At 67.4% G+C, this 57,671-nt stretch carries 43 protein-coding genes, 1 tRNA gene and 1 other RNA gene (1 of these 45 only partly in view); 39 read left to right on the forward strand and 6 right to left on the reverse strand.

All coding sequences use genetic code 11. From position 1 onward, the window contains the following. Nucleotides 1–84 precede the first annotated feature (84 nt). Genes E3O39_RS05710 through E3O39_RS05720 form a run of 3 tightly spaced genes read left to right on the forward strand, consistent with a single transcriptional unit; the run spans nucleotide 85 to nucleotide 2,432 of the window. Nucleotides 85–1,452 carry a TrkH family potassium uptake protein gene (locus E3O39_RS05710; RefSeq protein WP_241984985.1) on the forward strand — a complete coding sequence of 456 codons (1,368 nt, stop codon included), beginning with the start codon at nucleotides 85–87 and terminating at the stop codon, nucleotides 1,450–1,452. Further along, entirely contained in the window at nucleotides 1,445–2,143 is a 699-nt protein-coding gene (locus tag E3O39_RS05715) for a TrkA family potassium uptake protein (RefSeq protein WP_134446878.1), read from the forward strand. Before E3O39_RS05710 ends, E3O39_RS05715 begins: the two co-directional genes overlap by 8 nt. Nucleotides 2,144–2,180: 37 nt before the next feature. Beyond that, nucleotides 2,181–2,432: a ferrous iron transport protein A gene (locus E3O39_RS05720; protein WP_134446880.1), complete on the forward strand. Its 252-nt coding sequence runs from the start codon at nucleotides 2,181–2,183 to the stop codon at nucleotides 2,430–2,432. A gap of 759 nt (nucleotides 2,433–3,191) precedes the next feature. Here the strand turns inward: E3O39_RS05720 and E3O39_RS05725 are convergent. Continuing rightward, nucleotides 3,192–3,279: transfer RNA gene (locus tag E3O39_RS05725), tRNA-Ser, on the reverse strand. A 120-nt stretch (nucleotides 3,280–3,399) separates the two neighbouring features. Here E3O39_RS05725 and ffs point away from each other — a divergent pair. The 4 genes from ffs (at nucleotide 3,400) to E3O39_RS05745 (ending at nucleotide 9,567) form a co-directional block, all read left to right on the forward strand. Next, nucleotides 3,400–3,496: signal recognition particle sRNA small type (ffs, locus tag E3O39_RS05730), an RNA gene on the forward strand. A 190-nt stretch (nucleotides 3,497–3,686) separates the two neighbouring features. Continuing rightward, a complete protein-coding gene (locus E3O39_RS05735; RefSeq protein ID WP_134449847.1) occupies nucleotides 3,687–6,155 on the forward strand; it encodes a phosphoketolase in 2,469 nt (822 codons plus the stop codon). A gap of 2 nt (nucleotides 6,156–6,157) precedes the next feature. After that, nucleotides 6,158–8,383: a phosphate acetyltransferase gene (pta, locus tag E3O39_RS05740; protein ID WP_134449848.1), complete on the forward strand. Its 2,226-nt coding sequence runs from the start codon at nucleotides 6,158–6,160 to the stop codon at nucleotides 8,381–8,383. Further along, a complete protein-coding gene (locus E3O39_RS05745) occupies nucleotides 8,380–9,567 on the forward strand; it encodes an acetate/propionate family kinase (protein ID WP_134449849.1) in 1,188 nt (395 codons plus the stop codon). Before pta ends, E3O39_RS05745 begins: the two co-directional genes overlap by 4 nt. 151 nt (nucleotides 9,568–9,718) lie before the next feature. On the opposite strand, the gene E3O39_RS05750 is transcribed toward E3O39_RS05745, so the two are convergent. Beyond that, nucleotides 9,719–10,708: a LacI family DNA-binding transcriptional regulator gene (locus E3O39_RS05750; protein WP_134450071.1), complete on the reverse strand. Its 990-nt coding sequence runs from the start codon at nucleotides 10,706–10,708 to the stop codon at nucleotides 9,719–9,721. A gap of 263 nt (nucleotides 10,709–10,971) precedes the next feature. Between E3O39_RS05750 and E3O39_RS05755 the strand changes: the two genes are divergently transcribed. From E3O39_RS05755 to E3O39_RS05815, 13 genes are all read left to right on the forward strand, one after another. Continuing rightward, nucleotides 10,972–11,901: a carbohydrate ABC transporter permease gene (locus tag E3O39_RS05755; protein WP_134449850.1), complete on the forward strand. Its 930-nt coding sequence runs from the start codon at nucleotides 10,972–10,974 to the stop codon at nucleotides 11,899–11,901. A 61-nt stretch (nucleotides 11,902–11,962) separates the two neighbouring features. Beyond that, nucleotides 11,963–12,847, forward strand: a complete 885-nt coding sequence (locus E3O39_RS05760) for a carbohydrate ABC transporter permease (protein WP_241975181.1) — start codon at nucleotides 11,963–11,965, stop codon at nucleotides 12,845–12,847. 77 nt (nucleotides 12,848–12,924) lie between these two features. Further along, a complete protein-coding gene (locus tag E3O39_RS05765; RefSeq protein ID WP_134449852.1) occupies nucleotides 12,925–14,289 on the forward strand; it encodes an ABC transporter substrate-binding protein in 1,365 nt (454 codons plus the stop codon). Nucleotides 14,290–14,387: 98 nt separating this feature from the next. Beyond that, nucleotides 14,388–15,926, forward strand: coding sequence for an alpha-N-arabinofuranosidase (locus E3O39_RS05770; RefSeq protein ID WP_198413387.1), 1,539 nt, complete (start codon nucleotides 14,388–14,390; stop codon nucleotides 15,924–15,926). Beyond that, on the forward strand, nucleotides 15,923–18,076 hold the full coding sequence (locus E3O39_RS05775; RefSeq protein WP_134449853.1) for a beta-galactosidase: 2,154 nt from the start codon (nucleotides 15,923–15,925) through the stop codon (nucleotides 18,074–18,076). The genes E3O39_RS05770 and E3O39_RS05775 overlap by 4 nt, the downstream gene beginning before the upstream one ends. A gap of 2 nt (nucleotides 18,077–18,078) precedes the next feature. Next, a complete protein-coding gene (locus E3O39_RS05780; protein WP_241984986.1) occupies nucleotides 18,079–19,956 on the forward strand; it encodes a beta-galactosidase in 1,878 nt (625 codons plus the stop codon). A 65-nt stretch (nucleotides 19,957–20,021) separates the two neighbouring features. Further along, the gene (locus tag E3O39_RS05785) at nucleotides 20,022–22,517 is read left to right on the forward strand and encodes a DNA polymerase III subunit gamma and tau (protein ID WP_134449855.1); all 2,496 of its coding nucleotides are present in this window, start codon (nucleotides 20,022–20,024) and stop codon (nucleotides 22,515–22,517) included. A gap of 3 nt (nucleotides 22,518–22,520) precedes the next feature. Further along, nucleotides 22,521–23,120 (forward strand): recombination mediator RecR, encoded by a 600-nt coding sequence (gene recR, locus E3O39_RS05790; protein ID WP_134449856.1) that lies wholly within the window; start codon nucleotides 22,521–22,523, stop codon nucleotides 23,118–23,120. 120 nt (nucleotides 23,121–23,240) lie between these two features. Beyond that, nucleotides 23,241–24,581, forward strand: a complete 1,341-nt coding sequence (locus tag E3O39_RS05795; RefSeq protein ID WP_134450073.1) for an aspartate kinase — start codon at nucleotides 23,241–23,243, stop codon at nucleotides 24,579–24,581. A gap of 102 nt (nucleotides 24,582–24,683) precedes the next feature. Beyond that, nucleotides 24,684–25,745 (forward strand): aspartate-semialdehyde dehydrogenase, encoded by a 1,062-nt coding sequence (locus E3O39_RS05800; RefSeq protein WP_134449857.1) that lies wholly within the window; start codon nucleotides 24,684–24,686, stop codon nucleotides 25,743–25,745. Nucleotides 25,746–25,808: 63 nt separating this feature from the next. Beyond that, the gene (locus tag E3O39_RS05805; protein WP_134449858.1) at nucleotides 25,809–28,250 is read left to right on the forward strand and encodes an EAL domain-containing protein; all 2,442 of its coding nucleotides are present in this window, start codon (nucleotides 25,809–25,811) and stop codon (nucleotides 28,248–28,250) included. 16 nt (nucleotides 28,251–28,266) lie between these two features. After that, entirely contained in the window at nucleotides 28,267–29,919 is a 1,653-nt protein-coding gene (locus tag E3O39_RS05810; protein ID WP_134449859.1) for a cell wall metabolism sensor histidine kinase WalK, read from the forward strand. A 26-nt stretch (nucleotides 29,920–29,945) separates the two neighbouring features. Further along, nucleotides 29,946–31,103 (forward strand): diguanylate cyclase, encoded by a 1,158-nt coding sequence (locus tag E3O39_RS05815; RefSeq protein ID WP_134449860.1) that lies wholly within the window; start codon nucleotides 29,946–29,948, stop codon nucleotides 31,101–31,103. A 40-nt stretch (nucleotides 31,104–31,143) separates the two neighbouring features. Here the strand turns inward: E3O39_RS05815 and E3O39_RS05820 are convergent, their stop codons facing one another. After that, nucleotides 31,144–31,755, reverse strand: coding sequence for a hypothetical protein (locus E3O39_RS05820; protein ID WP_134449861.1), 612 nt, complete (start codon nucleotides 31,753–31,755; stop codon nucleotides 31,144–31,146). A 119-nt stretch (nucleotides 31,756–31,874) separates the two neighbouring features. On the opposite strand from E3O39_RS05820, the gene E3O39_RS05825 reads away from it, so the two are divergent. Further along, entirely contained in the window at nucleotides 31,875–33,329 is a 1,455-nt protein-coding gene (locus E3O39_RS05825; protein WP_134449862.1) for a glycosyltransferase, read from the forward strand. After that, the gene (locus tag E3O39_RS05830) at nucleotides 33,326–33,814 is read left to right on the forward strand and encodes a hypothetical protein (protein ID WP_134449863.1); all 489 of its coding nucleotides are present in this window, start codon (nucleotides 33,326–33,328) and stop codon (nucleotides 33,812–33,814) included. Before E3O39_RS05825 ends, E3O39_RS05830 begins: the two co-directional genes overlap by 4 nt. A gap of 54 nt (nucleotides 33,815–33,868) precedes the next feature. Here the strand turns inward: E3O39_RS05830 and E3O39_RS19820 are convergent, their stop codons facing one another. Both E3O39_RS19820 and E3O39_RS05840 read right to left on the reverse strand, forming a co-directional pair. After that, on the reverse strand, nucleotides 33,869–35,116 hold the full coding sequence (locus E3O39_RS19820) for a winged-helix domain-containing protein (RefSeq protein WP_134449864.1): 1,248 nt from the start codon (nucleotides 35,114–35,116) through the stop codon (nucleotides 33,869–33,871). Between the two features lie 86 nt (nucleotides 35,117–35,202). Beyond that, nucleotides 35,203–36,201, reverse strand: coding sequence for a glycoside hydrolase family 6 protein (locus E3O39_RS05840; protein ID WP_134449865.1), 999 nt, complete (start codon nucleotides 36,199–36,201; stop codon nucleotides 35,203–35,205). A gap of 169 nt (nucleotides 36,202–36,370) precedes the next feature. Between E3O39_RS05840 and E3O39_RS05845 the strand changes: the two genes are divergently transcribed. The 11 genes from E3O39_RS05845 to E3O39_RS19740 all read left to right on the forward strand — a co-directional run bounded on the left by E3O39_RS05845 (nucleotide 36,371) and on the right by E3O39_RS19740 (nucleotide 51,619). Then, nucleotides 36,371–37,843, forward strand: coding sequence for a malate:quinone oxidoreductase (locus tag E3O39_RS05845; protein WP_134450074.1), 1,473 nt, complete (start codon nucleotides 36,371–36,373; stop codon nucleotides 37,841–37,843). Between the two features lie 115 nt (nucleotides 37,844–37,958). Then, entirely contained in the window at nucleotides 37,959–39,542 is a 1,584-nt protein-coding gene (locus E3O39_RS19210; RefSeq protein ID WP_194088660.1) for an Rv2578c family radical SAM protein, read from the forward strand. 153 nt (nucleotides 39,543–39,695) lie between these two features. Next, nucleotides 39,696–40,976 (forward strand): sensor histidine kinase, encoded by a 1,281-nt coding sequence (locus E3O39_RS05860; protein WP_134449866.1) that lies wholly within the window; start codon nucleotides 39,696–39,698, stop codon nucleotides 40,974–40,976. After that, complete coding sequence (locus E3O39_RS05865; protein ID WP_134449867.1) at nucleotides 40,973–42,343, forward strand: hypothetical protein; 1,371 nt, start codon at nucleotides 40,973–40,975, stop codon at nucleotides 42,341–42,343. The genes E3O39_RS05860 and E3O39_RS05865 overlap by 4 nt, the downstream gene beginning before the upstream one ends. 55 nt (nucleotides 42,344–42,398) lie before the next feature. Then, the gene (locus E3O39_RS05870) at nucleotides 42,399–43,118 is read left to right on the forward strand and encodes a thymidine kinase (protein ID WP_134449868.1); all 720 of its coding nucleotides are present in this window, start codon (nucleotides 42,399–42,401) and stop codon (nucleotides 43,116–43,118) included. Between the two features lie 130 nt (nucleotides 43,119–43,248). After that, nucleotides 43,249–43,905, forward strand: a complete 657-nt coding sequence (locus E3O39_RS05875; RefSeq protein ID WP_241984987.1) for a response regulator transcription factor — start codon at nucleotides 43,249–43,251, stop codon at nucleotides 43,903–43,905. Continuing rightward, nucleotides 43,902–46,142 carry a hypothetical protein gene (locus tag E3O39_RS05880; protein WP_134449870.1) on the forward strand — a complete coding sequence of 747 codons (2,241 nt, stop codon included), beginning with the start codon at nucleotides 43,902–43,904 and terminating at the stop codon, nucleotides 46,140–46,142. The genes E3O39_RS05875 and E3O39_RS05880 overlap by 4 nt, the downstream gene beginning before the upstream one ends. Nucleotides 46,143–46,267: 125 nt before the next feature. Beyond that, nucleotides 46,268–47,941 carry a GspE/PulE family protein gene (locus E3O39_RS05885; RefSeq protein WP_134449871.1) on the forward strand — a complete coding sequence of 558 codons (1,674 nt, stop codon included), beginning with the start codon at nucleotides 46,268–46,270 and terminating at the stop codon, nucleotides 47,939–47,941. Nucleotides 47,942–47,971: 30 nt separating this feature from the next. Then, nucleotides 47,972–49,801 (forward strand): type IV pilus twitching motility protein PilT, encoded by a 1,830-nt coding sequence (locus tag E3O39_RS19430; RefSeq protein ID WP_241984988.1) that lies wholly within the window; start codon nucleotides 47,972–47,974, stop codon nucleotides 49,799–49,801. Beyond that, nucleotides 49,801–51,030 carry a type II secretion system F family protein gene (locus tag E3O39_RS05895; RefSeq protein WP_166787416.1) on the forward strand — a complete coding sequence of 410 codons (1,230 nt, stop codon included), beginning with the start codon at nucleotides 49,801–49,803 and terminating at the stop codon, nucleotides 51,028–51,030. The genes E3O39_RS19430 and E3O39_RS05895 overlap by 1 nt, the downstream gene beginning before the upstream one ends. A gap of 136 nt (nucleotides 51,031–51,166) precedes the next feature. Further along, on the forward strand, nucleotides 51,167–51,619 hold the full coding sequence (locus tag E3O39_RS19740; protein ID WP_277871727.1) for a type IV pilin protein: 453 nt from the start codon (nucleotides 51,167–51,169) through the stop codon (nucleotides 51,617–51,619). A gap of 12 nt (nucleotides 51,620–51,631) precedes the next feature. Here the strand turns inward: E3O39_RS19740 and E3O39_RS18925 are convergent, their stop codons facing one another. Continuing rightward, a complete protein-coding gene (locus tag E3O39_RS18925) occupies nucleotides 51,632–51,805 on the reverse strand; it encodes a hypothetical protein (RefSeq protein ID WP_166787417.1) in 174 nt (57 codons plus the stop codon). Between E3O39_RS18925 and E3O39_RS05905 the strand changes: the two genes are divergently transcribed. The 6 genes in view from E3O39_RS05905 to E3O39_RS05930 are tightly spaced (at most 55 nt apart) and all read left to right on the forward strand, a layout consistent with a single transcriptional unit that may run on beyond the window. Beyond that, on the forward strand, nucleotides 51,789–53,057 hold the full coding sequence (locus E3O39_RS05905; protein WP_134449872.1) for a type II secretion system protein: 1,269 nt from the start codon (nucleotides 51,789–51,791) through the stop codon (nucleotides 53,055–53,057). The genes E3O39_RS18925 and E3O39_RS05905 overlap by 17 nt on opposite strands. A 14-nt stretch (nucleotides 53,058–53,071) precedes the next feature. Further along, a complete protein-coding gene (locus E3O39_RS05910; protein WP_255454142.1) occupies nucleotides 53,072–53,746 on the forward strand; it encodes a type II secretion system protein J in 675 nt (224 codons plus the stop codon). Between the two features lie 20 nt (nucleotides 53,747–53,766). After that, a complete protein-coding gene (locus tag E3O39_RS05915) occupies nucleotides 53,767–55,563 on the forward strand; it encodes a hypothetical protein (RefSeq protein ID WP_134449874.1) in 1,797 nt (598 codons plus the stop codon). Next, on the forward strand, nucleotides 55,563–56,423 hold the full coding sequence (locus tag E3O39_RS05920) for an A24 family peptidase (RefSeq protein ID WP_134449875.1): 861 nt from the start codon (nucleotides 55,563–55,565) through the stop codon (nucleotides 56,421–56,423). Before E3O39_RS05915 ends, E3O39_RS05920 begins: the two co-directional genes overlap by 1 nt. Before the next feature lie 55 nt (nucleotides 56,424–56,478). Next, a complete protein-coding gene (gene pilM / locus E3O39_RS05925) occupies nucleotides 56,479–57,528 on the forward strand; it encodes a type IV pilus assembly protein PilM (protein ID WP_134449876.1) in 1,050 nt (349 codons plus the stop codon). Next, nucleotides 57,525–57,671 carry the 5' end (the start) of a hypothetical protein gene (locus E3O39_RS05930; protein WP_134449877.1) on the forward strand. It continues 519 nt past the right edge of the window, so only the first 147 of its 666 coding nucleotides appear in the window; its start codon is at nucleotides 57,525–57,527; the stop codon falls past the right edge of the window. Before pilM ends, E3O39_RS05930 begins: the two co-directional genes overlap by 4 nt.

Here is a 57,671-nt window from a genome sequence, read left to right on the forward strand (position 1 = left end):
CTGGTCCGGCCTCGGGTATTCCCCGGGCCGCACAAGTAGTCCGGAGCCCTCGTCGAGGCGGATTGGAATCCGTAGAGTGGGCTCGTGCCAGACTCTCCCAGCGCGCACCGCCGCGCGCAGCCACCGAGATTCCGGGCGCACCCGGCCCAGGCCGGCGTCGCGGCCTTCGCGCTGGCGATCCTCGTCGGCACAGCGCTGCTGATGCTGCCGATCGCGCGGGTGGGTCCCGGTGGGTCGAGCCTGCTCGAGGCGATCTTCACCGCGACGAGCGCGGTCTGCGTCACCGGGCTCGTCGTCGTCGACACCGCGACGCACTGGGCGCCCTTCGGGCAGGTCGTGATCATGCTCCTGATCCAGGTGGGCGGCCTCGGCATCATGACGTTCGCGTCCGTCGTCGGGCTCTCGGTGCTGCGGAAGATGAGCCTCCGCTCCCGGATCACTGCCGCTGCCGAGGTCAAGAGCGTCGGACTCGAGGACGTGCGCGGTCTGGTGCTCGGCGTCGTGGGGACATCCGTGCTGATCGAGCTCTGCGTCGCCGTGGTGCTGAGCCTGCGGTTCCTCTTCGGCTACGGCGAGCCGCTCGGGAGGGCGCTCTGGCTCGGGCTGTTCCACGCGGTGTCCTCCTTCAACAACGCGGGGTTCGCCCTGTTCAGCGACAACATGATCTCCTACGCGACCGACCCGTGGGTCTGCCTCCCGCTCGCCGCGGCGGTCATCCTCGGCGGTCTCGGCTTCCCCGTGCTCGTGCAGCTGCGCCGGTACCCGCGCCTGCCCCGGAAATGGGTGATGAACACCCGGCTCGTGCTCGCGGGCACCGTTGTGCTCCTCGTTGCAGGCACCGTGTACCTCACAGCGGTCGAGTGGTCGAACCCGTCGACCCTCGGGCCGTTGGGCTGGTCGGACAAGATCCTGGTCGGATTCTTCCAGTCGGTCCAGGCGCGCACGGCGGGCTTCAACAGCATCGACTGGGGCCAGATGGACTCGGCGAGCCTGCTCGGCACCGACGTGCTCATGCTGATCGGCGGCGGCCCCGCCGGAACCGCGGGCGGCATCAAGATCACGACCTTCGCCGTGCTGTTCTTCGTCCTCGTCGCGGAGATTCGCGGCGAAGGGACGGTCACCGTGTTCGGCAAGCAGCTCGCCCGCTCGGTGCAACGCCAGGCCATCACGATCGTGCTGATCGCCGTGGCCGTGATCGCCTTCTCCACAGTCATCCTGATGCTCCTGACCGATTTCAGCCTCGACGCGCTGCTCTTCGAGGCGATCTCTGCCTTTGCTACCGTGGGGCTCTCGACCGGCATCACCGCGGCCATTCCTCCCGGCGGGCAGGTCGTGCTGATGCTGCTCATGTTCATCGGCAGGCTCGGCCCGATCGCCTTCGCGTCCGCCCTCGCACTCCGGCAGCGGCCCAGCGCCTTCGAACTCCCCATAGAAAAGCCGATCATTGGCTAAGTTCTCCCTCTTCGGGCGTCGCTCGTCCTCCCGTCTCACCCCGGAGGACGCCGTTGTCGTGATCGGCCTCGGCCGGTTCGGCAGCTCCCTCGCCCTCGAGCTGATGAAAAGCGGCACCGAGGTGCTCGGGATCGACGGCGATGCCGATATCGTCCAGGCGCACAACGGCCTGCTCACCCACGTCGTGCGCGCAGACTCGACGAAAGAGGAGACCCTCCGCCAGCTCGCGGTCGCCGACTTCAGCACAGCGGTCGTCGCGATCGGCGGCGACATCCAGGCGAACATCCTCACGGCGTCGCTGGTGCTCAAGCTCGGGATCGGCAACATCTGGGCCAAGGCGGTGAGCGAACCGCACGGCGCGATCCTCGACCAGCTCGGCGTGACCCACGTGATCTATCCGGAGAAGGACATGGGCAAGCGGGTCGCGCACCTCGTGCGCGGGGTGATGCAGGACTATCTCGAGATCGGCGAGAACTTCGCCCTCGTCAAGATGGCGCCCCCTCGCGTGATCGTGGGGGTCTCACTCGGCGAGTCCCGGGTGCGTCCGGTGCACGGCGTGACCGTGACCGCGTTCTTCCACGAGGGGGCCGGCTGGAGCTACACGACCCTCGAGACGGTTCTCGAGGCCGGCGATGTGATCCTCGTCGCGGGGGAGACCGAGCGGGTCGAGGCGTTCAGCAGGCTGCGCTAAGGCCGGCGCAGAGGTTGGCGCCGCGTAGGCTCGCCCTATGAGTAGTGCAGCAGTGGCCGCCGCCCGCTTCGTGACAGAGGCCGCGATCGGGACCCGCGTCGTCGTGCGCCGCACCATCGAGGGCGGCGTGACGGATGCCGTCGGCTACCTCCGCGCGTGCGGTCCGGCCGACTGCGTGGTCGAGACGAAACGCGGTCTCGTCACGATCGTGCTTGCCGAGATCGTGGCCGCGAAGGAAGTGCCGCCGCCGCCGGCGCCGCGTGCGCCCCGGCATCCGTTCGCCGACTGACGAGTCTTTACTGGCGGAGAATGGGGGATTCGAACCCCGGCTGTGGGCGCTGTGCGCTCACCCGTTGATGATTCTTTACTGGCGGAGAATGGGGGATTCGAACCCCGGCTGTGGGCGCTGTGCGCTCACCCGTTGATGATTCTTTACTGGCGGAGAATGGGGGATTCGAACCCCGGCTGTGGGCGCTGTGCGCTCACCCGTTGATGATTCTTTACTGGCGGAGAATGGGGGATTCGAACCCCGGCTGTGGGCGCTGTGCGCTCACCCGTTGATGATTCTTTACTGGCGGAGAATGGGGGATTCGAACCCCGGCTGTGGGCGCTGTGCGCTCACCCGTTGATGATTCTTTACTGGCGGAGAATGGGGGATTCGAACCCCGGCTGTGGGCGCTGTGCGCTCACCCGTTGATGATTCTTTACTGGCGGAGAATGGGGGATTCGAACCCCGGCTGTGGGCGCTGTGCGCTCACCCGTTGATGATTCTTTACTGGCGGAGAATGGGGGATTCGAACCCCGGCTGTGGGCGCTGTGCGCTCACCCGTTGATGATTCTTTACTGGCGGAGAATGGGGGATTCGAACCCCGGCTGTGGGCGCTGTGCGCTCACCCGTTGATGATTCTTTACTGGCGGAGAATGGGGGATTCGAACCCCGGCTGTGGGCGCTGTGCGCTCACCCGTTGATGATTCTTTACTGGCGGAGAATGGGGGATTCGAACCCCGGCTGTGGGCGCTGTGCGCTCACCCGTTGATGAATCTTTACTGGCGGAGAATGGGGGATTCGAACCCCGGAGGGCTCTCACCCAACACGCTTTCCAAGCGTGCGCCATAGGCCACTAGGCGAATTCTCCTGGCCGGTCATTTCCCGAAGGTAACAACCTCGAAGAATCTTACCTGTTTCTGAAGGCACTTGAGAACGCGCTGCGCAGGGACCTGCTTTTGGCTCGGTGCGGCTTTGCGCATAAACTGGGAGCGGCTCCTCGCGTGGCGCTATCTCAGCCAACTCCCCCAGGACGGAAACGTAGCAAGGGTAACTGGGCTCTGGTGGGTGCGCGAGGAGTTTTTTCATGCCCCCGCGGCCTCGAAAAGCGGATTCCGCAGGGCACTCTGACGCCCACCCGGGCCGAGGTCTGGGCATGCCGCGCACTAGTCACTACGCGCGCGTCGCATACTGCGCACAATTCCGTGATAACGATTCCATATCTACTCATAGACTGGGCTATGCGCGGATCGCGCCCCGACAGTGCCGGAGGCACCCATGGTCAACACGTCCGATAAAACCTTCTTGTGGCCCACCCAGCAGCCACGTCCGCTGAGCGATGAAGCGCTCGCGAGCGTAGACGCCTGGTGGCGAGCCGCGAATTATCTTTCGGTGGGGCAGATCTACCTGCTCGACAATCCGTTATTGCGGGAACCGTTGACCCGCGACCACATTAAGCCCCGCCTGCTCGGGCACTGGGGAACGACCCCCGGACTCAACTTCATTTATGCCCACCTGAACCGCGCGATCCAGGAACGCAAGATCAGCACCCTTTACGTCACCGGCCCCGGCCACGGTGGGCCCGGCATGGTCGCCAACGCATACCTCGACGGCACGTACACCGAGATCTACCCCGGTGTCGAGCAGAGCGAACGCGGCGTCAAGGCCCTGTTCCGCCAGTTCTCCTTCCCGGGCGGAATCCCGAGCCACGCTTCACCGGAGACCCCCGGTTCGATCCACGAGGGCGGCGAGCTCGGCTACGCGCTCAGCCACGCTTACGGCGCCGCGTTCGACAACCCCGACCTGCTCGTCGCGGCCGTCGTCGGCGACGGCGAGGCCGAGACCGGACCGCTCGCCACCAGCTGGCACTCCAACAAGTTCGTCGACCCGCTCGTCGACGGCGTCGTGCTGCCGATCCTGCACCTCAACGGGTACAAGATCGCCAACCCGACCATCCTCGCCCGCATCCCCGAGGAGGAACTCCTCGACCTGATGCGCGGTTACGGCCACAAGCCGTACATCGTTTCCGGCGGATTCAACGAGGAAGACCCGCTCCTCGTCCACCAGCGCATGGCCGAGACCCTCGACGAGGTGCTCAACGAGATCGCCGACATCAAGGCCCGCGCCCTCGCCGGCGACACCGAGCGTCCGCGCTGGCCCATGATCATCCTGCGCACCCCCAAGGGCTGGACCTGCCCGACCACGATCGACGGCCTCAAGGTCGTCGACTCCTGGCGTTCGCACCAGGTGCCGCTCAGCAACGCCCGCGACACCGAGGCGCACACCCGCCTCCTCGAGGGCTGGCTCGCCTCCTACCGTCCCGAAGAACTGTTCGACGAGTCCGGTGCGCCGGTCGCGAAGATCACCGGGCTCGCCCCGGACGGTGAGCTGCGGATGAGCGCGAACCCCGTCTCCAACGGCGGCCTGCTCCGCAAGGATCTGCGCCTTCCCGACTTCCACGACTATGCCGTCGATGTTCCCTCCCCTGGAGCCACGACGGATGAGGCCACGAAGGTCCTCGGAACCTGGCTCGCGGATGTCATCAGGGACAACCCAGACAACTTCCGGATCTTCGGGCCGGATGAGACAGCATCCAACCGTCTCGCCCCCGCCGTGTTCGCTGCGACGGAGAAGACCTGGAACGCCGAATACCACGAGGGCGACACCAACCTCGAACGCGCCGGCCGCATCATGGAGATGCTCAGCGAGCACCAGTGCCAGGGCTGGCTCGAGGGCTACCTGCTCACCGGTCGCCATGGCCTGTTCAACTGCTACGAGGCCTTCATCCACATCGTCGACTCGATGTTCAACCAGCACGCGAAGTGGCTCAAGGTCACCCGCGAGATCCCGTGGCGCCGCTCGATCTCGAGCCTCAACTACCTGCTCTCCTCGCACGTCTGGCGCCAGGACCACAACGGCTTCTCCCACCAGGACCCGGGCTTCATCGACCACGTCGTGAACAAGAGCGCGGATGTCGTGCGCGTCTACCTGCCCTTCGACGCGAACACGCTGCTCTCGATCTACGACCACTGCCTGCGCAGCGTCGACTACGTGAACGTCGTCGTCGCAGGCAAGCAGCCCGCGCCGAACTGGCTCACCATGGACCAGGCCGTCGCACACTGCGACCGCGGCCTCGGCATCTTCGACTGGGCAGGCACCGAAATCGCCGGCACCGAACCGGATGTCGTCCTCGCCGCAGCCGGAGAGGTCCCGACCCTCGAGATCCTCGCCGCCGCCGCGATCCTGCGCGAAGCGATGCCCGACCTCAAGGTCCGCGTCGTCAACGTCGTCGACCTGATGCGCCTGCAGTCCGAGGCGGACCACCCGCACGGACTCAGCGACGCCGAGTTCGACGCCTACTTCACCGCGAACAAGCCGATCGTGTTCGCATACCACGGGTACCCGTGGCTGATCCACCGCCTGACCTACAAGCGCCACGGACACGCGAACCTGCACGCCCGCGGGTACAAGGAAAACGGCACCACGACGACACCGTTCGACATGGTCATGCTCAACGACCTCGACCGGTATCACCTGGTGATGGACGTTATCGACCGCGTCCCCGGACTCGGCGCGCGCGCCGGTGTTCTCCGCCAGGAGATGCAGGATGCCCGCCTCCGCGCCCGCGACTACACGCGTGCGTTCGGTGAGGACATTCCCGCGGTCACCGAGTGGGTGTGGGATGCGAACGGCATCGGCGCCACCCCGGTCGATGTGGGACTTTCCACAGGTGGGGATAACGTCTAATCGTGGCTGACAGTATCTACATCACCTCCGCCGAGGGTTATACAGGCAAATCTACGATCGCGCTGGGTGTTCTGGACACCCTGCTTCGTTCGGTCGAACGGGTCGGCGTTTTCCGTCCCGTCGCCCGTTCTTCCAACCATCCCGACTACGTGCTCGAGCTCCTGCTCGAGCACCTCTCCGCAGGCAAGGCCGCAAGTGCGACCGCTGCAACGAGCACCCCGCTCACCTACGACGAATGCGTAGGCGTACATTATGACGAAGTCCACCTCGACCCCGATGCGGCACTCGGCCGTATCGTGCAGCGTTACAAGGCCGTCGAGGCCCAGTGTGACGCGGTCGTCGTCATCGGAAGCGATTACACCGACGTCGGCAGCCCCACCGAGCTCGCCTTCAACCTCCGCATCGCCGCCAACCTCGGCGTCCCTGTGCTGCTGGTTCTCGGTGGACGCGTGGGCTCCGGCCAGGGCGAGACGCTCAACCAGGATGACAGGCTCGGCCAGAGCGACCCGCGCACGCCGGACGACATCCGCCAGCTGACGGATGTCACCATCGCCGAACTGCGCAACGAGCACGTCTCGCTGCTCGGCGTCATCGTCAACCGGGCAGATCCGACGCGCCTGGACGACGTGATCGGCGCCGTCCGCGACGTCGTCGACGCCCCCGGAAGCGAACTCGCGAACGTGCCAGTCTGGGCGCTTCCCGAGGACCCGTACATCGTCGCACCGAGCATGAAGAGCATCCTCAAGGCCGTGAAGGGAACCCTCGTCAAGGGGGACCCCGCGCTCCTGTCCCGTGAGGCCCTCGGAGTCGTCGTCGCGGCGATGTCGATGGTGAACGTGTTGCCCCGCCTGTTCGACGGGGCCGTCGTGCTCATCCCGAGCGACCGTCCCGATGTGCTCCTCGCCGTGCTGATGGCGAACTCCTCTGCGACGTTCCCCTCGATCGCGGGCATCATCCTCGTCGGCGGCTTCGACCTCCCGACGGAGATCGAACAGCTCGTCGAGGGGCTCGCTTCTTCGGTGCCGATCATCCGTACCGAACTCGCGTCCTACGAGGCCGCGGTGCGCATCACGCACACTCCCGGCCGGATGGCCGCGGATTCGCAGCGCAAGCTCGACACCGCGCTCGCCCTCTTCGAAGGCCACGTCGAGGCATCCGTTCTGCTCGATCGCCTCAAGGTGAGCCGCGCCGACGTCGTAACGCCGCTCATGTTCGAGTACACGCTGCTCGAACGTGCCCGGAAGAACCGCAAGCGCATCGTGATGCCCGAGGGGGAGGACGACCGCGTGCTGCGCGCCGCCGCGACCCTGCTGGCCCGCGATGTCGCAGACATCATCATTCTCGGGGAAGAGGTCGAGGTCCGCTCCCGCGCGATCGGGCTCGGCATCGACATCGGGAAGGCCCAGGTGATCAGCCCCTTCAACGAGGAGCTCCGCACCAAGTTCGCCACAGAGTACGCCCGCCTGCGCGCCCACAAGGGCGTCACCATCGACCAGGCCAGGGACGTCGTCACCGACGTGTCCTACTTCGGCACGATGATGGTGCAGATGGGACTGGCCGACGGCATGGTCTCCGGTGCGACGCACACCACGGCGCACACGATCCGCCCGAGCTTCGAGATCATCAAGACCCGCCCGAACACGTCCGTCGTGTCGAGCGTGTTCCTGATGGCCCTCGCGGACAAGGTCCTCGTCTACGGTGACTGCGCCGTGAACCCCGACCCGACCGCAGAGCAGCTCGCCGACATCGCCATCTCCGCTTCGGAGACGGCCGTCGAGTTCGGCATCGAGCCGCGCATCGCGATGCTGTCGTACTCGACAGGCGAGTCGGGCAAGGGGGCGGACGTCGACAAGGTCCGCGCCGCGACCGCGCTCGTCCGCGAGCGTCGCCCCGACCTTCTCATCGAGGGCCCGATCCAGTACGACGCGGCAGCGGATGCTGCTGTCGCCGCTGTGAAGATGCCGGCTTCGGCCGTGGCCGGCCGGGCCACCGTCTTCATCTTCCCGGACCTCAACACCGGCAACAACACCTACAAGGCCGTCCAGCGCAGTGCTGGCGCCCTCGCGCTCGGCCCTGTCCTGCAGGGCTTGCGCAAACCGATCAACGACCTTTCCCGAGGAGCACTTGTGCAGGACATCGTCAACACCGTTGCGATCACCGCAATCCAGGCGGCGTCACTCGACTCCGCTGCCGCCGCTGCTGCCGCGACTGCGACGGTCTCAGCATGAGCGCCGTCCTGGTCATCAACTCCGGTTCCTCGTCGTTCAAGTACCAGCTGATCGACATGCAGACGGAGACCGAGCTCGCGAGCGGTCTCGTCGAGCGCATCGGTGAGGCGAGCGGGCACGCCCGTCACACCGCCGCCGGTTCCGACCGCGTCGAGCAGACGCTGCCGATCCCGGACCACACCGCCGGATTCGCCGTGATGCTCGCCGCGTTCGCCGCCAGCGGCCCGCAGCTCAGCACGGCGAACCTTGTGGCCGTCGGCCACCGGGTCGTGCAGGGTGGCAGTATCTTCCAGGGTCCGACCGTGATCGATGACGAGGTGCTCGCCCAGATCAGCGCGCTCTCCGACCTCGCGCCGCTCCACAACCCGGCACACGTTCAGGGCATCAACGCGGCCAGGGCACAGTTCCCGGACGTGCCCCACGTTGCCGTCTTCGACACGTCGTTCCACCAGACGATGCCGGCACCGGCGTACACCTACGCGATCGACACCGCGCTGGCCGCCGAGTACGGCATCCGTCGTTATGGAGCACACGGCAGCTCGCACAAGTTCGTGTCCGAAGCCGCTGCGGAGTTCCTCGGCCGCCCGCTCGCCGAGCTCAAGACCATCGTGCTGCACCTCGGAAACGGGGCGTCGGCGTGCGCGGTCGACGGTGGAAAGTCCATCGACACCTCGATGGGCCTCACCCCGCTGCAGGGACTCGTCATGGGTACCCGCTCCGGCGACATCGACCCCGCCGTGCTGTTCCACCTGCACCGCAAGGCCGGCATGTCGATCGAAGAGCTCGACACCCTGCTGAACAAGAAGAGCGGCATGCTCGGACTGACCGGCAACGGTGACATGCGCGACGTCGAGGACGCCGCGATAGCCGGGGACGCGGTCGCCCAGGCTGCCCTCGACGTCTACTACCACCGCATCCGCGGTTACGTGGGCAACTACATCGCCCAGCTCGGTGGACTCGACGTGATCGTCTTCACCGCCGGTATCGGCGAGAATTCGGGAATCATCCGGGCCGGCGCCCTCGCCGGACTCGAATTCCTCGGCATCGAGATCGACCCGGCGAAGAACGACCCGTTCTCCCGGGTCGCCCGCGTCATCTCGACCGATGACTCGAAGGTCACCGTGCTCGTCATCCCGACGAACGAGGAGCTGGAGATCGCTCGCCAGACCCTCGCCGTCATCTAGCAGCACCGAAGTCGACGGCCGCTCCCTTCGGGGGCGGCCGTCGCGTGCGTTAACGCACCCCGCTACTGCTCGCGAGAGTGCACTTTTGGCCCTTAAAACGGCGGTTTAAGGGCCAAAAGTGCGCTCTCGCGAACGGGGCGTGGCGGATACCTCAGGCGGTTCTGGGGGCTGTGCTTCCGCGCACCACGAGGTGCGTGGGCACGATCGTGGTGCCAGGAACGGACGCACCGGGGGAATCGATCTGCCGCAGGAGCTTCTCGATGCAGAGCCGGCCGACCTGGGCGAAGTCCTGGTGCACCGTCGTCAGTGGGGGCCAGAATTCACCGGACTCGCGCATGTCGTCGAAGCCGACGACGCTCACGTCGGCGGGCAGGGCCCGGCCGGCCTCATGCATCGCGCGCATCACACCGAGGGCCATCTGGTCGTTGGACGCGAAGATGGCCGTGACGAGCGGGTCGGCGGCGAGGGTCACCCCGTGCACGTAGCCGCTCTGCGCACTCCAGTCCCCTTCGAGCACGGGGGGCACCGGGGCACCGGCCGCCTTCAGGGTGTTGCGCCACGACGCCGTGCGGCGACCGGCCGAGAAGGAGGACTCCGGGCCGGCGATGTGCCAGACCGTGCGGTGACCGAGGTCGAGCAGGTGCTGGGTGGCCAGGCGGGCGCCCTCGGTCTGGTCGGTGTCGACGACCGTGTACCGGGAACCGGCGTCGGAGTCGACGATGACGACGGGAAGCCCGGTCGGCACGGTCACGTCGATCCGGTCGAGCATGTGGGCTTCCATGATGATCACGATGCCGTCGACGGCCTGCTCGGCCAGCCGGGTCACGGCGCCGGTGACCGCACCCTGGGTGGGTCTCGTCACCGGGATGAGGGTGATCGAGTACCCGGCCTCCGCGGCCGCCATCGCCACCGCGTCGAGCGTGCGCATGTTGCCGAAGCTCGACAGGGTGAACATGATCACGCCGATGGTGCTGAACCGGCCCGACTTGAGGGCGCGGGCGGCGCTGTTCGGGCGGTAGCCGATCTCATCCATGGCCGCGAGCACGCGGTCCCGGGTGTCGGAGTCGACATTGCTGCGGGCGTTCACCACTCGGGAAACGGTCTGGGACGAGACGCCGGCCAGGGCCGCGACATCCGCCATCGACGGCAGGCGCTGCACACCGCGGGTCAGGGGACTCTGGGGAGTCGGGTGAGTCGGGTGACTCGGGGGAGTCGAGGGCGCGGAGGTGCCGGCGCCTTCAGCGGGGCTGATCTTTGCCACGTTCCCTCCCGGGTCCCGGAAAATGCTTCCGTATGTTTACGTAAACATGCTAGCGTGCTTACACGTCATGTTTACGCAAACATGACCAGGAACCTCGAACTCCATCATCCGCCGCACCACACTATCGAGTCAGAGAAACAGGAATGACGACGCTGTCAACGCTCACCCCCAGTGGCCAGGCGCTTTCCGGCCCACGGAAGCCGCACGTGCAGAAGCGCGACTGGACCGGCTGGAAGTTCATCGCCCCGTTCATGGTCGTCTTCACCCTCGTCCTGATCGCTCCGGTGCTGTATTCGATCTACCTGAGCTTCTTCAAGGAACAGCTCGTCGGGGGCAACTCCTTCGTCGGCTTCGCGAACTACGGCCAGGCGCTCACGGATCCCCAGTTCTGGGAGTCGATGGGGCGGGTGACCCTGTTCTTCGTCGTACAGGTTCCGATCATGCTCGGTATCGCACTCTTCGCCGCCCTCGCGATCGACAGTGCGCGCCTGCACCTGTCCAGCTTCTTCCGCATCGCGATCTTCCTGCCGTACGCCGTTCCCGCGGTGGTCGCCACCCTGATGTGGGGCTTCATGTACGGCACGAAGTTCGGCCTGGTCGGCAATCTCAACGACTTCTTCCACCTCGCCATTCCTGACCCGCTCGGGAGCAGCTGGGTGCTCGCGAGCATCGGCAACATCGTCACCTGGGAATTCATCGGCTACAACATGATCCTGTTCTATGCGGCGCTCCGGGTGATCCCGACCGACCTCTATGAGGCGGCCTCCCTCGACGGCGCCGGCGCCTTCCGCATCATCCGCAGCATCAAGATGCCGGCGCTGCGTCCCGCCATCGTGATCGGCGGCATCTTCTCGGTCATCGGCAGCTTCCAGCTCTTCAACGAGCCGAGCATCCTGCAGTCCCTGGCGCCCAACACCATCTCGACCTATTTCTCCCCGAACATGTACGCGTACAACCTGTCGTTCGCGGGCCAGCAGTACAACTATTCGGCCACCATCGCGATCATCGTCGGCCTCTTCACTGCCGTCATCGCCTACATCGTGCAGAACTCCGGTTCGCGGAAGGAGGTCTGAGATGTCCACCACTGACCAGGCCAGAGTGAACGTGCCCGCAAGCCAGGCCAGGGCCCCACGGATGTCCCGCTACACCCGGACGAACAAGTCCAACCAGGGCCTGCACACAAAGAAGTCGATCCTGCTCACCATCATCATGGGCGCGCTGGTCCTCTACAGCCTGCTTCCCCTGTTCTGGCTCTTCGTGAACTCGACGAAGACCCAGGCCGAGCTGCTCAACTCCTTCGGCCTCTGGTTCAGCGGTCCGAACGCCCTCTGGGACAACATCGTCGCGACCGTGACCTACAACGACGGAGTCTTCGTCCGTTGGTTCGGGAACACCCTGATGTACGTCGTCGTCGGGGCGGGAGGGGCCACCTTCCTCGCGGCACTCGGCGGTTATGGACTGGCCAAATTCAACTTCCCGGGCAAGAAGGCCGTCTTCGCCGTCGTGCTCGGTGCCGTGGCGATCCCCGGCACGGCCCTCGCGGTCCCGACCTTCCTCATGTTCAGCCAGATGGGCCTCACGAACACGCCCTGGGCGGTCATCCTGCCCTCGTTGATCAGCCCGTTCGGCCTGTACCTGATCTGGACCTACGCCCTCGATGCCGTGCCGACCGAGGTACTCGAGGCCGCACGCATGGACGGGGCAGGCGAATTCCGCACCTTCTTCACCATCTCCCTCAAGCTCCTCGCCCCCGGCCTCGTGACCGTGCTCCTGTTCACCCTCGTGGCCACCTGGAACAACTACTTCCTGCCCCTGATCATGCTGAGCGAACCGACCTGGTACCCGCTCACCGTCGGACTCAAGCAGTGGAGCAATCAGGCCCAGACCGTCGGCGGCGACGTGATCTACAACCTCGTGATCACCGGTTCGATGCTCACAATCATCCCGATCGTCGTCGCGTTCCTGTTCCTGCAGCGCTACTGGCAGTCCGGCCTCGCCGCCGGCAGCGTCAAGGCGTGACCCCCCCCGACCCATTCGACCGCACCACCTGTCCCGCATCGCAGTTCATCCATTTACAAGGAAGTGAAAGGCATTTCATGAAAGCACCACACAGCACCAGGAAGGCACTGCGTCGCACCGCGGTCGTCGTCGCCACCGGACTCGCGCTCAGCATGTCCCTCGCAGCGTGTTCCGGATCCGGAACCGGATCGACAGCATCGTCGACCGCCAGCGCCGCGGACATCACCGCGGCCCTGAACGAGAAGTCGACCATCACCGTCTGGGCGTGGGCCCCGGCCGTGGAGAAGATCGCCGCGGCGTTCGAGAAGGAACACCCGAATGTGACCGTCAAGGTCGTCAACGCGGGAACCGGCAACGATCAGTACATCAAGCTCCAGAACGCGATCAAGGCAGGGTCCGGCGCGCCGGACATCGCCCAGATCGAGTATTACGCGCTTCCGCAGTTCGCGTTGTCCAAGTCGCTCGCCGACCTCAGCGCATACGGCTTCGACTCGTACGCGTCCGAATACACCGACAGCACCTGGGGATCGGTCAAGCTCGGCGACGGCATCTACGCCCTCCCGCAGGACTCCGGCCCCATGGCCATGTTCTACAACAAGGCCGTCTTCGACAAGTACGGCCTCACCGTTCCCACCACCTGGGACGAGTACGTCGCAACGGCCAAGAAGCTGCACGAGGCCAACCCGAACGCCTACATCACCAACGACACCGGCGACGCCGGCTTCACCACGAGCATGATCTGGCAGGCCGGCGGCCAGCCGTACACCACGACGGACTCCACCAAGGTCAGCATCAACCTCCAGGACGCGGGCTCGAAGAAGTTCGCAGACACCTGGAACACTCTGCTCAGCAACGACCTCCTCGCCGCAACGCCCAGCTGGAGCGACGAATGGTACAAGGGCCTCGGCGACGGCACCATCGCCACCCTCAACATCGGTGCCTGGATGCCCGGCAACCTCGAGTCCGGTGTGAAGGAAGCCGCCGGTGACTGGCGGGTCGCACCGCTGCCGACGTACACGGCAGGCGACAAGGCAAGCGCCGAGAACGGCGGCGGTGGAGATGCCATCCTCGAGCAGAGCAAGAACAAGCTCGTCGCAGCCGGTTTCCTCCAGTACATGAACGAGGGCGCGGGCACCCAGATCTCGATCGACGCCGGCGGATTCCCGTCGACCGTCGCCGACCTGAACTCCGACGCGTTCCTGAACGCCACGAGCGACTACTTCGGCGGCCAGAAGATCAACCAGGTCCTCGTGCAGTCCGCGAAGGACGTCGTTCCCGGCTGGAGCTACCTCCCGTTCCAGGTCTACTCGAACAGCATCTTCAAGGACACGGTCGGCCAGGCGTATGCCGCCAAGTCCGACCTCAATGCCGGGTTGACCGCGTGGCAGAAGGCCACCGCGGACTACGGCAACCAGCAGGGCTTCACCGTCACCAGCAAGTAGCATCCTGCGCCACCGTCGGAGAAGGGTGGGCCTGGACCAGGCCCACCCTTTTCCGTCGCCTTCACCACCGTCGTACCGAACAAAGAGGATCTTCTCCCGTGTTGCACGCCCGGCTCAGCATCACCCGCGACAACGTTGTGGCACCCGTTTCGCCCCGGATCTTCGGCTCCTTCGTCGAACACATGGGCCGCGCCGTGTACACGGGCATCTACGAGCCCGGTCATCCCACCGCGAATGCGGAAGGATTCCGCCAGGACGTGCTCGACCTGGTGCGGGAACTGAACCCGAGCCTCATCCGCTATCCCGGCGGCAACTTCGTCTCCGGCTTCCGCTGGGAAGACAGCGTCGGCCCCCGCGACACGCGCCCCGTGCGCCTCGACGTGGCGTGGCACAGCATCGAGACCAACGAGGTCGGCCTGCACGAATTCGCGGCCTGGGCGGAGACCGCGGGCGTCGAGGTGATGCAGGCCGTGAACCTGGGCACCCGGGGCGTCGCGGAAGCCGCGGCCCTGCTCGAATACGCCAACCACCCGGGGGGCACCACCCGCTCCGAGGAGCGCAGGGCCAACGGTCGCACGGAACCGTTCGGCATCCGCGTCTGGTGCCTCGGCAACGAAATGGACGGCCCCTGGCAGATTGGCCACAAGACCGCCGAGGAATACGGGCGCCTCGCCGCCGAGACCGCCCGGGTGATGAAATGGGTCGACCCCACCATCGAACTCGTCGTCGCCGGCAGCTCCAACGCCGAAATGCCCACCTTCGGCAGCTGGGAACGCACGGTGCTCGGGCACACCATCGACCTCGTCGACCACATCTCCCTGCACGCCTACTACGAGGAGAAGCCCGGCGACCTCGGCAGCTTCCTGGCCTCCGGCGTCGGCCTGGACCGCTTCATCGGAGACGTCGTCGCGATCGTCGACGACGTGGCGGCGGAACGGGGCGTCGACCGCTTCATCGGCATCAGCGTCGACGAGTGGAACGTCTGGTACCAGACCCGCTTCAACGAGGTGGACAAGGAGGACCTGCTCACCGGCGACTGGAACGCCCACCCCCGGCTGATCGAAGACGAGTACAACGTCAGCGACGCCGTCGTCGTCGGTTCCCTGCTGATCTCCCTGCTGCGCAACAGCGACCGGGTCTCGATGGCCAACCTCGCCCAACTCGTGAATGTGATCGCCCCGATCAGGTCCGAACCCGGCGGACCGGCCTGGCGACAGACCACGTTCTTCCCCTTCGCGTTGACCGCGGGCGCCGCCCGCGGCGACGTGCTGGCCACCGCGATCCACTCCGACACCTACGAAACCGTCGCCCACGGCACCGTCGACGTAGCGGATGCCGCCGCGACGGCCACCGACGACGAGGTCGTGCTGTATCTCGTGAACCGGTCGAGCACCACCCCGCTCACCCTGGACGTGGACCTGGCCGGGGCACCCGCCGGAGCGATCCGGTCCGCGCGGAGCGTGCACGCCCCGGACGGCGGCGACCGGTTCAGCACGAATGCCCTCGATCATCAGGAGACGGTGGCACCCGTCGAGCTCACGGGCCTGACGCTGTCGGAAGACGGTGCCCGCCTCACCGCGGTGCTGCCGGCACTGTCCTGGTCCATCGTTCGCCTGGCCGCCCGGAGCGCGTCATGAGCACCGTGAGCGCGACCACCGCGGCAACATCGACAGCGACCCGCTGGGTGCGCTGGCCGGATGCGCACACACTCGCCGACGGCACGGAGAGCCTGGCGTCCGGAACCGCCCGTATCGCATACGGCGCCGACTACAACCCCGAGCAGTGGCCGGAGGCGGTCTGGGCCGACGACATGCGGCTGATGCGCGAGGCCGGCGTGAACATCGTCAGCGTCGGCATCTTCTCCTGGGCGCTGCTGCAGCCCACCATCGACAGCTGGGATTTCGGCTGGCTCGACCGCGCCCTCGACCTGCTGCACTCCAACGGCATCGCCGTCGACCTCGCCACCGCAACCGCGAGCCCGCCACCCTGGCTGACCGAGGCGCACCCCGAGGTGCTGCCCGTGAACCGGCTCGGCGAGACCATCTGGCCCGGCGGCCGCCAGCAGTGGCGTCCGACCTCACCGGTCTTCCGCCGGTACGCCCTGGCCCTCGTCGAGAAGATGGCCATGCGCTACGCCGACCATCCCGCACTCGCCATGTGGCACATCAGCAATGAACTCGGCTGCCACAACGTCTACGACTACTCTGACGACGCCGCTGCGGCCTTCCGCGGCTGGCTCGCAGGCCGGTACGGCTCGCTCGTCGAACTCAACCGGGCCTGGGGCACCGCGTTCTGGTCCCAGAACTACTCGAGCTGGAGCCAGATCCTGCCGCCGCGCCTCGCCGCCACCCACCCGAACCCCACCCAGCAACTCGACTTCGCCCGGTTCTCCAGCGACGCACTCAAGGACTACCTGGTCGCCGAGCGCGAGATCCTGCGGCAGGCGACTCCCGAGGTTCCGATCACCACCAACTTCATGGTGATGGGGGAGACCCGCGGCATGGACTACGCGGACTGGGCCGACGAGGTCGACATCGTCTCCAACGATCACTACCTGCTCGTCGCAGACCCGGAGGCCTTCGAGGAGCTGTCGTTCTCGGCCAACCTGACCGGCCAGATCGCGCATCGTGCGCCCTGGTTCCTGATGGAGCATTCCACCAGCGCCGTGAACTGGCAGCCGGTCAACCAGGCGAAGTCGCCCGGCCAGCTGCGCCGCGACAGCCTCACGCACGTCGCGCATGGCGCGGACGCGGTCTGCTTCTTCCAGTGGCGACAGTCGCTGGCCGGCGCCGAGAAGTTCCATTCCGCGATGCTCCCGCACGCGGGTGAAGACAGCACCGTCTTCCGCCGGGTCGCCCGCTTCGGCGGCGACCTCGCCGGCCTCGCCGAGGTCGCGGGAAGCCGGACCCGGCAGGCCCGCATCGGCATCCTCTTCGACTGGGACTCGTGGTGGGCCTCCGAGCTCGACTCGCACCCCACCGAGCTGCTGCGCTACAAGGCCGAGGCGATGACCTGGTACACCGCGGCGCTCGCGAACGGGCTCCAGGCCGACATCATTCCCGCCCGATCGGTGCTTCACGGACCCGGCCTCGACGGCTATGACCTCGTGATCGCCCCGATGCTCTACGTGGTCACGGCAGACCTCGCGGAAGCGCTCACCGGCTATGTGACCGGTGGTGGCCACCTCACGGTCGGCGTCTTCTCCGGCATCGCCGACGCCGACGACCACATCCACCTCGGCGGCTACCCCGGTGCCTTCCGTGAGCTGCTCGGCGTGCGCGCAGAGGAATTCGGCGGCCTGCTCGCCGGCCAGGCCGTCGGACTGTCCGGCGACCTGCCCGCGGGCTCGACAGGGACGCTGCTCACCCACGACGTCACCGTGCGGAACGACGTCGACGTGCTCGCACGCTTCGACGACGGCCCGTTCCCCGGCGTGCCGGCCATCACCGGCCGTGCCGTCGGTGCCGGACGGGCCAGCTTCGTCGGGACGGTACTCGACAGGGAAGCCCTCGTCGCCCTCGTCGGTCGCTTCGCCGCGGATGTCGGCATCGCCTCACCGCTGCCCTCCGACGTGCGCGGCACTGTCCAGCTCGCCGTGCGTGAGACGGACACCTTCGAGTACCTCTTCTACATCAACCATTCCGCGCATGCGGTCACGGTGGCACTCACCCCGTTCGATGGATGCCTCACGGCCGTCGATCTCGGAGGAAGCACCCTGGCCGCCGGCTCGCTCACCCTCCCGGCGACCGGGGTCGCCGTGCTGAGCCGGCCGCGGGCGGGGGAGTGACCGTGGCCGACTTCGCGATCGGCGAGACCGACTTCCTCCTGGACGGCACGCCGTTCCGGGTGCTCGCCGGCGCCATCCACTATTTCCGGGTTCATCCGGACCATTGGGCGGACCGGATCCACAAGGCCCGGCTCATGGGGCTCAACACGATCGAGACCTACGTGGCGTGGAACGCGCATTCGCCGGTTCGCGGGCAGTTCCGCACCGATGCCGGGCTCGACCTGGCCAGGTTCCTCGACCTCATCGCGGCGGAGGGGATGTACGCCATCGTGCGGCCGGGCCCCTTCATCTGCGCCGAGTGGGACAACGGCGGCCTGCCCGGCTGGCTTTTCCGCGACCCGGCCGTCGGCGTGCGGCGCAACGAACCGCTCTACCTCGCGGCGGTCGCCGAATACTTCGGGCAGCTGCTGCCGATCGTGGCCTCCCGTCAGATCGACAGGGGCGGGCCCGTCATCCTCGTGCAGATCGAGAACGAATACGGCGCATACGGCGCCGACAAGGACTACCTGCGTGCGCTCGTCGACCTCAACCGGGTCGGCGGCATCACGGTGCCGCTCACCACGATCGACCAGCCCACCGACCAGATGCTGACCGACGGCAGCCTTCCCGGCCTGCACAAGACCGGCTCGTTCGGGTCGCGGGCCACCGAACGACTGGCGACCCTGCGCCGCCACCAGCCGACGGGGCCGCTCATGTGCGCCGAATTCTGGAACGGCTGGTTCGACCACTGGGGAGCCCACCACCACACCACCTCCGCGGAGGACTCGGCCCGTGAGCTCGACGCCCTGCTCGCCACCGGCGCTTCCGTGTCGCTCTACATGTTCACCGGCGGCACCAATTTCGGCTTCACCAACGGCGCCAACGACAAGGGCGTGTTCCAGCCGACGGTCACGTCCTACGACTACGACGCTCCGCTCTCCGAGAGCGGGGAGGTGACGGAGAAATACCTCGCCTTCCGCGAGGTGCTCGCCCGGTACGGGCCGGTGCCGGCCGAACTGCCCGAAGCCGTTCCGCCGGCGCCCGCCTTCGAGGTCGAGCTCGATGAGTCGGTGACGCTCTGGGACGCTCTGCGCGAGCTGGCGGACCCGGCCGCCGAACCCGTGCCGGGGCTGCCGAGCATGGATGCCCTCGGCCAGTACACCGGATTCGCGCTGTACCGCAGCAGGCTGGCCCCCGGCGCACATCTGCTCTCCTTCGGCGCGATCCGCGATCGCGCCCAGGTGTTCGTCGACGGCAATCCCGTCGGCGTTCTGCAGCGCGACCACCACGACCGGTCGATCAGCCTGCCGAAGGGGTCCACGCTCGACCTCCTCGTCGAGGACCAGGGCCGGGTCAACTACGGCCCGAGAATCGGGGAGGACAAGGGCCTGATCGGCCCGGCGACCCTCGACGGGGCGCCGCTCGGGAACTGGCAGGTGCTGCCCCTCGACCTGGACGGATTCGCCGCAGCCGGTAGCCGGCTCTTCGCCCAGCATCCGCGATGCTCCGACGGGGGCGGCGAGCGCGATCTCGATCCCGACCTGGACGTCGATCTGACATTCGTCTTCGACTCGCTCCGGGCCGCCGAGCCCGCCGCGGACACGGTCGCCGTGGAGGCCCCGGTCGGCTCGCTGAGCGGACCCGCGTTCGCGCGCGGCTCGTTCGACACAGAGCAGGGACGCGACCTCTTCCTCAGTACGGCAGGCTGGGGCAAGGGCCAGGCCTGGATCAACGGGTTCAACCTCGGGCGGTTCTGGGACCGCGGACCGCAGACCACCCTGTACGTTCCGGGCCCGGTGCTGCGGGAGCGCAATGAGCTCCTCGTGCTGTTCCTGCACGGAACCGGAAGCACCCGGGCCCGCTTCGTCTCCCGCCCCGACCTCGGCCACACCGATTTCTAGCGGTCTCCGCCCGGGACCCCGGCCCCCCGGGCGGGACTGTCAGCGGTCCCGGCTACGATTGATCCGTGGTTACCGCCCTGTATCGCCGCTACCGGCCAGAGACCTTTGCCGAGATGATCGGCCAGTCCCAGGTGACCGAACCCCTGATGACGGCCCTGCGCACGAATCGGGTTAACCACGCGTACCTGTTCAGCGGCCCCCGCGGCTGCGGCAAGACCACGAGTGCGCGCATCCTCGCCCGCTGCCTCAACTGTGCAGAGGGCCCGACCGACACCCCGTGCGGTGTCTGCCCGAGCTGCGTCGAGCTCTCCCGCGACGGTGGCGGCTCGCTCGACGTCGTCGAGATCGATGCCGCGAGCCACAACGGCGTCGACGACGCCCGCGACATCCGGGAGCGCGCCATCTTCGCGCCCGCCCGCGACCGCTACAAGATCTTCATCCTCGACGAGGCGCACATGGTCACGCCGCAGGGCTTCAACGCTCTGCTCAAGATCGTCGAAGAGCCGCCGGAACACGTGAAGTTCATCTTCGCGACGACCGAGCCCGAGAAGGTCATCGGCACGATCCGCTCGCGCACCCACCACTACCCGTTCCGGCTCGTCCCGCCGGGCCCGATGCTCGAATACGTGCAGACGCTCTGCGAGAGCGAGAAGGTCGCCGTCGCACCCGGCGTGCTTCCGCTCGTCGTCCGCGCCGGCGGCGGGTCGCCCCGCGACACCCTCTCGCTCCTCGACCAGCTCATGGCCGGTTCCGACGACCACTCCGTGGAGTACGACCGCGCGGTCGCCCTCCTCGGCTACACGAGCGCGTCCCTGCTCGACGAGTCGATCGACGCGATCGCCGCCCGCGAACCCGCCGCAGCCTTCGACGCGGTCGACCGGGTCATCCAGACCGGCCAGGACCCGCGCCGCTTCGTCGAAGACCTCCTCGAGCGCATGCGCGATCTCATCGTCGTCGCCGCAACCTCCGCAGCGGGCGCGTCCGCCGTGCTCCGCGGGGTTCCGCAAGACGAGATCGAGCGGATGGCCGTTCAGGCCGCCAAGTTCGGCCCGGCCGAGCTCTCCCGCACCGCCGACATCCTCAACACCGCACTCACCGAGATGACCGGCGCGACCTCGCCCCGGCTGCACCTCGAACTCATGATCGCCCGCGTGCTGATCCCCGCGAGCGACGACTCCACCCGCGGCGCGCTCGCCCGCGTCGAACGGCTCGAGCGCCGCATCGGTGTTGGTACGAGCGCTGTGGGTGCAAGCGATGTCGGTACAAGCGGTGCCGATACGAGCTCGGCCGCATCGGTGGCTCCCAGCTCCGCGACGCCCGCCGTTTCGTCTCCGACGGATGCTTCGCACGCCCCCGATGCACGCCCCGTGCCGGTCGCCGATCGCGGTGCGCCTGCGCCCGAAGCCCCCGTGACCCCCGCGGTCTCCACTGTTCCCACGAGCCCTCCGGCAGGTCAGGCATCCGTCGCGCCGGCCGTCGTTGCCGCGGCCCGCCCGATCGGGCCGGTCACGTTCCAGCAGGTCAAGGACGCCTGGCCAGAGGTCCTCGAGGCCGTCCAGACCGCCAAGACGAGCGCGTGGCTCGTGCTCTACACGGCGAACGTGCTCGAATTCCGCGACGGCGACCTCCTCGTGCTGTCGTTCCCGAGCCAGAAGGACGTCGCCGGCCTCAAGCAGTCAGCCGCGCCGGGGGAGGGCGTCGGCGACTACCTCAAACGGGCGGTCAATTCGGTCCTCGGCTTCACGCCGCGCCTCATCGCCAAGGTTACCGAGCCCGGGGCATCAACCCCTGTCGCCGGCCCGTCAGCTGTGCCCAGTGCGTCGCCCGCGCCAGAGCCACAGACATCGAGCCCTGCCGCCGCCGCGTCGCAGGCCGCACCGCCGGCCGCTGCGGTGAGCGACGGCGCAGCCGACACACCGTTCGGACGCCCGGACGCGTCAGCATCACCGACCGGACCCTCGGCCACCGCAGGGTCCAACGCCCCGACCCGGGCATCCGCTCAGCCGGCATCGGCACCGCGGTCCACCCCCGTCGAGCCGACCGGCTCCGTCACCGCCTGGGCGACCGTCGCGATTCCGGGCGCGGGCGACGCGTCCACCGGGGCGACGGCCCCCGCGACCGCACCTGCCGCGACCGCTGCCCCTGCCGCCGCTGCACCGAACGCGGCAACACCGGCACCCTCGGCTCCGGCGGCGCCCGGCCCCACGGCATCCGCTGCCCGACAGGGTGAACCGCTATACGACGACGAACCGCCGCCGTACGACGACAGCGACGTGCCGCCGGACGAGGACACCCCACCGGACCGCAACGCGGGCTCGGCCAGACAGGGTCAGAACCGGTCGCCCGCGCGCCAGGTGCCTCCCGCACCCCAGGCGCAGCCGGCACCGGTCGATCGCAACGTCACCCACACCGGGCCGAACACCATCGGCCCGAACGGCAGGCGCAGCCCGGCCTTCGAGGAGAAGCAGCGCTACGGGGAATCCGTCGTCCGCGAGGTCCTCGGTGCGACCTTCCTCGAAGAACAGCCGTACGAACCGGCACCCCGAACCAGAGGCGACTGACCCATGTACGAAGGAATCGTCCAGGAACTGATCGACGAACTCGGCCGCCTGCCCGGAATCGGGCCGAAGTCCGCGCAGCGTATCGCGTTCCACATTCTGCAGACCGAGAGCTTCGACGTCACCCACCTCGCCAATGTCCTCCTCGAGGTGCGCGACAAGGTGCGCTTCTGCGAGATCTGCGGCAATGTCTCCGAGCAACCGACGTGCATGATCTGCCGCGACCCGCGCCGCAATCCCGCGATGATCTGCGTCGTCGAAGAGGCCAAAGACGTCGTGGCGATCGAGCGCACCCGCGAGTTCAAGGGGCTCTACCACGTGCTCGGTGGCGCGATCAGCCCCATCGACGGCATCGGGCCAGACCAGCTCCGCATCCGCCAGCTGCTGCAGCGCCTCTCCGACAACACCGTCCAGGAGGTCATCATCGCGACCGACCCGAACCTCGAGGGCGAGGCGACGGCGGCCTACCTGTCGCGCCTGCTGACGACCCTCGAGATCACGGTCACCCGGCTCGCCTCCGGCCTGCCCGTCGGTGGCGACCTCGAGTACGCCGACGAGGTCACCCTCGGCCGTGCCTTCGAGGGTCGCCGCACCGTCTCGAGCTGACCCCGGCTCCACGCCCGCGTGCGCGGCGTCACATTGCCGGTGCCGAATACATCAGCATTTAGGATGGAAGACGGGGCTATGCCCGCCATGCCCGCAGACCCGAACCCCCAGGAGCGCCACGTGAGCTTGATCGTGCAGAAGTTCGGCGGATCATCCGTCGCAGACGCCGAAAGCATCAAGCGCGTCGCCAAGCGCATCGTCGACACCCGCAAGGCCGGCAACGAGGTCGTCGTCGCCGTCTCCGCGATGGGCGACTCCACGGACGAGCTCCTCGACCTCGCCCACCAGGTCACCCCGATCCCGGCGCCGCGCGAGCTCGACATGCTCCTCACCGCAGGCGAACGCATCTCCATGGCCCTTCTCGCCATGGCGATCAAGAGCATGGGCTACGACGCGCGCTCCTTCACCGGCAGCCAGGCCGGCATGATCACCGACGCGCACCACGGCGCCGCGCGCATCGTCGACGTCACGCCCGGTCGCATCCGCTCGGCTCTCGACGAGGGCGCCGTCGCGATCGTCGCAGGCTTCCAGGGCTTCAATCGCGACACCATGGACATCACGACCCTCGGTCGCGGCGGCTCGGACACCACGGCCGTCGCCCTCGCCGCCGCCCTGAACGCCGACATTTGCGAGATCTACACGGATGTCGACGGCGTGTTCACCGCGGACCCGCGCGTCGTTCCCCGGGCGCACAAGCTCGACCGCATCTCGAGCGAGGAAATGCTCGAGCTCGCCGCCGCCGGCGCCAAGGTCCTCTACATCCGGGCGGTGGAATACGCCCGCAGGCACGGGGTGACCCTGCACGTGCGCTCATCGTTCAACAACAATCTCGGCACGATCGTGTACAACCCCGACACGACCGACCCGGCGACCGCGCTCCCGGATGGAACCGTCGGCACGCCTCCCGTTACCAGTACGACCGAATCCCTGATCGGAGAAAAAGTGGAAGAGCCCATCATCGCCGGGATCGCCGCCGACCTCAGCGAGGCGAAGGTGACCGTCGTCGGCGTTCCCGACATCCCCGGCAAGGCCGCGCAGATCTTCAAGATCGTCGCGAACACCAACGCCAACGTCGACATGATCGTCCAGAACGTGTCCGCCGCCTCGACCGGGCTGACCGACATCTCCTTCACCCTTCCGAAGTCGGAAGGACAGCGGGTCCTGACCGCGCTGACGAACGAACGCGGAAACGTCGGGTTCGCGAGCCTGCAGTACGACGACCAGATCGGCAAGCTCGCCCTCGTCGGCGCGGGCATGCGCACCAACACCGGTGTCTCCGCGAAGCTGTTCGCCGCACTCTACGAGGCCGGGATCAACATCGAGATGATCTCGACGAGCGAGATCCGCATCTCGGTCGTCACCCGCGCGGACACCATCAACGAGGCGCTCCGGGTCGTGCACACCGCGTTCGACCTCGACGACGACGCCGAGGCCGTCGTGCACGGCGGCACCGGCCGCTGAGCCGCGCCGCCCCGGCATCGCCGGGAACCGAGCCACAACACACCGCGTCACCCGCAGTCAGACCGTCAGACAGCACGACAGACAGATACTAGGGAAGAAACCGTGAGCAGCACAGCAGGAATCCACATCGGAGTCGTCGGGGCAACCGGCCAGGTGGGCGCCGTCGTCCGGCACCTGCTCGAGCAGCGGGACTTCCCGGTTGCGGGCATCCGCTACTTCGCCTCTGCCCGTTCGGCCGGAACCACCCTGCCGTGGAAGGACGACCGGATCGTCGTCGAAGACGCCGCGACGGCCGACCCGACCGGGCTCGACATCGCGATCTTCTCCGCCGGGGCGACCCTGTCCAAGGTCCAGGCCCCCCGGTTCGCCGCTGCCGGCGTCACCGTGATCGACAACTCGTCCGGCTGGCGGATGGACCCCGACGTTCCCCTCGTCGTCAGCGAGGTCAACCCCGAAGCCATCCACCACGCGGTCAAGGGCATCATCGCGAACCCGAACTGCACCACGATGGCCGCGATGCCCGTGCTCAAGGTCCTGCACGACGAAGCCGGGCTGCAGCGCCTGATCGTGAGCACCTACCAGGCCGTATCCGGCAGCGGGCTCGCCGGTGCGCAGGAACTGGCGAGCCAGATCCGCGCCGCCGCGCACAGCGACAACCTCCTCCAGCTCGTCCACGACGGGTCCGCCGTCCCGATGCCCGAGCCCGTGCTGTACGTGCGCCCGATCGCCTTCGACGTCGTTCCGCTCGCCGGTTCGATCGTCGACGACGGACTCTTCGAGACGGACGAGGAAAAGAAGCTGCGCAACGAGAGCCGCAAGATCCTCGAACTGCCCGACCTGCTTGTCTCGGGTACCTGCGTGCGGGTGCCGGTCTTCACGGGCCACTCCCTGTCCATCAACGCCGAATTCGCGAACCCGCTCTCGGTCGCCCGTGCGCTCGAGCTGCTCAAGGATGCTCCGGGCGTCGTGCTCACGGACGTCCCCACTCCGCTCGAGGCCGCGGGCAAGGACCCGAGCTTCGTCGGTCGGGTCCGCCAGGACCCCGGAGTGCCGGATGGGCGTGGACTGGCCCTGTTCATCACCAACGACAACCTGCGCAAGGGCGCCGCGCTCAACGCCGTCCAGATCGCCGAACTCGTCGCCGCGGACCTGCTCGCGTCCTGACCGACGGTGACTTTTCCGGTCGCGGAGGCGACCGCCGGACCGCGTGCACTACTGTGGAACACCATGGGCGGGTATCGCGTTTCAGAGGGCGTGCGGCGCGTGATCATCGCACTCTTCGCGACCATCGCCGGCGTCGTCGTGGTCTCCGCGATCCTGTCGCTGACCGGTCAGCCGGGGTCCGCCTGGTGGGTCGCCGCCACTGGTGTCTTCTGCGCCGCAGCGCTCAACGTCTGCTGGGTGCGCCTGGGCCCTGAACGGCATCGCAGCCCCGTCGTGAGCCTGCCCATCCTGGTGCTGCCCGTGCTCTACACCGTCGTCAGCCCGCTGGCCGCGGCCGGCGCCATCGTCCTCGGAGTGCTGCTCATCGTCCTGGTGCGCTCCCGACGCGTCGACGTCGCCCTCTACAGTGCCGGACTCGCCGGAACCGGCAGTGCCGCGGCCGTCGCCGTCCTCGCAGGCGCGACCGCCTTCGGCCTCCCCAGTTATCTCGCCGCCGGTTGCGCCGGCGCCGCGTATGTCGCGCTCGTGGCGATCATCGAATACCTGCGGATGGTGTTGGTCCGGCCGATCGCGAACCGCACCGGCCCCCTGATCGCGCCGGCGCGGCTGGCGCTGATGGTGCTCGGCTGCGCACTCCTGTCCGCGCTCGTCGTGGTCTTCCACGACGCAGGCCTGGCCGTCAGTCGGGACCCGATCGTGTTCGTGATCGCAACCCTGCTCGCCTTCACTCTCGCCGGCGTCGGGATCAAGCTCATCGGCCGCGTCGTCACGATGCGCAGCCGGCTCACCGGTCTCATCACGGGCGCTGCGGCGCTCGGCGCCGCCGGGCGCGAGGACATCTCCGCCGGCCGTGTCCAGTCCGGGCCTGAGGACGATGCCGAGGCGACCTCCCGGGTCCTCGCACTGCTTCACGAGGCCGTGCGGACGACCATCGGCGTCGAGTACGTCGCCGTGCGCGACCACGCGGCGCGCGTCGGGGAGATCAGCGCCCCCATCCTGCTGTCCGAGTCCGACACCCGGTTCGTCGTCGCGGGCCGCGAGCCGATGGGTGGCGTCTTCACCGCCGACGACAGGAGCGCACTCAACGCCCTCGCCCGCGCGGCCGAACTCGCGATGAGCGCCCACTACAACATCGGCGGCCTCACCGCCCGCGCCAACACCGACCCCCTCACCGGCCTGCCGAACTACCGGGCCTTCCAGACGGCGCTCGCGAACATCAACGACCACCGTGACTACTCGGAGGCCCTCGCCGTCCTGTTCCTGGACCTCGATGACTTCAAGCGCCTCAATGACCGGCACGGGCACCAGAGCGGAGACGACCTGCTCAGGGAACTCGGCCGCAGGCTGCGCATGGTCGTGCGACCGAGCGACGTCGTCGCTCGCGTCGGCGGCGACGAATTCGTCGTAATCCTCACTCACCTGGCCTCTCTCGGCGAGGCGAAGGAGATCGCCGAACGCATCCTCGAGACCTCCGTGCAGCCGCTCACCCTCGGCTCGAGCAGCTACACCCCGACGCTCAGCATCGGCCTCGCCTATTCGGCCCACCGGGAGACGGATGTCTCCCAGCTCGTGCAGGACGCCGACCGGGCCATGCTCGCGATCAAGAAGTCGCGGCGCCGCGGCGGACCGGCCAACGAGAGCAGCATCAACATCTCGAGCCACCGCTCCTCCCAGATCAACGACATCATCGCGCACGCCATCGACGAGGACCTCCTCGAACTCGCGTTCCAGCCGATCGTCAGCCTCGTCACGGGCCAGATCTGGGCGTTCGAGGCACTTGTCCGCTACAACGACCCCGTTCTCGGCCCGCTTTCGCCGCCGTCCATCGTGGAGAAGGCCAAGGGACTCGGCCGGATGGACGCCCTCACCCGGCAGGTCGCCGTGAAGGCCATGGCCGCGGCCGCCGACTTCCGCCTCGTCGAACCCCGGGTCACCTGCATGGCCATCAACGTCGAGGCCGGGCAGATCGTGCCCGACCGGGTCGGCACCTTCATGGAGGACCTCGCCGGACGGTATCCGGGAATCTCGCTGTGCCTCGAACTCAACGAGCGTTCCGTCGCCCGGGTGACCCCCGCCATCCGCTCGCAGGCCGACCGGCTGCGCGACCTGGGGCTGCTGATCGCCCTCGACGACTACGGGTCCCAGGACTCCTCGGTGGACGCGCTCGTGCGGATGCCCATGGACATCCTGAAGATCGATCGCAGCCTCGTCGATGACCTCGATGACATCCGCCAGCGTGAGGTGCTCACCGCGCTGCAGGGCTTCGGCGACAACCTCGAATACTCGATGATCGTCGAGGGCGTGGAGAACGAGGCGATGGTCAGGCATCTCGCTGCCATCGGCATCCGCAGCGCCCAGGGCTTCCACTACGGCGTTCCGGAGAGCTTTGAGAAGACCCTGTCCCGTCTCGAGCGCTATGGGGCCGCAGCGGTCGTCCCCGCTGGCGACCTCCCGATCGGTCCAACCGTTGGAGCAGAGACTCCTGCTGCAGCCCCGGCGACCTGACCGATAGTCTCAGTCCATGAGTGAGACCGGGATGGACCGAGCGGTGAGGTCGAATCTGTCGCGCCTCGACCGTTCCGTCTTCCTCTCCCAGCTTCTCCTCGCCGGGGCGACCCTCTTCCTCGTCGCTGTCACCGGGCTCACCGCGATCCAGCGGCTGAGCTCCCCGATGTTCTTCCTCGGCGTGCTCCTGATTTTCATCGTCACGGCCGTCAGCGCCCTCGTCACGTGGAGCGACCACTCCAAGTACTGGATCGTCCTGCTTCCCGTCGTCGACATCATCGCGATCGTGCTGATCTGGCAGGCCGCGACCGCGATCGGCGCGAGTTTCCTCCTGGTGCTTCCCGTGATCTGGCTGTCGACGCACTTCGGAGCGCGGGGTGCGACGGGGAGCGTCATCCTGGCGGCCGTCATGATCTGGGGCGGGACCCTGTTCCGTTCCGTGCCCATTTCCCTGGCCGACGTTCCCCAGCTCGCGATGATACCGACCATGCTGGGCTTCGTCGCGGTGACCACGCACCTGACGACCAAGCGCGCCGCGGCGCAGCGGGTGCTCCTCACCCAGCAGGCCGGCCTGTTCGAGTCGGCCCTGCGACGTTCACGCCGCCAGGAGCAGACCCTCGACGAACTCTTCAACGCTGTGGACTTCGGGGTCGTCGGATTCGACCGTGCCTCCACGGCGAATTTCCTGAACCGTGCCCAGCGCGAGCTGCTCGCCCTCTATGGCACGACAGACAACCGGCCGGCAGTCGTCAGCACGGTGTTCCACGAAGACAGGGTGACCCCGTACGACGAGCTGGACCGGCCGTACTCCCGGGCGCTCCGCGGGGAGACCATCGACCGCCTCACCGTCTGGGTCGGCGAACCCGGCCAGCAGCAGGCTGCCCTCCTGGTCTCCGCGCGACCGATCACCGACGAGAACGGCGACTACGACGGCGGCGTCATGGTCTCGCGCGACGTGACCGCGGAAGTCAGGGCGATCCAGGCCCGCGACGACCTCGTCGCCTCGGTGTCCCACGAGTTGCGCACACCGCTCACGTCCATCCTCGGCTACCTCGAACTCGCTCTCGATGACGAACGTCTCGACCCGTCGACCAGGGGCATGCTCGAGGTCGCGTCGAAGAACTCCGACCGACTGCTCGAGATGGTCTCCGGGCTGCTCACCGACGCGAGTGATTCGAAGCACGAGCCTCCGCTCAACGTCGCCCCGTGCGACCTGGCCGGGATCGTCGCGGACGCTCTCGAGTCCGCCGGCCCTTCGGCCTCCAAACGCACGATCGGGTTCGATGTCGAGGCCCTTCCCGCCGTCACGGTCGAAGCGGATGCGTTCCGCTTGCGGCAGGTCGTCGACAACGTCCTCTCGAATGCGATCAAGTACAACGTCGAGTCCGGGCGGATCGGGGTCACGCTGGCCGTCGCCGACGGGCTGGCGGAACTGCGGATCTCGGATACCGGCAGGGGGATGACCGCCGAGGAGCAGACCAAGCTGTTCGACAGGTTCTACCGTGCGGACTCGGTACGGAATTCGAGCGTGCACGGCACCGGGCTCGGGCTGAGCATCAGCAGGGACATCATGCGCAAGCACGGGGGCGACCTGCGCCTCGAATCCACCAAGGGCAAAGGCTCGGTGGCGGTCTTCACGCTACCCCTGACGCCCGTCGCCAGCCGATAGACTGCCCTCAGAAGGGGGCCCAGCACTTGGACTCGACCACGCTCTTTATCGTCAGCGCGCTCATCGTCGTGCTCTGCGGGGTGTCGTTCATCCTGAACACGGCCCTCAACCGCAATGACGCGGCGGGCAAGCTCTGGAGCCTCGCCTTCATCGCAGGGATCGCCGTGGCCTTCGGCTACGGCGTGGCGATCATCGGGGCATCGAACTGGTGGGGTCTCCTGGTCGGCAACGTCGGCCTCGTCGTGCTGTCCGGGGCGTTCTGGAGCGGTTCCCGCCTCTACAACTCGCGGGAGTCCCTGCTGTGGACCGTCGGAGCGGCCGGAGCGGTCGTCGCGATCTGGACGCTCGTCACTGCGCCGGGCGGCGACGGCTGGGGCGCCTCAGGGGTGACCTGGGCGGCCATGGCCGCCTTCGGCGCCCTGGGCGGTTCTGAGGCGCTGCGGGGCAGGCTCGGCAGGAACATCAACGGCAGGATTCTGGGTCTGAGCCTCTGGATCGTGACGGTCTACACGTCGGCGCGGGTGGTCGCCCTGATCGTGCTCGGCCACGACCACCCGGACTTCTCCCGGTTCTTCGGAACAGGATCTGCGTCGATCGTCAACATGTCCCTGATCGTGGTGGGTTCCATCGCCATTTCGATCCTCCGCGCCGAGAAGCTCGGCAACAACGCCGTCGGGGACTTCACCGATGGCATCCACTCTGCGGCGGGCGTGATGACGTCGGGTGCCTTCGTGCAGGCGGCGACCGACCACATCGAGAGGGCCGACCGCTGGCAGCTCGGACTCGCCGTGATCGGTGCCGACATCGACAACCTCCCGGAGATCAACACCGCCTTCGGGCGCGCCGCAGGTGACGCGGCCATCGCCCGGTTCGCCCAGACTCTGCGGTACAGCGCGCCCGTGATGGCCCTGATCGGGCACCCCGCCGCCGGCAGCTTCCTCATTCTCGTCAGTGTCTCGTCCGCAACGGAGGCCCGGAGCATCACCGAACGCATCCAGACCGCGCTCGTCGACGAACCGGTCACGGACTCCTATCGCATCCGCCTGACCGCGAGTTTCGCCATCGCGGACACCTTCGACCACGGCTACGAGCTCGGCGTGCTCACGTCGGCCGTCACCGAGGCCATCCGCACGCGCAAGCGCGGCGGTGGCAACGACATCACGGTCGTCTCCGAAGCGGCCTGAGACCCGACGGACCGAGTCGCGGAAGCCGGCCGACCGGCGGCTATCCGGCGGGGGTGAGCGCGACGGTGATCTCGTCGCTCGCCGTCGACTTGGCGAATGCCGCCGAGGTCGGCGTCGACTGCACGAGGACCTCGTAGGTGAATGCGAGCGTGATGCTCGTCGCAGCGGGGTCGACCGCGGGCAGGATGAACGTCTGGCTGTAGCTGTACGGCGTCTTGATCAGGTAGCCGGGCGCGATCGAGGCCTGGTCGACCGAGGCGGGTGGGGCGGTCAGGGGGCCGCTGGGGCCCTTCACGGACGCGGCGACGCTCACCCGGGAGAGGTAGACGGCCTGGCCGTCGTCCGTTCCGAGGGTTCCGATCAGAGAGAAGCTGATCGGCTTGTTCGCGGAGGGTGTCCATTCGCCGATGTTGAGCGTCGACCAGTAGTTCACGGCGAGGGTGACATCGCCGGCCTTGAGGTTGCGGGTCGTCGAACCGGTCGCGAGGTCATTGATCACCGGAATGATCGGGGCCACCGAGAAGGTGGCCGTCGGCGTGCTCGAGGCGAGACCCGTCGACCAGGGTGCCTGGCCGCATCCGCTCAGAGACGCTGTGAGCAGAAGACCCAGACCGAGCGCGGGAAGCACTCGTGAGAGGGAACGAGCAGGCATGAGGACTCCCGTGGATCGTGGTTCAAGCCCGAACAGGGGGGCTGCGCTTGAGCTTATCTTGCGGAGACCTTGACCGGGGGTGTGGCAAAAGTTGCGGTTCGGATGGGAGAGTAAGACCTGTGAACGAGAACCCCCAGAATTCCCCGTATGTCAAGGCCCAGCCCCCGGTTGACCCTTCCCTCGCGGCCTACGCGAACGATTTCACGGAAATCGTCGACGCTCTGCCCGTGTTCCGCCCGACCATCGGGTGCATCGTTCCTGCGTACAACGAAGCGGACTCCATCGCTTCAGTCCTGGATTCCCTGCTCGCCCAGACGCGTCTTCCCGACGTGATCCACGTCGTCGTGAACAACACGACGGACGACACGGTCGAGATCGCCAGCCACTACGCCGGCCCGCACATGCGGATGACCGACGGTGTCGAGCAGTTCACCGAGATCTTCGTCCACGACATCGGGGAGAACCCGGACAAGAAGGTCGGTGCGCTCAACTACGGCTTCTCGCTCATCGAGGGCTGCGACTACCTCCTCGGCGTCGACGGCGACACCACCGCAGACCCCCGGGCGGTCTGGCACCTCGAGGCCGAGATCTCCTCCGACACCCGCGTCGGCGGCATCTCCGCCATTTACAGCATCGACGACAGCCAGATCGACGGCACGATGGGTAAGTTCCTCATCGCCGGCCAGCGCACCCAGTTCGCCGCCTTCAACATGCAGAACATGCTCCGCGGCCGCAACATGGCCGTCCTCGGCGGGCAGTTCTCGATCTTCTCGATCCGGACCCTCCAGGAAGTCATGATCGACAGCAAGCAGTCCACTCCGTGGGTGAAGGACAGCGAGGTCGAGGACTCCCTCCTCTCCCTGCAGATCAAGAGCGCCGGCTACCTGACCAAGATCAGCGCCCAGGCCCGCGCCAACGTCGGCGGCATGACGACCCTGCGCGGCCTCGACGCCCAGCAGGTCAAATGGAACTTCGGCGCCATCGAGCTGATGTGGCCCGGCCAGCGCGGCGACACGAAGGGGCAGCCCTTCCACCCCAACCTCCGGCTCCGCTGGATCGAGAACTTCTCGATGGCCGTCAACATCGTCACCCGTGGTCTGTTCATCATCCTGCTCGCCGCATCCCTGTCGATCGGCGCCTTCGTGTTCAGCCCGGTCTGGCTGATCCCGCCGCTCGTCGCACTGCTGCTCAACTTCCGCACGGCCTGGTCGATGAAGAACCGCAACGGGCGGGACTTCTTCTTCGCGCTGGCCTGGTTCCCCGCGGAGATCTACATGTGGGTGCGAATCGGACACTTCCTCAGGGCCTGGACGAAGTTCGCGAGCAACAAGCAGGTCGACAACTGGGCGGAGCAGGCCAAGGCAGAGCGCGGCTCCGGAAACGCCTTCCTTTTCCCGCTCATCTTCGCGACGGCCTTCTTCGCCGCGCTCGTGTTCATCTGGCTGCAGCTGCCCGTGGTGGCGCAGTCGACGGTCCTCTGGATCGGCTGGCCGATCCTCGGCGTCACCACCATCATCCAGACCCTCACCATGTTCGGCACACTCGTCAAGCGTCACCGGGGCTACCGGGTGTGATCGCCCTACTCGAAGACGGGGCGCTCGAGACGCTGCTCAACCAGGTGGGCGGCGATACCTCGCTGCGTCACCGATTCCTGCGCGACTTCATCGCCCTCTGGCCCAGCCGGGCCGAGCGGCTTGCGGAGTCCCTCGCCCGGCCTGACCTGGAAGAGGCGCACGTCGTCCTCCTCAGCATCCGTTCGACGAGCACGATGGTGGGAGCCGTCGTGCTCGAAGCGACCGCTGCCCTCGTGCACAGTGCGCTCTCGCGCAATGATCTGCCGGGCTGCCTGCAACACATGCGGCGGCTTGTCGAGGTCGGCGAAGCCACCTGTGCCGAGCTCGCCGTGCTGACGACCAGGGCAGAAGACGCCGAGCGCGCCCAGAAGGCCTGGCAGGCTCAACAGGGGCAACAGCAGGCTCAGTATGAGCAGCAGTCCCAGTTCGGCGACCGTGCGGTTCCGCCGCGGCGCTGGGAATTCCCCGCGACGCACGCTCACTGAAACAGGGACGAGCCTCGGGCCCGCCCCTGCGGAGTTCCGGCGGAGAGCCGGGCCTCAGTCGTCTTCGGAAGCCGCCAGCCGGTAACCGACGCCGCGCACGGTCTCGAGCCAGCGCGGGGTGGTGAGGCTGTCGCCGAGCTTGCGGCGCAGATTGCCCATGTGCGCTTCGACGGCACGCTTGTCGGCCTCGTTCACGTAGTACGCGGTCACGTAGCTTTCGCCGCGCAGGAGGAGCGCGAGGTCCGCCTTGCTGCGCACGCGGCGCTTGGAGTCGAGCAACGCGGCGAGCAGGTCGAATTCGGTGCGGGTGAGGTCGAGCTCCGCCGTGCCGAGTACCGCGAGACGCATTTCCGGGCTCAGGCGCAGGCCGTTGTGCTCCATCCAGTCCGCGGCGTCCGGAACGGCGGGCTGCGGCGCGATGAGTGCGAGCGCGTTCGAGGGGGCGGATGCCTGCGGCTGGGCCACCGGGGGAGCCTCGGGCGTCGGGGCGGGCGCCCAGCCCTGCGGGGGCGCCGGCGCATACTCGACCGGGGCGGGGACCCAGCCGGACGGCCCGGGGACGTATCCGGGCGGTGGGGCCTGCTGATACTGCACGGGCGGCGCGGCCTGCTGCGGTGGCGCCTGCTGGTACTGCGCGGGCGGCGCCTGCTGGTACTGCGGTGCCTGCGGCTGCTGCGGGGCCTGCTGGTAGGTCGTCGGCTGCGCAACGGGCGGCTGCTGGTAGTGCGGAGCCGCTGCGGCCGGCCGGTACTCGACCGGAGGAGCCTGCGCGTATTCCGGCGCGGATGCGGCCTGCGCGTAGTCGGTGGTGGCGTGCTCTGAGGTCGCATACTCGGCCGGCGCTGCCGGGAAGCCGGAGTCGTCGGAAGCGTCCGCAGACGGGGCATCCGCATAGGTCGAAGACGGTGAGACGAGGGCCTGGCGGGGACGACGCATCATGGCGTCGATCCTGGCGCGCAGTTCGCGCGGGCGGAACGGCTTGGTCATATAGTCGTCTGCGCCGGCCTCCAGGCCCTGCAGGGTGTCGATTTCCTCGTCGCGCGCGGTGAGCATCACGATGTAGGTCGAGCTGAAGGCGCGAATGCGCTTCGCGGTCTCGAGGCCGTCCATACCCGGCATGCTCACGTCGAGGGTCGTGACGATCGGGTCGTACGCCCGCACCGCGCGCACGCCGTCGACACCGTTGCTCGTCGCGATTGCGTCGAAACCGGCCTGGGTCAACACGGCCTCGAGGAGATGACGGATATCGTCGTCGTCCTCGATGATGACAGCAACGCGCCGCTCACTCTCCGTTGTTTCCATGATCTATCTCCTAGCTGCTTCGGCCTGCGACCGAAAACGAACAATGAACGGTGTGCTGTCGAGGGGAGTGCGGGCGGCACCGGGGCTTACCATCCGGCGGCCTTGGTGAGCGCGAGTGCCTGGGCGTTCCACCAGTCCCCTGCCGTGGGGCCGCCGTTGCAGGTTCCGTCGCTCTCGCCCGGCTGCTTGATCCAGAGGTTCGCATCCTGGGCGCCCTGGTTCGAGACGACGGAGGGCAGGACGCCGAGGGCGCGGCCGGGGGGATTGCACCACTCGCCGTTCGAGCCCGCACCGTTGCGGGAGGTGTCGATCACGTAGTGGGCGCCGTTGGTGAGGTCGGAGACCTGCTGTGCATACGCGTGCTCGGCCGCGGAGTCCATGTAGTTGGACACGTTCGTCGCGAAACCGCGCACGGAGGCGATGCCCGAGCGGTTGAGCAGCCCGGCCATCGCGGACGGGGCGATCCATTCGGAGTGGCCGGCGTCGAGGTAGACCGTTGCGCGCGTGGGTGCGAGGAGGTCGACTGCGGTGTGCACCTCGTGCACCCGCTCCTCGACGTTGTTGCACTGGGTGGCGAGGGAGAGGGCATCGGGCTCGAGGATCACGACGGCCTCGCGCAACGTCAGGCTCGTCGCGATCGCCTGCACCCAGCCGGGGTATTCGAGCACCGAGAGTCCGCCGGCCGAGAAGTTGCCGCAGTCCCGGTTGGGGATTCCGTAGAGAACGAAGACGGCTGTCTTCCCGTCCTTGATCGCGGCATCTGTGATGGTCGCGACCTCTTCGCCGACCGTGTCGAGCGGATACTTCTCCGGCGTCAGCCAGATCGCCGCGGGCTGGGCGGCGAGCCGGCCCAGCGCCGTCGCCTCTGCCGAGGTCGCCCCGAACCTTTCGGCTGCATCCGCTGCGGCCTGCGCCGCCGAGGAGGACGGATTAACGTAGAACGAGGTGGTTGCCAGCGGGTTCACGGTCTGACCTCCGGGTACCTGCAGGGCGAAAGCGCTGACGAAAGTGCCGAGGGCAAGCACGGGCACCGCCAGGGCGATGATGCCGAGGACGAGACCTGTACGCGAGCCGGACGAATGCACGAACCCACCCTATCGGGGGGGTTATACAGATATGTTACGCAGGAGTATCGTCTGACGGATCTTTGTTCCGTTTTGGTGTCCCATTTCGCCCCCAGTCCGGGGTGATCGGCGGTATCGGACGCGGTCAGGCGCCCGTGCGCGCGGCGTTACACTCGAACGTGTGAATCCAATGGCGCAGGTTGATGTCGTACTTATTGGTGGCGGCGTCATGAGCGCCACTCTCGGCACCTTGATCAAACAGGTGCAGCCCGACTGGAGTATCGAGGTCTACGAGCGCCTCGGCGAGGTCGCCCAGGAGAGCTCGAACCCCTGGAACAACGCGGGGACCGGTCACGCTGCCCTGTGCGAGCTCAACTACATGCCCCAGGCGAGCGACGGAAGCGTCACCGCCGACAAGGCCGTGAGCATCAATGAGCAGTTCCAGATCAGCCGCCAGCTCTGGTCGTCCCTGGTCATCGACGGCGTTCTGCCCGAACCGACGAAGTTCATCAACTCGACGCCGCACATGACGTTCGTGCACGGCAAGTCCAACGTCGAGTACCTGCGCAAACGGTTCGCGGCGCTCAAGGACCAGCCGCTCTTCCACGGGATGGAATACAGCGAAGACCCGGCCGTCATCGGCACCTGGACCCCGCTGCTCACGAAGAACCGCCCGAAGAACCAGCGCATCGCCGCGACCCGGATCGCCTCGGGCACCGATGTCGACTTCGGCGCACTCACCCGCTACCTCTTCGACGACCTCGCAGCCAAGGGTGTCGGCGTCCACGTCAACCAGCAGGTCACCGGCCTGAAGAAGCTGACGGACGGCACCTGGCGGCTGAACCTCCGGCGCCTCGTCGGCGGGCACCCCAGCATTGTGAAGGCCCGCTTCGTGTTCGTGGGTGCCGGCGGCGGCGCGCTCGCCCTGCTGCAGCAAAGCGGCATCCCCGAGGCACGCGGCTTCGGCGGGTTCCCGATCAGCGGCCAGTTCCTGCGCACGACCAATCCCGCGGTCGTTGCCCAGCACCAGGCCAAGGTTTACGGCAAGGCCGCCGTCGGCGCCCCGCCGATGTCGGTCCCGCACCTCGACACCCGCCACGTCGAGGGGGAGGCCTCGCTGCTGTTCGGGCCCTTCGCGGGGTTCACGCCCAAGTTCCTCAAGTCGAGCACCTGGTTCGACCTCCCCTTCTCTGTCCGTGGGCACAACATCGGCCCGATGCTCGCCGTCGCCCGGCACAACGTCGGCCTGATGAAGTACCTCTTCGGCGAGGTCTTCGCGTCCCGCACCGTCAAGCTCAAGGCCCTGCAGGAGTTCATGCCGACGGCGAAGATGGCCGACTGGGAGCTCATCACCGCGGGCCAGCGTGTCCAGGTGATGAAGAAGGACCCGAAGGAGGGCGGCGTGCTGCAATTCGGAACCGAGGTCATCACCTCGGCCGACGGCAGCATCGCCGGCCTGCTCGGGGCATCCCCCGGGGCATCGACCGCGGCTCCGATCATGGTCGACCTGCTCAAGCGCTGCTTCCCCGAGCAGTACCCGGCCTGGGAACCGCGACTCCGCGAACTGATCCCGAGCCTCGGCACGACCCTGTCGGACGACCCCGCCCGCGCCGCAGCCTCCCTCGCCGCGACCGCCGCGACCCTGCACCTCACCAACCCCTGACCGATCCCCAACCCCTGACCGATCCGACGGAGTCGGGCACGATCTCCGTCGAATCGGTGAGGGCGGATGCCGCGTCACCCTTGCGCAAGTATCGAACGTGTGTTCGAATGTATGCATGCGGTGGAGCGGGCAGGAACTCACGACGGAACAAGCGGGCGCGCTTCCCGGCCTTGCCCGGCTGAACAACCTGGTGCGGAGCGTGCGCACCCCCGAGTTCGCGGGGATCACCTTCCACGAGATCCTGGCCAAGTCCGCGCTCAACCGGGTGCCCGGCCAGAGCGCCATGCCGTTCGGCTGGACGATCAACCCCTACCGAGGCTGCTCCCATGCGTGCACATACTGCCTGAGCCCGGAAACGCTCATCCTGATGGCCGACGGACGGCAGAAGCCACTCTGGGAGGTCAGGGTTGGCGATGCGATCATGGGTACGGAGACCGTCGGCGCCTACCGGCGGTATGTGCAGACCACAGTGCTCGCTTCCTGGGACACCCGGAAGCGCGGCTACCGCGTCACCCTCGCTGACGGCACCGAGCTCGTGGCCAGCGGAGATCACCGCTTCCTCACCGAGCGAGGGTGGAGGTTCGTCACCCGCGCCATGCGCGGGGACGGTCAACGTCCCTACCTGACCGAGAACAACAAACTCATGGGTTTCGGGCTCGTAGGGCCCGCCATTGACCGGAAGCTGTCCATCGCCGGTGCAGCCGTGAAGTCCGCGGCTTTACTTCAGGTCGTGTCCGTCGAGGACCTGGGGACCACGATGGACATGATCGACATCACGACCGGGACCGGCGACTTCATTGCGAACGGGGTCATCAGCCACAACTGTTTTGCCCGCAACACGCACACGTACCTCGACCTCGACGCCGGCAAGGACTTCGACAACGAGATCATCGTGAAGGTCAACGTCGCGGAGGTTCTCCGCAAGGAGCTCGCCAGGCCCGCCTGGGAGCGCAACGCCGTCGCGCTCGGCACCAACACCGATCCCTACCAGCGTGCAGAGGGTCGCTACCGGCTGATGCCGGGCGTCATCGCGGCGCTCGCCGACTCCGGCACCCCGCTCTCGATCCTGACCAAAGGCACCCTGATCCGGCGCGACCTCGATCTGCTCGTGGAGGCGAGCACGCTCGTGCCCGTCGACCTCGCCCTCTCGATCGCGATCTACGACGACGAGCTGCAGTCAGCGGTCGAGCCGGGCACGCCATCCACGGCGGCGCGCCTCGCCACGGTGACCGCCATCCGGGAGCGCGGCCTGCGCTGCTCCGTGTTCATGATGCCGATCCTGCCGTTCCTCACCGACACCCGGGCGCACCTCGACGACGCCCTCCGCCAGGCGAAGGCTGCCGGGGCCTCCGACGTGATGAACACCGCGCTGCACCTGCGGCCGGGGGTGCGCGACTGGTTCATGCAGTGGCTCGCGAGGGACCACCCCGACCTCGTGCCCCGCTACCACGAGCTCTACGGTCGTAACGCCTACGCACCCAAGGGCTACCGGCAATGGCTCGCGCTCCGGATCAAGCCGCTGATCCGGGCGCACGGGCTCGAGCACGGGATCGAGGATCCCGTCACCGGCGGCGTCCGCTCCCGCGCGCTCGCCCGCCCCGCGCCCGCCGTCCCTGCGTTCCCTGGCCGGCCCGTGCCCGGCCCGGGGTTGCTCATTGCGGGCGAGCTCCCGCCTGAGCTGCACCCGACCCTGTTCTGAACTGCGGCTCCGCACATCGGATGCCTCGCTGCGCCCCCGCCCCGGCTGAGGTGTCGCAGATCGACGTTCAACGCCCACGCGAACCTCGATTCGCGACCCTTCACGCCAGAAGGACTCCACCGGATGCGATAATCGACGGAGAACGGAGCGGCAATGACCCTAGGCCTCCCCGACCATCTGGTCGGTACCTCGGTCGGGCGTGCCCTGGCCCAGGCCACGCACTGGTTCGGCCTCACCTGCCTGGTCGGTGCCCTCGTCTCGATCGCCGTTCTCGGCATCAGCCACCCGAGCGCGCAGATCGGCGTGAGCCTGATCGGGATCCTCTCGATGGCGATCCTCCTCTTCCTCCTGTCCCGCCACCGCACCGTGCTGCTCTCGGTCGCCTACCTTCTCGTCGGCTCCGTCGTCACCTACGTCGTCAGCGTCACCCTGCTCGGGCTGCCCGAGCTCTTCCACAGCTCGGACGTCTTCCTCGTGTCCATGCCGAAGATGGCGCTGCTGATGGTCGGCGGCGTCGGAACGGGCGCCCTCGTGGGCGTGCTCTGGGGCACCGCGGGCTTCATCCTCGCCGAAACCGTGACCGTCCTCGCCGCCCTCGAAACCGGGGTGCCCTATCACCCCGATGCGTTCACGGTGTCGACGTACCTCTTCCTCGTCGGGGTGATGCTCGTGAGCGGCCTCGGCCGGCGCAGGCACCGTCCGGTGCAGCTCGCCATGCACCGGGCACTGCAGGAGGACCAGTCCCGGCTGCTGCGGCACGAACTCGACGTGCGCGCAGTCGCCCTCAGCCAGGACACCACGCTCAACCAGCTTGTCGCGCTCGTGCACGCCCACCCCGGGCCGCTCGGCCCGCACCTGGCCGCAGGCATCCGTGAGACCGTGGACACCCTGCACGGCACCAGCTGGCTCACCGACTCCGACGAGCGACTTTCCGGCCCGGACGGCTGGCTCGACAGTGCCGTCTACTCCGCGATCGAACGCTGCCGTGACCGCGGCCTCGTCGTCGAGGTCACGGGGGAGCGCGCCGCCCTCGGCCGCCTCGACGCGGTCGCCGACCGCGAGCTCGGCCTCGCCGTGCAGCAGTGCCTGATCAACGTCATCCTGCACGCCGGCATCGTCTCCGCCGAGGTCGTCATCGAATCCACCGACCACGATCTCTCGGTGATGGTGATGGATGCCGGCCGCGGCTTCACGGAATCGGAGACCGGCGCCGACCGCCTCGGCCTTCGTCAGGCGGTGCGCCGCCGGATCGAGCGCCTCGGCGGCTCGGTCACGATCATGACCCGTCCCGGTGCGGGCACCTCCGTGCTCCTGACGGTGCCTGCGCCTCCCGGTGACGCCGTCGAACGGCCCGGCACCGGTGCGGCAAGCGGCCCGGCATCCGATCCGGCCGGCGACACCGCGAGCGACGCCGGGATCGGCTGGCCGCTATGAGCCGCAGCTCCCTGACCCAGCAGCAGCTCGATCCGCTCGGAGCCCTCGCCGCGTGGCCGCTCGCGCCGGCGATCGCCGCGATCGTCACGGTCTCCGCAGTCACGGCCACGATCACCCAGGCCGGCCAGACCGGCAACGCGCTCCTGGGCTCCCTCGCGATCGCGGCCGTCACCCTCGCCGCGATCCTGCTCGTCCTCGCCTCCCGCCCGAGAAACGCACCGTTCCGCGCCGCCGCACACGTGGCCATCGCCGTGCTCGCCCTCGCCGCCTACCTGCTCGAACAGGCCTCCCGCTGGAACCACAACGCCCTGATCCAGGACGACTTCGGTCCCGTCGCGATCGGCCTCCTCCTGCTCGGCCTCGCCCCCTACCGGCCGTGGCGCCAGATCGCGGCCTCCGCCGGGGTCCTCGCGCTCGTCGTCGCCGCTGTGACCTGGGTGCAGGCGCCCTTCCACTCCATCGACGTCGCCCCCGTCGTCTTCGCCGCCGTCGCGGTCACCCAGGTCCTCGCTCCTGCGCTCGCCGGGGCCGCATACTCCCGTCGCCTCGTCGGCTCACTGCTGGCCTGGCAGACGGATGCCCGCCGTGCGATCATCGAGCGCACAGAGGAGACCAGGGCCCGCGTGGTCAGGGCCGTCGTCGAGCAGCAGCGCACCGAACTCGCCGCCGGCGTGCTCCCGCTGCTCACCGAGGTCCTCGAACGCGGCGAGATCACCAAGGCCGACATCACCCGGGCCGGTGCGCTCGCCGCCGACGTGCGCAAGGCGCTCCTTCGCGAGCTCGACAAGACCTGGCTCGACGCGGCCATCGCGAGGGAGCGCGCGGCACTCCTGGCCCGCGGCATCACCCCGCTGCTCGTGGTCGCCGATCCCGACCGCCGCGCCGCCGCCTTCCATACCGACCAGCGCGCCGCGACCGCGGCCCTGCTCGGCGCCCTCTGCTCGGCGCCGGGCTTCGACCCCTGCAGCCTCGTCGTTCAGGTCACCGCGGGCGACGAGTTCCGCGGCACCGGGTCCCCGCGGCCTGCCCTGACCCGGTCGCCGCTCACCACGACGTCCGAGATCCCGCTGAGCACCTCCCCGCTCCGCACGATCCCCGACCGCGGACCCCGGCGCGAGATGCCCGCGGGCGCCGGCGCCCCGGCATCCGCCCCCCGGCTCGACCAGGTCACGATCCAGGTCGGCATCGACCTGCCCGCCCGGGCCGTTCGCGCCCTGCTGCGGCCCTACCTCGGCGTCCTGCACGTGGTGTTCGGGCGGGTGCGCGTCTCCACGAGCCGGGCATCCGGTCGTCGTCCACTCGTGACGCTCGAGTTCGACGCGGAACACGGCCCCGAACGCCGACGCGTCGCACGCCCAGTACGCTGAACTGACCCGGGGCAGACGAACGCGCCGGGTGGCGCAGAGGGGGATTCCAGGTACCGTGGCAAAACTGTACTTTCGCTATGGAGCGATGAACAGCGGCAAGAGCACGTCGATGCTCCAGGCCGCATACAACTACGAGGAGCGCGGCCATCGTGTGCTGCTCGCCAAGCCGTCTGTCGACACCAAAGGTGATCGGGGCATCCTCTCGCGCCTCGGCGTGACGCGCGGCGTCGACTTCCTGCTCACCCCTGAGACGGATGCCTACGCCCTCTTCCAGGAGCACCGCGCTCAGGTCGTCGCCCGCGACGGGCTCGACGTCAGCGCCCTCCTCGTCGACGAGGCGCAGTTCCTCACCGAGGCCCAGGTCGACGACTTGCTCCGCATCGCGATCCTCGAGAACATCCCCGTCCTGGCGTACGGGATCCGCACCGACTTCCAGACCGTCGCGTTCCCCGGCAGCCGCCGCCTGCTCGAGATCGCGCACAGCCTCGAAGAACTCAAGACCATCTGCCGCTGCGGGCGCAAGGCCGTCTTCAACGGCCGCAAGATCGACGGGCGCTTCGTCTTCGCTGGCGACCAGGTCGCGATCGACGGGGCCTTCGTCACCTATGAGTCCCTGTGCGGCTCCTGCTACCTCGAGGAGAGCGGCGGGCGCCTCGGCCATCGGGCCATGAACGAGGGGAGGGGGCGCCCGGCTGTCTCTCCAGAAGACCTCGTCCCTGGCGAGACTGCGAGCGCCCCACATGCCCCCCGGCGCGTTCCCCCGGTTTCACCCTAGGACCAGCACATCACCGTCGAAAAGCCGTCACTTCCGGTGGCACCCGAACACGCACGCCGGCGGCAGGAACACCATCCAGCTTCACCGCACCGCAGGCGCCGTCCCCGTACGGCCTGACCGAAAGTTTCTCGTGCCCAGCTATCGCATTGCCTTGATCGATGACCACGAGATCGTCGCGCGCGGTTTCGCCGCCCTCTTCGGGGCGCTCCCGGAGATCCAGGTCGTCGCAACGGTCGCTTCGGTGACCGAACTGCTCGAATCGACCGCGCAGGCCAGCCACCCGGTCGACCTCGTGATCCTCGACCTGCGGCTGTCCGACGATTCGGCCGTCGGCGACAACGTCGACCGGCTGCGCTCCGCCGGTTCGGCCGTCCTCGCCTTCACCGCGGGCGACGACGCCGTGCTGATGCGCACGGCCGCCCGCAGCGGGGTGCTCGGCGTGGTGCGCAAGTCCGAACCGACGGCGGTGCTGCTCGACGCGGTGCTCCGCGCCGCCGCCGGGGAGCCGATCCCCTCGACCGAGTGGGCTGCCGCCCTCGACGGCGACCCCGAGCTCAACGACGCCGGGCTCAGCCCGCGGGAACGCGAAGTGCTCTCCCTCTACGCGGCCGGCGCGAAGGCCCCGCTCGTCGCCGCCCGCACCGGCCTCGCCGAGGCGACCGTGATCGACTACATCCGCCGGGTCCGTTCGAAATACCAGCGCGTCGGACGCCCGGCCAACACGAAGATCGACCTGTACAAGCGGGCCCTCGAAGACGGCATCCTGCCGGTCCCCGGCCAGCCGTGAGGCGCGGCCGGCGCCCGCTCGCCGGCCTGACCGCCGCCGAGCGCCTCGCCCGGGTGCTCTATACGTCGATCGGTCCCACCGCGGTGGTGTTCTGCCTCCTCAGCCTGGGCTCCTTCCTCAGTCAGGTCTGGGCGCCGCGACCCCTTCCCGCGATCCTGATCTGGGCCCTCGTCTTCGGGCTGCCCGTCGCGCTCGGTGTGCTCTCCCGGCGGGCGTCGCTGAGGCTGCTGCGCCGGATCGCGCTCGCCGAGGGCGTCGTGTTCCTCGCCATCCTCGTCTTCTGGTTGTCGTTCCGGGCCACCCCGCTCCCGGCCGGCGCGGACATCCCCTGGGCCCTGACCTTCACCGGGGTGCCCGTCCTCGCCGTCGGCGTCGCCACCCGCGACCGCTTCGGCTGGGCCTATCTCGTCGTCGTCTGCGCGCTCAGCGGCCTCGTCCGCGCCGCGACATCGACGGATCCCCGGCCGGTCCTCGTCGGCCTCGAAGACGCCGTCTACTCGATGCTCCTCGTGGGCGTCTTCCTCGGGCTGATGATGGCGGCCCGCCGCAATGCCGTCCGGGTCGACGCTGCGACGGTCGCCACCCGGGCGGACATCGCTGCCGCCGCGGCGGGAGTGGCCCGCAGCCGCGAGCGCGTGGCGATCGACGCGCTCGTGCACGACAGCGTCATCTCCACCCTGTTGATGGCCGGCCGCGGCGGCATTCCTGCCGCAGCCCTCGCCGAGCACGCCGCCACCACCCTTGTGCGCCTCGACGCGGTCAGGGACCGCGCCCCCGGGCAGCTCGTCCCCGGCCCCGAACTGACCCGACGACTCGAAGCCCTCGCCGCGCAGATCACGCCCGACGCCGTCGTGAACTCCGACCTCGACGACCGCTCAGTAGTGACGGCCGCAGCCGCGACGGCCCTGCTCGGCGCCGTCGGCGAGGCCCTGCGCAATTCCCGGGTCGCTGCGGGGGTCGGCCTTGACCGCCCGGTGCACCGCAGCGTCACCGCACGGATGCAGGGCCCCGGCCTCCGCATCACCGTCCGCGACGACGGGGTCGGCTTCGATCCCGCGAGCGTCCCGGCCGAACGCCTCGGCATCGCCCGCAGCATCGTCGAGCGGATGCGCCGCGTGGCGGGAGGGGCGGCCACGGTCTGGTCGCGGCCGGGCGCCGGCGCCGAGGTCGTGGTCTCCTGGACGCCGGAGGCGACAACGCTGGCCATGCCGGTCGCCCCGGGAACCCCGGCAACGCCCGCAGCCATCCCGCTGCTCGTCACCCTGCCGCGGAGCCTCGCCCTCGTCCTCCTCGCCGTCTTCGCCGCGGTGCACCTGCTCCTCGCCTTCGGAGACCCCGGCCCCGCCGCAGGCCGGCCCCTCACCGCCCTCGGCCTGCTCCTGATCGTCGCCGCCGCGGCGTGGCTCCTGGTCATCGTCCCCGACCCGATTCCCCGCCGGGCCCCTGTCGTGGTGATCCTGCTCGCCACCGCGGGGGCCGCGCTCGCCTCGGCAGCCGTCGCCCCCGCATCCGCCCAGCCGTTCGCGCACTGGGCGTTCGGTGCCGTCACCCTGCTGCTCGTCCTGCTCGCCACCCGCGGACGGCCCGGCCCGGCCTGGGCCGGCTACGGCCTGCTCGTCGCGGTCGGCCTCGGCTGGGCGCTTCTGAACGGGCTGGGCGTCGCCGACGGCCTCACCCTCGTGGTGCGGCACGCCGCCACCCTGCTCGCCGGGGCGGTCTTCGCCGTCGGGCTCACCCGTTCGACCCGTACCCTCGCCGTGCTCAACCGGGAGCGCGCGGTCTCCATCGCGACGACCGCGAGCGCCGAAGCGGGTGTCACCGAACGGGAATCGGAACTCGCCCGAGTGAACGCGCTCGCCCGGCCTGCCCTCGAGCGCCTGGCCGGCGGGGAAGACCTCGATCCGCCGCTCCGCGCCGAGTGCCTCATCGTCGAGGCCACCCTGCGCGACGCCATCCGGGCCAGGACGCTCTTCGTCGAACCCGTGATCACCGCCGCCCGCGCCGCACGGCTCCGCGGCGTCGACGTCACCCTGCTCGACGACTCCGGCGGACGGCCCCCCGAGGCGCTCGCCGCGGTCGCGGGCATCGTCGCCGGCCAGCTCGATCTGCTCGACGCCGGTCGCCTCACCGCGCGGCTCCTCCCGCCCGGCCGTGACGACGTCGCTTCCCTCGTCGTCGAGTCCACGGGTACCCGGATGCTGACGGTTTCGCCGGTCGGAAAGCTCCGCACCCCCTGATCGTGGGTCTGTCCCGGACTCGAACGCGGGGTTAGCGTTGGGCGTTACCAACTTTCCCGGGCGTGGATAGATTTGCTGCGTGCGCTCGCGGTTCTCTGCAGCTTCAGCCGGCGGGGGAGGATCACGTGGCTTCACTGACCGAGATTCTCATCCTGCACGGGCTGCTGCCGATCGAGAAGCTCGACACCCTCATGGCCGGTGACCCGGCCGACGAAAGCGCCGTGCGTGCACTCGTCGACTCCGGGGTGATCACCGAGGCGCAGTTCGCCCGTGCCCGCGCCGAGCAGGCCGGCCTCGCCTTCGTCGAACTGATCGACTTCCCCGTCGACCGGCTCGCCGTCGCCCTCGTCACCCCGGCAATGAGCCGCAGGCACCAGGTGCTGCCGATCGCGATCGAGGGCGGCCGCCTCGTGCTCGCCATGGTCGACCCCGGCAACGTGTTCGCGATCGACGACGTGCGCGAGTCCGCGCGCATGCGGGTCATCCCCGTCGTCGCAGAGAAGAACGACCTGCTCGCCGCGATCGCCCGCTACCACCGCGCCGACGACGAGCTCAGCAACCTCACCACCACCATGGAGGACGAGCAGGCCACCGTCGAGGCCGCATCGGCTTTCGGGGTCTCCGACTCGCTCGACGACGACGCCCCGATCGTGCGCTTCGTCAACCTCCTCGTCAGCCAGGCCATCCAGGACAAGGCCTCGGACATCCACATCGAGCCCGCCGAGCACAACCTGCGGGTGCGGTACCGCATCGACGGGGTGCTGCACGAGATGCAGCGGGCGCCCAAGAGCATCCAGAACGGCGTCATCTCGCGCCTCAAGATCATGAGCGACATCGACATCGCCGAGCGTCGGAAGCCCCAGGACGGCCGGATGTCGGTCAGCCACGCCGGCCGCCAGATCGACCTCCGCGTGGCGACCCTGCCCACGGTCTGGGGCGAGAAGATCGTCATGCGAATCCTCGACAACTCCTCGACGACGATGGACCTGCACGACCTCAACCTGCTCGAGCACAACTACGAGGCGTACAGGAAGTCGTACACGAAGCCCTACGGGATGATCCTCGTCACGGGCCCGACCGGGTCCGGCAAGTCGACCACCCTGTACACCACGCTCAACTCGGTCGCCCGCCCGGAGATCAACGTGATCACGGTCGAGGACCCCGTCGAGTACCGAATGAAGGACATCAACCAGGTACAGGTGAACCCCAAGGCGGGGCTCACCTTCGCGAGCGCGCTGCGGTCCATCCTCCGCAGCGACCCCGACGTCGTGCTCCTCGGCGAGATCCGCGACCACGAGACCGCGCAGATCGCCATCGAGGCGTCGCTCACCGGCCACCTCGTGCTCTCGACCCTGCACACCAACGACGCCCCGAGCGCGATCACGCGCCTGACCGAGATGGGTATCGAGCCCTTCCTCGTCGGCTCCGCACTCGACTGCGTTGTCGCCCAGCGCCTCGCCCGCCGCCTCTGCGACCGCTGTAAGGCCCCCGCAGAGGTCACCGTCGAGCGCCTGAACCAGCTGCGCTTCGGGTTCGACCCGACCCAGCCGCTGCCGGTGCTCTACCAGCCCATCGGCTGCCAGAACTGCTCGAAGACCGGGTACCGAGGCCGGCTCGCCGTGCACGAGGTCATGACGGTCTCCGAGAACATCGAACGGCTCGCCGTCGACCGCGCCTCGAGCGCGGACATCGGCCGGGCCGCCCGGTCGGAGGGAATGATTTCCCTCCGTGATGACGGCTGGGAGAAGGTCCGCATGGGCCTGACCTCGATCGAAGAGATTCTGCGAGTTGTTGCATAGCGCTCGTCGCATGCCGAAAGGAAAGAACGCATGGACAAGCCCATCTATGAAATTCCGGCCGTCGAGCCGGGAGAGAACGTCTCCTGGTGGGACCAGATCGCGGCCGGCCCCGCCGAGAGCGCTGCCCTCGAGAAGGCGGATGCCGAGCGCACCGCCGCCGAGCAGGTCGCGGCCGAGCGCACCGCACGCCTCCAGGCCGCGGTCGACAGCGCGGCGGCCGAACGTCGCGGCGCCGGAATCGACGAAACCGGCGGCCACGGCTTCGAACGCCGCAGCGTCCGTCGCGCCGAACCCGATTTCGCCCCGGCGCCCCTCCAGGGATTCGCGGTCCCGGCGGCATCCGCTGACGAGGACCTCGACGACATCGATGTGAACCAGGCCGAACCGCCCCGTTCCGCGATCGACTACACGCTTCCGCTCCCGGCAGCGGCCCCGTACACGCTCCCGCAGCCGGTGGCCGCACCGCACACTCCCCTAGGCACGCAGCCGATGGAGCCGCCCACCGGGACACCTTTCGCCGTTCCCTTCGTTGTGCCCACTGCCGCCGCCGAGCAGGAACGGGTCGCCGACCCGGCGATGACCCCGCCGCAGCCGTACGTCTCGCAGAACGCACGCCCGGCCGGTCGCCGCGCCGCGATCCAGGCCGAGCCGGAGACCCACACCGAAGGCGCCCGCCCGCATTCCCCCGTGCACGTCGGCCCCGACGGCCGCCCCGCCGACCAGGACCTGATCGACGCCCTCCACCTCGTGCTCGAGCTCGAGGCCTCCGACCTGCACATCACCGTCGGCGCCCCGCCCACGATCCGCGTCGACGGCGCCCTGCGCCCGATCGAGGGCCTCCCGGCCTGGATGCCGGAGAAAGTCAGGACGGCCCTCGAGAGCATCATCTCGCCCGCAGACCTCGCACGATTCGAGGACGACCGCGAGCTCGACTTCGCGTACACCGCCGCCGGCGCCCGGTTCCGGGTGAACTTCTACCACCAGCGCAACTCGATCGGTGCAGCCTTCCGGCTCATCCCGCGCGAGATCAAGCCGCTCAAGGAACTCGGCGTGCCCGAGTCCGTCGGCCGGTTCTCGCTGCTGCCCCGCGGCCTCGTCCTGGTCACCGGGCCTACCGGTTCCGGTAAGTCCACGACCCTCGCCGCGATGGTCGACCTCGCCAACAGCACGAGGCCCGACCACATCGTCACGGTCGAGGACCCGATCGAGTTCCTGCACAAGCACAAGAAGTCGCTCGTCAACCAGCGCGAGGTCGGCCACGACACCAAGAGCTTCGCCGCCGCCCTCAAGCACGTGCTGCGCCAGGACCCCGACATCATCCTGATCGGCGAGCTCCGCGACCTTGAGACCATCTCGGTGGCCCTGACCGCCGCCGAGACCGGCCACCTTGTCTTCGCGACCCTGCACACCCAGGATGCCGCCCAGACGATCGACCGCATGATCGACGTGTTCCCGCCGCACCAGCAGGGCCAGATCCGCACCCAGCTCGCGGCGACCCTCCGCGGCGTGGTCTGCCAGACCCTCGTGAAGCGCGCGAACCAGAAGGGCCGCGTGGTCGCGACCGAGATCCTCGTCACGACGCCGGCCATCGCCAACCTCATCCGCGAGGGCAAGACTCACCAGATCACGTCGATGATGCAGGCCGGTGGCGGCGACGGAATGCACACCATGGACCAGCACCTCGCCGACCTCGTCGATACCGGCCAGATCACCCGACAGGCCGCTCTCGACAAGGCGCACGACGTGGAGAGCCTGCAGCAGCTGATCAAGCGCGCCGACACGACGACCGACGACTCGTCCCGAACGATGGGCGGCGGTGGCGTCGACTACGGCGACACCTACTCCATCCCTCAGCGCTGATGTCGACCGCAACGGCCTGGGCCTATGTCGGCCGGGACAACAACGGCAAGACCGTCAAGGGCAAACTGGATGCCTCGAGTGAAGGGGCCGTGGCCAGTCGCCTCGGCAGCATGGGCATTTCGCCCATCTCCATCAAGGAATCGGCCGAGGGCACCGGCCTGAACCGGGAAATCAACATTCCCGGCTTCACGAAGGGTGTCGGCCTCAAAGACCTCGCGATCATGAGCCGCCAGATGGCGACCATGATCGGTTCAGGCCTGTCCCTGCTGCGCACGCTCAACATCCTTGCGGAGCAGACCGAGAGCAAGCCGCTCGCCAAAATCCTCGGTCAGGTGCGGGATGACGTCGAGACCGGCGTCTCGGTCTCGGAATCGTTCGCCAAGCATGGCCGTGAGTTCCCACCGATCATGATCAACATGATCCGCGCGGGCGAGACCGGTGGGTTCTTGGACCGGGCCCTCGAGTCGATCGCGGCGAACTTCGAGAAGGAGGTCAAGCTGCGCGGAACCATTAGGTCTGCGCTGACCTACCCGGTGATCGTGCTGATCATGTCCCTGGTTTCGGTGATGATCATGCTCATCTTCATCGTTCCGATCTTCGACGACATGTTCAAAGGCCTGGGCGGTGGTCTGCCGCTCCCCACGCAGATTCTCGTCAACATCTCACATTCCATGATCTATGTCGTGCCCGTGCTCGTCGTGGTGGGCGTGGTCTTCAGCATCTGGTGGAGCAAGAACAAGAACACGGAAAAGGTGCGCCGCTTCCGCGACCCGATCATGCTCAAGCTGCCCGTGTTCGGCCCGCTGCTGAAGAAGATCGCCGTTGCCCGGTTCAGCCGTAACTTCGCGAACATGATCGGTGCCGGAGTCCCCATCCTGCAAGCACTCAAGATCGTCGGCGAGACCTCGGGCAATTGGGTCATCGAGAATGCACTGGTCAAAGTGGCCGAGTCGGTGCGCCAGGGCCAGTCCATCTCCGGCCCGCTTCTGGCCCAGCCGGTCTTCCCGCCGATGGTCACGCAAATGATCGCCGTCGGCGAAGACGCCGGCTCGCTCGAGACCATGCTGAACAAGATCGCCGATTTCTACGACCAGGAGGTCGAGTCATCGACGGAGCAGCTCACCGCCGCTATCGAGCCGCTCATGATCGCGTTTCTCGGCGTCGTGATCGGCGGCATGGTCATCGCTCTGTACATGCCGATCTTCAGTATCGCGGGCGCCATCAAATAGGACACGCCGCGAGCCGCCCTCGTACTGGGGGTGGAATTGCATGCAATACCCCTCATTCATGGGTCGCCGCTGGAAACCACCTGCAAATACGCTTGGAGTCCAATCGGGCCCGATGGCCGGTTCCACACCTAACTGAATGGATCTCACAGTGGTCACTCGTGCGCTCAACGCCCTCAACCTCCGCCGCAAGAAGCTCGACGAGAACGAAAAAGGATTTACCCTGATCGAGCTCCTCGTCGTCGTCATCATCATCGGAATTCTCGCTGCGATCGCCATCCCTGTCTACCTCGGCGTGCAGAACAACGCCAAAGACAGCGCGGTCAAGTCTGACCTCACCAACGTAAAGACGGCTGTCGTGAGTTACTTCACGCAGAATGCCGGTGCCTACCCGGCGCTGACAACCGCGGTCTTGGGGACCTACGGCTACAGCGGCACCAGCATCACGTACACCGCAGCCGCCGACGCTCCGAAGTGGTCAGTCGCGGCTCCGGCCACCAACGCGTCGACCTTCTGCATTGTTGCCAAGAGCCCGACCGGCACCTCCTTCTACGTCAGTGATTCAAGTGGCGTAACTGGGACTGCCTGCTAAGACGGGGCGCGTTCAAAAGAAGTGGGGCACCGCGATCGTGGTGCCCCACTTCTGCCGCTCAAATGACGGAATCGCTTGCTGGAGGTAAGACTTGGGGAAGAAGAAGATCTGCACGCGATTGTTCGCAGCCAGGTCAGAAGGCCTTTCCTTGGTCGAAATCTTGGTCGCGATGATGATCTTCTCCATGATCGCTCTGGGAGTCGGTTACGCGATGGTTACCACTCTCGCTCTTTCCCGCGACAGCAAGCTGCGCGAAACGGCATCTAGTATTGCCTCAACCGAGATCGACGCCGCTCGAGCACTAGGCAATCCATTTGCCGTGCTGGACGTCTCCGCGCACACGATTACAACTGCAGGATCGGAAAACTACATCGTCACGCGCACAACCGCCTGGGTCACACCGGCGGGAGCTGCGTCGACATGTGGAACGGGCGGCGGGGCTCTTCAATACAAGCGCATTACGGTCACCGTCAGCTGGCCGAACATTCGACCAAGCTCGCGCCCGGTCGTCGTCGATACCCTTCTGGCGCCAAGCGCCCGGATAAACGATCCGACAAAGGGGACCCTGCTCATCTCGGTTAAGAACGCTCGTGGCCTGGGGCAGTCCGGGGTGACCTTCACGGCGATTTCAGCGCTCGGTTCTGTCACGACTACTCCGACGGATGCCGACGGCTGTGCCTTTGTGCTTCAAGCGGCACCCGGCGACTATGCCGTGAAGCTCACGACAACAGGCATGATCGACTCGACGCAAGTTGCGAATCCGGTCCTCACGCGTACGGTCGCGGCGGGGACAAGTGCCTCCTATTCATTCCAATACGACACGGCCGTGCGGTTCACGCTCAACTACGCGTCCAATATCGTGGCTCCGCTACCGAAGATCCCGATCGATCTCGACTACACCTTTATCAACAGCCTGGGCAATTGGGCACTCAAAGCGACGAGTAACCACGTCGATCTGCACCCGTACACGGTCGGTTATCAGACGTTCGCTGGCAAGTTTGCAGCGACCGGATGTCCTTCTCCTGACCCGGAGGCCTGGGCCCCCGATACTCGTGTGACGCCGGCGCTCGTTGCGGTCCGCGGAGCCATTGCGGCACCTGCCCCGGGCGTCCCGGTCACCGTCAACGTCCCCATGGGCGGCGTCACCGTGACATCCGGGACGGCGGGCTGGCTCACCGCGGTATCGGACCCGGCCACCCCGGTGCCGGGCGAACCCTCATGCCTCACATCGGCGACCACCACGATGACCTACAACTTCGGCAATATCGTGCCGTCGTCGGGTGCTGTGCGCATCTCGCTTCCTTTTGGTTCCTGGAGACTTTTCACGAGTACGAGTAGCGGAGGGGCACTGACGCAGCTGCCCCAGACACGAGCGACGTTACTCACACATGGCCTCGCCCCTGACGCGACCGGCCTGTTCGTTCTGGACCCGCGATGAGGCCGGTCGAGCCGATGCGCCGGCCCGACACAGAGTCGGGAATCACTCTTGTGGAGCTTCTTGTAAGCATGATGCTTCTGGGCTTGATACTTGCGATGGCTTCCGGCCTGTACTCGAGCGTTGTTCGTTCGGTGTCGATAAGTCGATCACTGGACAGCAGTACCCGGGTGGCGTCGACCGCGGCCAACGAGCTCGGTCAGGTGATCCGTTTCGGCACGACACTGAAAGTGGCCGGATCGAGTATCGCGGCGCCAGCCTTCAGCTTCGCGGGCAGGGAGAGCGTGGTGCTTTTCAGCAATACCGACGTCAACGCTTTCGCGAGTGTGGCCGTTCGTCCTCCCAAACCCACGATGATTCGGTTCTCGATCGAACCCACGAGCCGCGCCCTGATCGAAAGCCGATGGACGGCGACGGCCTCCGGGGCAGCATGGGTCTTCGCCGCGACGACAACTTCCCCGAACTCAAGCCTCAATCTGGGCTCCAGCTTCGTTGACCCCGGCGCGGGAGCGCCCCTTTTCAGCTATTTCGACAGCAGCGGCGTTGTGATTGCCGCGCCGGCCACTGGAAGCATGGTCTCAGCGGATCTTGCCCGAATTGCAACCGTTCTGCTGACGGTCCGACTACAGGGCAATGATGGACCAGGCGCTGCGCCTGTGGTGATCGAACAAACGGTAGAGGTCGTCTCGTGAGCGCAGTGAGAAACAAGCTAATGACCGACTTCCGTCGCGACGAAAGTGGTGTCGCCCTGGTCACCGTCATTGGCCTGGCGCTTGTCATGCTTCTCCTGACTGCCACCGCGCTTAGCTTCACCGCTAGCGGCACCATCAAAGCGCGCGACGATCAGGATTCGACTGCCGCACTAGCGGCGGCCTACGCCGGCGTGGACGAATACGGCAGTCGACTGTCTAATGACAGCACCTACGAGAAGTTCGGCAATCCGGCTGCCCCCTTCACTATCGGGACCGGAAGCACGACGACCGTTTCGATGCCCGTGCCTGGCAACGAAAACCCCGCCTTCGGTGTGGGAAGCGCGGGCACCTGGGGAACCGTCGCCGGCGCTGGAGGTCGGGCGTCGTTCCGTTACGAGGTAGACAATTCCTTATACTCGTCATCCGGAATCGTGCGGATCCGATCCACCGGCAAAGTCGGCGCGTCGACTCGCAGCATTGTCGCCAACCTCAAGCAGAAAGGGTTCATCGACTTCCTCTACTTCACCAATTACGAATTCATGGACCCGCAGATTACGGGAAGTACCCGCTGCGTCGATCCTGCCGATGTGCGGCACGCCCCGCACGACCCGGATTGCACGGAAATTCAATTCGCAAGCGGGGACGTCCTCGATGGGCCCGTTCACTCCAACGACCAGATGCGTATTTGTGGAGCGAAGTTTCTCCAGGGAGTAACCACGAGCAGTACGTTGACACCGAATTACGTCAACACCTGCCCAGGAACCCCAATCGTGTTCGGAACAGGCACGCCGGCCCCGACGGGTCCCGTGTGGGCCCCGTCTCTTGACATGCCGCCCACAAACGCGTCCATGCCTAACGAGACGCGCGTCGACTTGCCCGCGGATGTTCCGCGGCCGGGGTGTATGTACACCGGACCGACCACGATCACGTTCGACGCGACTGGTCATATGCGCGTCACTTCTCCATGGACAAAGTTCACGAGGCCGTCGTACACCGTGGGAATTCTGAGTCAGAACCCTGTCGAGTGCGGTGACCTGGCCTCATTGAACTCGCCAGCAGGTGCCCTTGTGACCGTTCCGGATCAGAACCTGATTTTCGTTCAAACCGCTTCGTCGACCTCAACAGACCCCAACTACTGGGCTCCGGGAGTCACGCCCGCCAACTTCAGCTGCACCGGCAGTGGCGGAGATCAGGGCTGGACCTACGGTTCCCCGGTTACCCTGCGCTACCCGGTTGCAACCGAGGATCGCGCACCGACGTCCACGTCTGCCCTTCCGGCCTACCAGTGCAGGACGGGCGACGCATTTGTGAAGGGCGTCGTCAAGGGTGCGGTCACGGTTGCAACCGACAACTTCATTTACGTCACGGGTAACCTCACCTATGTCGATCCGGCCTTCGACGTTCTCGGGCTCGTCGCGCAAAACGCTGTGTGGGTGTGGAACCCGATGGATTGCCCGGCCTCCGGCGGACGCGCTGCCTGCACGGAAGTAACCACGGCCAATGGAGGAGCGCCTCTCGGCGACAGGGAAATCGACGCTGCGATTCTGTCGATTAATCACACGTTCCAGGTGCAGAACTACGACACCGGTGGCAGCCACGGCACACTAACGGTCCTGGGAGCTATCGCACAGAAGTTCCGCGGTACCGTCGGCACCGGCTCCGGCGACACGGGCTTCCTGAAGAACTACAAGTACGACAGCCGACTGCACGGGGCAGCACCGCCCAAGTTCCTCGCCCCGACGTCGACGACCTACGGGGTCACCCAGTACGTCGATGTTGCGACGGCTTTCGCGGCAAACGGGTCGGCCCTTCCCTGATGGCCGTCACTGAGCTGCTGCCCGTCATCGTCGTGCTGTGCGCCGTGGTCGGTCTCGTCGTCGGCTCCTTCCTCAACGTCGTGATCTACCGCGTTCCGGCAGGCCTCTCGATCGTGTCACCGCCCAGCGCGTGTCCGCGCTGCGGGGCCTCCATCCTTCGACGGGACAACATTCCGGTGGTCTCCTGGGCTCTCCTGCGCGGCAAGTGCCGCGACTGCCGGACGAAGATTTCGGTGCGGTATCCACTCGTGGAAGCCGGAACTGCCGTCTTCTTCGTGGTGGTCGCCGTCTACGTGTGGACTGGTGCGTACGCTGGCCAAGTTGGACCCGACAGCGCGGGTGCGTCCTGGATCCCCGCAATGCTCGTTTTGCTCGCGATCTTGTACCTGGCGGCGGTGAGTATCGCACTGGCACTGATCGACCTCGACACCCATCGGCTGCCAAACAGGATCGTGCTGCCGAGCTATCTCGTCGGGGCAGGGCTGCTCGGGTCGGCATCAATCGTGACGGGTGACTATGCGTCGCTGATCCGTGCTGGCATTGGTCTCGCAATCCTTTGGGCCCTGTACCTGGTCATGGCGCTCGCTTATCCAGGCGGAATGGGTTTCGGCGACGTCAAACTCGCCGGTGTGCTCGGACTCTTCCTCGGTTACCTCGGCTGGGGGCCCCTTGTGGCCGGCGCCTTCGCGGCCTTCCTGCTGGGCGGGGTTTTCGCGATCGGCTTGCTCGCAACCCGACGCGCCAATCGCAAGAGTGGAATCCCTTTTGGGCCCTGGATGCTGGCGGGCGCGTGGGTCGGAATCTTCTGGGGAAACCAATTGTGGAACAGCTACCTGAGCTTCATCGGCATAACACAGTGACGGAACGCAACATCGTTGCTCGTAGTGACGTCCAAATCAGTAGAGGAATGACAACGTGACAACAAGCATCGTGGGGATAGACATCGGGAGCTCGGTTCTGCGAGCCGTCGAAGTGAGCGACCCGCAATCTGTCAAACCGATCCTGCTCCGCTACAGCCAGATTGGCCTGCCGGACGGAGCGGTCAACAGCGGCGAGGTCATAGAACCGAACACCGTTGCCGCAGCGCTCAAGCAGCTTTGGTCGTCCGGTGGGTTCAAATCCAAGAACGTCGTGCTCGGCATGGGCAACCAGCGGGTCCTCGCCCGCGACCTGAGCGTCCCGAAAATGTCACTTGCCCGTATCCGTGAATCTTTGCCGTTCGAGGTGCAGGAAATGCTCCCGATCCCGGTGGCCGAAGCCTTGCTCGACTTCTACCCGGTCTCCGAATCTGAGGGTGAGAATGGACCGGTCGTCAACGGGCTGTTGATCGCGGCGGTCAAGTCGGCTGTACTCGCGAACGTCAAAGCCACTCAGCTCGCGGGACTGATGACTGTCGACGTAGATCTGATTCCATTCGCTTTGACTCGCATTCTCGTGAGCAGACCGGGCATCGCCGGCACGGTCGCGTTGGTCGACATCGGTGGCAGTACCACGAGTGTCGTCATCGCGACGAACGGGGTTCCGCAATTCGTGCGAATTATTGCTACAGGCGGTGATGACATTTCGCGAGCCCTGCAGGACGAACTCAAGTCGACTCCCGAACAGGCAGAATCGGCCAAGTGCGGTCTCGGACTGGCCACCGGAACTGTGCCCGAGGCGGACAAGCGTGCTGTGGAAGTCATTTACAAGATCGCGAGTGAACAGTTGACGAGCCTCCGCAACACCATCAGCTATTTCGTCAACACACGGCCGACCAATCCGGTGGGCCAGATCGTGCTCAGTGGGCGCGGCGGGCAATTGCGCGGGTTGCCCGAAGCACTCGCCGAGATGACCCGAATGCCCGTGGTCGTCGGTGACCCGTTTGTCACGGTCGGTCTCGCGCGGGACGTCGACGCGAACGACCTCAGGCTCAGCGGGTCTACATTTGCCGTGGCGCTCGGCCTCGCCTTGGGAAGTGCAGCATGAGCCGCGCCAGCAAGGCCGCGGAGCTCATCGTCGGCGGTGTGCCCCGTGTAGATCTTCTCCCCCCGGAGATCTACAAGGAGCGTGCTGCTGCCGTCATCCGGCGGCGCCTGCTGATCGGTGTTTTCGGTGTGATCGCCATCATG

Source organism: Cryobacterium sp. MDB2-A-1 (assembly GCF_004402675.1).
Classification (GTDB): Bacteria; Actinomycetota; Actinomycetes; order Actinomycetales; family Microbacteriaceae; genus Cryobacterium; species Cryobacterium glucosi.

Bases quoted from the DNA above. Each gene is read 5' to 3' on its own strand.
- E3O39_RS05775 (WP_134449853.1), top strand. From the start codon at position 15,923: ATGAGCACCGTGAGCGCGACCACCGCGGCAACATCGACAGCGACCCGC.
- E3O39_RS19740 (WP_277871727.1), top strand. From the start codon at position 51,167: ATGGATCTCACAGTGGTCACTCGTGCGCTCAACGCCCTCAACCTCCGC.
- E3O39_RS18925 (WP_166787417.1), bottom strand. From the start codon at position 51,805: ATGGAGAAGATCATCATCGCGACCAAGATTTCGACCAAGGAAAGGCCT.
- E3O39_RS05910 (WP_255454142.1), top strand. From the start codon at position 53,072: ATGCGCCGGCCCGACACAGAGTCGGGAATCACTCTTGTGGAGCTTCTT.
- E3O39_RS05720 (WP_134446880.1), top strand. From the start codon at position 2,181: ATGAGTAGTGCAGCAGTGGCCGCCGCCCGCTTCGTGACAGAGGCCGCG.
- E3O39_RS05745 (WP_134449849.1), top strand. From the start codon at position 8,380: ATGAGCGCCGTCCTGGTCATCAACTCCGGTTCCTCGTCGTTCAAGTAC.
- E3O39_RS05845 (WP_134450074.1), top strand. From the start codon at position 36,371: ATGGCGCAGGTTGATGTCGTACTTATTGGTGGCGGCGTCATGAGCGCC.
- E3O39_RS05735 (WP_134449847.1), top strand. From the start codon at position 3,687: ATGGTCAACACGTCCGATAAAACCTTCTTGTGGCCCACCCAGCAGCCA.
- E3O39_RS05895 (WP_166787416.1), top strand. From the start codon at position 49,801: ATGTCGACCGCAACGGCCTGGGCCTATGTCGGCCGGGACAACAACGGC.
- E3O39_RS05865 (WP_134449867.1), top strand. From the start codon at position 40,973: ATGAGCCGCAGCTCCCTGACCCAGCAGCAGCTCGATCCGCTCGGAGCC.
- E3O39_RS05765 (WP_134449852.1), top strand. From the start codon at position 12,925: ATGAAAGCACCACACAGCACCAGGAAGGCACTGCGTCGCACCGCGGTC.
- E3O39_RS19820 (WP_134449864.1), bottom strand. From the start codon at position 35,116: ATGGAAACAACGGAGAGTGAGCGGCGCGTTGCTGTCATCATCGAGGAC.
- E3O39_RS05755 (WP_134449850.1), top strand. From the start codon at position 10,972: ATGACGACGCTGTCAACGCTCACCCCCAGTGGCCAGGCGCTTTCCGGC.
- E3O39_RS05915 (WP_134449874.1), top strand. From the start codon at position 53,767: ATGACCGACTTCCGTCGCGACGAAAGTGGTGTCGCCCTGGTCACCGTC.
- E3O39_RS05860 (WP_134449866.1), top strand. From the start codon at position 39,696: ATGACCCTAGGCCTCCCCGACCATCTGGTCGGTACCTCGGTCGGGCGT.
- E3O39_RS19430 (WP_241984988.1), top strand. From the start codon at position 47,972: ATGGACAAGCCCATCTATGAAATTCCGGCCGTCGAGCCGGGAGAGAAC.
- E3O39_RS05820 (WP_134449861.1), bottom strand. From the start codon at position 31,755: ATGCCTGCTCGTTCCCTCTCACGAGTGCTTCCCGCGCTCGGTCTGGGT.
- E3O39_RS19210 (WP_194088660.1), top strand. From the start codon at position 37,959: ATGCGGTGGAGCGGGCAGGAACTCACGACGGAACAAGCGGGCGCGCTT.
- E3O39_RS05810 (WP_134449859.1), top strand. From the start codon at position 28,267: ATGAGTGAGACCGGGATGGACCGAGCGGTGAGGTCGAATCTGTCGCGC.
- E3O39_RS05920 (WP_134449875.1), top strand. From the start codon at position 55,563: ATGGCCGTCACTGAGCTGCTGCCCGTCATCGTCGTGCTGTGCGCCGTG.
- E3O39_RS05905 (WP_134449872.1), top strand. From the start codon at position 51,789: ATGATGATCTTCTCCATGATCGCTCTGGGAGTCGGTTACGCGATGGTT.
- E3O39_RS05805 (WP_134449858.1), top strand. From the start codon at position 25,809: ATGGGCGGGTATCGCGTTTCAGAGGGCGTGCGGCGCGTGATCATCGCA.
- E3O39_RS05760 (WP_241975181.1), top strand. From the start codon at position 11,963: ATGTCCCGCTACACCCGGACGAACAAGTCCAACCAGGGCCTGCACACA.
- E3O39_RS05750 (WP_134450071.1), bottom strand. From the start codon at position 10,708: ATGGCGGATGTCGCGGCCCTGGCCGGCGTCTCGTCCCAGACCGTTTCC.
- recR (WP_134449856.1), top strand. From the start codon at position 22,521: ATGTACGAAGGAATCGTCCAGGAACTGATCGACGAACTCGGCCGCCTG.